At 31.7% G+C, this 57,671-nt stretch carries 52 protein-coding genes and 3 tRNA genes (2 of these 55 cut by a window edge); 23 read left to right on the top strand and 32 right to left on the bottom strand.

Going from position 1 to position 57,671, the window contains the following annotated elements; genetic code table 11:
- The 3 genes in view from D3P13_RS10770 to D3P13_RS10760 are tightly spaced (at most 10 nt apart) and all read right to left on the bottom strand, a layout consistent with a single transcriptional unit that may run on beyond the window.
- Positions 1–909: the 5' portion of an efflux RND transporter periplasmic adaptor subunit gene (locus D3P13_RS10770; protein ID WP_117882196.1), read on the bottom strand. Its footprint begins 264 nt before the window's first position; 909 of the gene's 1,173 nt are visible here — the first part of the coding sequence; it begins with the start codon at positions 907–909; its stop codon lies beyond the left edge, outside the window.
- 10 nt (positions 910–919) lie between these two features.
- Entirely contained in the window at positions 920–2,263 is a 1,344-nt protein-coding gene (locus tag D3P13_RS10765) for a TolC family protein (protein ID WP_117882194.1), read from the bottom strand.
- A complete protein-coding gene (locus tag D3P13_RS10760; RefSeq protein WP_117882192.1) occupies positions 2,264–2,872 on the bottom strand; it encodes a TetR/AcrR family transcriptional regulator in 609 nt (202 codons plus the stop codon).
- A gap of 125 nt (positions 2,873–2,997) precedes the next feature.
- On the opposite strand from D3P13_RS10760, the gene D3P13_RS10755 reads away from it, so the two are divergent.
- From D3P13_RS10755 to D3P13_RS10745, 3 genes are all read left to right on the top strand, one after another.
- Positions 2,998–3,963: a polyprenyl synthetase family protein gene (locus tag D3P13_RS10755; RefSeq protein ID WP_117882190.1), complete on the top strand. Its 966-nt coding sequence runs from the start codon at positions 2,998–3,000 to the stop codon at positions 3,961–3,963.
- 69 nt (positions 3,964–4,032) lie between these two features.
- Positions 4,033–4,106 (top strand) — tRNA-Ile (locus D3P13_RS10750).
- Between the two features lie 265 nt (positions 4,107–4,371).
- Positions 4,372–4,587, top strand: coding sequence for a PID-CTERM protein-sorting domain-containing protein (locus D3P13_RS10745; RefSeq protein WP_117882188.1), 216 nt, complete (start codon positions 4,372–4,374; stop codon positions 4,585–4,587).
- Here D3P13_RS10745 and D3P13_RS10740 read toward each other — a convergent pair.
- Complete coding sequence (locus D3P13_RS10740) at positions 4,584–5,177, bottom strand: riboflavin synthase (RefSeq protein ID WP_117882186.1); 594 nt, start codon at positions 5,175–5,177, stop codon at positions 4,584–4,586. The two genes, D3P13_RS10745 and D3P13_RS10740, sit on opposite strands and share 4 nt — an antisense overlap.
- 152 nt (positions 5,178–5,329) lie before the next feature.
- Between D3P13_RS10740 and pdxA the strand changes: the two genes are divergently transcribed.
- The 7 genes from pdxA to D3P13_RS10705 all read left to right on the top strand — a co-directional run bounded on the left by pdxA (position 5,330) and on the right by D3P13_RS10705 (position 10,802).
- Entirely contained in the window at positions 5,330–6,367 is a 1,038-nt protein-coding gene (pdxA, locus tag D3P13_RS10735; protein WP_117882184.1) for a 4-hydroxythreonine-4-phosphate dehydrogenase PdxA, read from the top strand.
- Between the two features lie 49 nt (positions 6,368–6,416).
- Positions 6,417–6,953, top strand: a complete 537-nt coding sequence (locus D3P13_RS10730) for a YceD family protein (protein WP_117882277.1) — start codon at positions 6,417–6,419, stop codon at positions 6,951–6,953.
- A 1-nt stretch (position 6,954) separates the two neighbouring features.
- Entirely contained in the window at positions 6,955–7,149 is a 195-nt protein-coding gene (gene rpmF, locus D3P13_RS10725; RefSeq protein WP_117882182.1) for a 50S ribosomal protein L32, read from the top strand.
- A gap of 159 nt (positions 7,150–7,308) precedes the next feature.
- On the top strand, positions 7,309–8,310 hold the full coding sequence (locus D3P13_RS10720; RefSeq protein ID WP_117882180.1) for a beta-ketoacyl-ACP synthase III: 1,002 nt from the start codon (positions 7,309–7,311) through the stop codon (positions 8,308–8,310).
- Between the two features lie 18 nt (positions 8,311–8,328).
- A complete protein-coding gene (gene accB / locus D3P13_RS10715) occupies positions 8,329–8,802 on the top strand; it encodes an acetyl-CoA carboxylase biotin carboxyl carrier protein (protein WP_117882178.1) in 474 nt (157 codons plus the stop codon).
- A gap of 85 nt (positions 8,803–8,887) precedes the next feature.
- Positions 8,888–10,231 carry an acetyl-CoA carboxylase biotin carboxylase subunit gene (gene accC / locus D3P13_RS10710; protein WP_117882176.1) on the top strand — a complete coding sequence of 448 codons (1,344 nt, stop codon included), beginning with the start codon at positions 8,888–8,890 and terminating at the stop codon, positions 10,229–10,231.
- 106 nt (positions 10,232–10,337) lie between these two features.
- Positions 10,338–10,802 carry an Lrp/AsnC ligand binding domain-containing protein gene (locus D3P13_RS10705; RefSeq protein ID WP_117882174.1) on the top strand — a complete coding sequence of 155 codons (465 nt, stop codon included), beginning with the start codon at positions 10,338–10,340 and terminating at the stop codon, positions 10,800–10,802.
- Positions 10,803–10,886: 84 nt separating this feature from the next.
- Here the strand turns inward: D3P13_RS10705 and D3P13_RS10700 are convergent, their stop codons facing one another.
- Entirely contained in the window at positions 10,887–11,591 is a 705-nt protein-coding gene (locus D3P13_RS10700) for a zinc metallopeptidase (protein ID WP_117882172.1), read from the bottom strand.
- Positions 11,592–11,799: 208 nt separating this feature from the next.
- On the opposite strand from D3P13_RS10700, the gene D3P13_RS10695 reads away from it, so the two are divergent.
- The 7 genes from D3P13_RS10695 to D3P13_RS10665 all read left to right on the top strand — a co-directional run bounded on the left by D3P13_RS10695 (position 11,800) and on the right by D3P13_RS10665 (position 16,199).
- Positions 11,800–12,831, top strand: a complete 1,032-nt coding sequence (locus tag D3P13_RS10695; protein ID WP_117882170.1) for an asparaginase — start codon at positions 11,800–11,802, stop codon at positions 12,829–12,831.
- A gap of 78 nt (positions 12,832–12,909) precedes the next feature.
- Positions 12,910–12,996 (top strand) — tRNA-Ser (locus D3P13_RS10690).
- Positions 12,997–13,070: 74 nt separating this feature from the next.
- Positions 13,071–13,820 (top strand): MotA/TolQ/ExbB proton channel family protein, encoded by a 750-nt coding sequence (locus tag D3P13_RS10685; protein ID WP_117882275.1) that lies wholly within the window; start codon positions 13,071–13,073, stop codon positions 13,818–13,820.
- 2 nt (positions 13,821–13,822) lie between these two features.
- Entirely contained in the window at positions 13,823–14,308 is a 486-nt protein-coding gene (locus D3P13_RS10680; protein WP_117882168.1) for a hypothetical protein, read from the top strand.
- A 7-nt stretch (positions 14,309–14,315) separates the two neighbouring features.
- Positions 14,316–14,906 (top strand): ExbD/TolR family protein, encoded by a 591-nt coding sequence (locus D3P13_RS10675; RefSeq protein ID WP_117882165.1) that lies wholly within the window; start codon positions 14,316–14,318, stop codon positions 14,904–14,906.
- 7 nt (positions 14,907–14,913) lie between these two features.
- The gene (locus tag D3P13_RS10670) at positions 14,914–15,381 is read left to right on the top strand and encodes an ExbD/TolR family protein (protein WP_117882163.1); all 468 of its coding nucleotides are present in this window, start codon (positions 14,914–14,916) and stop codon (positions 15,379–15,381) included.
- Between the two features lie 131 nt (positions 15,382–15,512).
- Positions 15,513–16,199, top strand: a complete 687-nt coding sequence (locus D3P13_RS10665) for a porin family protein (RefSeq protein ID WP_117882161.1) — start codon at positions 15,513–15,515, stop codon at positions 16,197–16,199.
- Positions 16,200–16,209: 10 nt separating this feature from the next.
- Here the strand turns inward: D3P13_RS10665 and D3P13_RS10660 are convergent, their stop codons facing one another.
- From D3P13_RS10660 to D3P13_RS10585, 16 genes are all read right to left on the bottom strand, one after another.
- Complete coding sequence (locus D3P13_RS10660; protein WP_117882159.1) at positions 16,210–16,815, bottom strand: hypothetical protein; 606 nt, start codon at positions 16,813–16,815, stop codon at positions 16,210–16,212.
- A 9-nt stretch (positions 16,816–16,824) separates the two neighbouring features.
- Positions 16,825–18,270 (bottom strand): RNA polymerase factor sigma-54, encoded by a 1,446-nt coding sequence (gene rpoN, locus D3P13_RS10655; protein ID WP_117882157.1) that lies wholly within the window; start codon positions 18,268–18,270, stop codon positions 16,825–16,827.
- A gap of 3 nt (positions 18,271–18,273) precedes the next feature.
- Positions 18,274–19,794 (bottom strand): WG repeat-containing protein, encoded by a 1,521-nt coding sequence (locus D3P13_RS10650; protein WP_117882155.1) that lies wholly within the window; start codon positions 19,792–19,794, stop codon positions 18,274–18,276.
- 29 nt (positions 19,795–19,823) lie between these two features.
- Positions 19,824–21,248: an asparagine--tRNA ligase gene (gene asnS, locus D3P13_RS10645; protein WP_394336458.1), complete on the bottom strand. Its 1,425-nt coding sequence runs from the start codon at positions 21,246–21,248 to the stop codon at positions 19,824–19,826.
- Positions 21,249–21,573: 325 nt separating this feature from the next.
- On the bottom strand, positions 21,574–22,449 hold the full coding sequence (rfbA, locus tag D3P13_RS10640) for a glucose-1-phosphate thymidylyltransferase RfbA (protein WP_117882151.1): 876 nt from the start codon (positions 22,447–22,449) through the stop codon (positions 21,574–21,576).
- 6 nt (positions 22,450–22,455) lie between these two features.
- Positions 22,456–24,849 (bottom strand): efflux RND transporter permease subunit, encoded by a 2,394-nt coding sequence (locus D3P13_RS10635; RefSeq protein WP_117882149.1) that lies wholly within the window; start codon positions 24,847–24,849, stop codon positions 22,456–22,458.
- A 44-nt stretch (positions 24,850–24,893) separates the two neighbouring features.
- A complete protein-coding gene (locus tag D3P13_RS10630; protein ID WP_157972894.1) occupies positions 24,894–27,362 on the bottom strand; it encodes a DUF5686 and carboxypeptidase-like regulatory domain-containing protein in 2,469 nt (822 codons plus the stop codon).
- A gap of 127 nt (positions 27,363–27,489) precedes the next feature.
- On the bottom strand, positions 27,490–28,044 hold the full coding sequence (frr, locus tag D3P13_RS10625) for a ribosome recycling factor (protein WP_117882145.1): 555 nt from the start codon (positions 28,042–28,044) through the stop codon (positions 27,490–27,492).
- 12 nt (positions 28,045–28,056) lie between these two features.
- Positions 28,057–28,770, bottom strand: coding sequence for a UMP kinase (pyrH, locus tag D3P13_RS10620; RefSeq protein ID WP_117882143.1), 714 nt, complete (start codon positions 28,768–28,770; stop codon positions 28,057–28,059).
- A 130-nt stretch (positions 28,771–28,900) separates the two neighbouring features.
- Positions 28,901–29,866: a translation elongation factor Ts gene (gene tsf, locus D3P13_RS10615; protein WP_117882141.1), complete on the bottom strand. Its 966-nt coding sequence runs from the start codon at positions 29,864–29,866 to the stop codon at positions 28,901–28,903.
- Between the two features lie 69 nt (positions 29,867–29,935).
- Positions 29,936–30,721: a 30S ribosomal protein S2 gene (rpsB, locus tag D3P13_RS10610; RefSeq protein ID WP_117882139.1), complete on the bottom strand. Its 786-nt coding sequence runs from the start codon at positions 30,719–30,721 to the stop codon at positions 29,936–29,938.
- A gap of 110 nt (positions 30,722–30,831) precedes the next feature.
- Positions 30,832–31,218 carry a 30S ribosomal protein S9 gene (rpsI, locus tag D3P13_RS10605; protein WP_117882137.1) on the bottom strand — a complete coding sequence of 129 codons (387 nt, stop codon included), beginning with the start codon at positions 31,216–31,218 and terminating at the stop codon, positions 30,832–30,834.
- Positions 31,218–31,673 (bottom strand): 50S ribosomal protein L13, encoded by a 456-nt coding sequence (gene rplM / locus D3P13_RS10600; RefSeq protein ID WP_117882135.1) that lies wholly within the window; start codon positions 31,671–31,673, stop codon positions 31,218–31,220. Before rplM ends, rpsI begins: the two co-directional genes overlap by 1 nt.
- Before the next feature lie 249 nt (positions 31,674–31,922).
- Complete coding sequence (locus D3P13_RS10595; RefSeq protein WP_117882133.1) at positions 31,923–33,020, bottom strand: DUF3179 domain-containing protein; 1,098 nt, start codon at positions 33,018–33,020, stop codon at positions 31,923–31,925.
- A 5-nt stretch (positions 33,021–33,025) separates the two neighbouring features.
- Positions 33,026–33,997, bottom strand: a complete 972-nt coding sequence (locus D3P13_RS10590) for a transporter (protein WP_117882131.1) — start codon at positions 33,995–33,997, stop codon at positions 33,026–33,028.
- Positions 33,998–34,107: 110 nt separating this feature from the next.
- A complete protein-coding gene (locus D3P13_RS10585) occupies positions 34,108–34,347 on the bottom strand; it encodes a DUF1059 domain-containing protein (RefSeq protein WP_117882129.1) in 240 nt (79 codons plus the stop codon).
- 132 nt (positions 34,348–34,479) lie between these two features.
- Between D3P13_RS10585 and ggt the strand changes: the two genes are divergently transcribed.
- Positions 34,480–36,186 (top strand): gamma-glutamyltransferase, encoded by a 1,707-nt coding sequence (gene ggt, locus D3P13_RS10580; protein ID WP_117882127.1) that lies wholly within the window; start codon positions 34,480–34,482, stop codon positions 36,184–36,186.
- 176 nt (positions 36,187–36,362) lie between these two features.
- On the opposite strand, the gene polA is transcribed toward ggt, so the two are convergent.
- The 3 genes from polA to D3P13_RS10565 all read right to left on the bottom strand — a co-directional run bounded on the left by polA (position 36,363) and on the right by D3P13_RS10565 (position 41,754).
- Entirely contained in the window at positions 36,363–39,200 is a 2,838-nt protein-coding gene (polA, locus tag D3P13_RS10575; RefSeq protein WP_117882125.1) for a DNA polymerase I, read from the bottom strand.
- A gap of 131 nt (positions 39,201–39,331) precedes the next feature.
- Complete coding sequence (locus tag D3P13_RS10570) at positions 39,332–40,342, bottom strand: N(4)-(beta-N-acetylglucosaminyl)-L-asparaginase (protein WP_117882123.1); 1,011 nt, start codon at positions 40,340–40,342, stop codon at positions 39,332–39,334.
- A 74-nt stretch (positions 40,343–40,416) separates the two neighbouring features.
- Positions 40,417–41,754 carry a sugar MFS transporter gene (locus D3P13_RS10565; protein WP_117882121.1) on the bottom strand — a complete coding sequence of 446 codons (1,338 nt, stop codon included), beginning with the start codon at positions 41,752–41,754 and terminating at the stop codon, positions 40,417–40,419.
- A 146-nt stretch (positions 41,755–41,900) separates the two neighbouring features.
- Between D3P13_RS10565 and D3P13_RS10560 the strand changes: the two genes are divergently transcribed.
- Together D3P13_RS10560 and D3P13_RS10555 are read left to right on the top strand one after the other, a co-directional pair.
- Positions 41,901–42,623 carry a copper homeostasis protein CutC gene (locus tag D3P13_RS10560; protein WP_117882119.1) on the top strand — a complete coding sequence of 241 codons (723 nt, stop codon included), beginning with the start codon at positions 41,901–41,903 and terminating at the stop codon, positions 42,621–42,623.
- Positions 42,624–42,895: 272 nt separating this feature from the next.
- The gene (locus tag D3P13_RS10555) at positions 42,896–43,192 is read left to right on the top strand and encodes a thioredoxin family protein (RefSeq protein ID WP_117882117.1); all 297 of its coding nucleotides are present in this window, start codon (positions 42,896–42,898) and stop codon (positions 43,190–43,192) included.
- Between the two features lie 89 nt (positions 43,193–43,281).
- Here the strand turns inward: D3P13_RS10555 and D3P13_RS10550 are convergent, their stop codons facing one another.
- Entirely contained in the window at positions 43,282–43,926 is a 645-nt protein-coding gene (locus D3P13_RS10550; RefSeq protein WP_117882115.1) for a polysaccharide deacetylase family protein, read from the bottom strand.
- 188 nt (positions 43,927–44,114) lie between these two features.
- The gene (locus D3P13_RS10545; RefSeq protein WP_117882113.1) at positions 44,115–47,207 is read right to left on the bottom strand and encodes a DUF2723 domain-containing protein; all 3,093 of its coding nucleotides are present in this window, start codon (positions 47,205–47,207) and stop codon (positions 44,115–44,117) included.
- Between the two features lie 250 nt (positions 47,208–47,457).
- On the opposite strand from D3P13_RS10545, the gene D3P13_RS10540 reads away from it, so the two are divergent.
- Positions 47,458–47,532, top strand: a tRNA-Gln gene (locus D3P13_RS10540).
- 505 nt (positions 47,533–48,037) lie between these two features.
- On the opposite strand, the gene D3P13_RS10535 is transcribed toward D3P13_RS10540, so the two are convergent.
- The 6 genes from D3P13_RS10535 to D3P13_RS10510 form a co-directional block, all read right to left on the bottom strand.
- Positions 48,038–48,733 (bottom strand): carbohydrate-binding family 9-like protein, encoded by a 696-nt coding sequence (locus D3P13_RS10535; protein WP_117882111.1) that lies wholly within the window; start codon positions 48,731–48,733, stop codon positions 48,038–48,040.
- 118 nt (positions 48,734–48,851) lie between these two features.
- Positions 48,852–50,675 carry a hypothetical protein gene (locus tag D3P13_RS10530; RefSeq protein ID WP_117882109.1) on the bottom strand — a complete coding sequence of 608 codons (1,824 nt, stop codon included), beginning with the start codon at positions 50,673–50,675 and terminating at the stop codon, positions 48,852–48,854.
- Between the two features lie 128 nt (positions 50,676–50,803).
- A complete protein-coding gene (locus tag D3P13_RS10525; protein WP_117882107.1) occupies positions 50,804–53,491 on the bottom strand; it encodes a hypothetical protein in 2,688 nt (895 codons plus the stop codon).
- Between the two features lie 213 nt (positions 53,492–53,704).
- A complete protein-coding gene (locus D3P13_RS10520) occupies positions 53,705–54,718 on the bottom strand; it encodes a LacI family DNA-binding transcriptional regulator (protein ID WP_117882104.1) in 1,014 nt (337 codons plus the stop codon).
- A 166-nt stretch (positions 54,719–54,884) separates the two neighbouring features.
- A complete protein-coding gene (locus tag D3P13_RS10515) occupies positions 54,885–55,715 on the bottom strand; it encodes a universal stress protein (protein WP_117882102.1) in 831 nt (276 codons plus the stop codon).
- Positions 55,716–55,826: 111 nt separating this feature from the next.
- On the bottom strand, positions 55,827–56,657 hold the full coding sequence (locus tag D3P13_RS10510; RefSeq protein ID WP_117882100.1) for a universal stress protein: 831 nt from the start codon (positions 56,655–56,657) through the stop codon (positions 55,827–55,829).
- Positions 56,658–56,819: 162 nt separating this feature from the next.
- Between D3P13_RS10510 and rimP the strand changes: the two genes are divergently transcribed.
- Positions 56,820–57,278 carry a ribosome assembly cofactor RimP gene (rimP, locus tag D3P13_RS10505; RefSeq protein WP_117882273.1) on the top strand — a complete coding sequence of 153 codons (459 nt, stop codon included), beginning with the start codon at positions 56,820–56,822 and terminating at the stop codon, positions 57,276–57,278.
- Between the two features lie 10 nt (positions 57,279–57,288).
- Positions 57,289–57,671 carry the beginning of a transcription termination factor NusA gene (nusA, locus tag D3P13_RS10500; protein ID WP_117882098.1) on the top strand. Its footprint extends 865 nt past the window's final position, so the window shows 383 of its 1,248 coding nt (coding positions 1–383); its start codon is at positions 57,289–57,291; the stop codon falls past the right edge of the window.

The following is a 57,671-nucleotide window of genomic DNA, read 5'->3' as shown; positions in this document are numbered from 1 at the left end:
TTTAAGTTTTGCAGTCAAATTAGGTTTGATTGATTTGTCTTTATTAGGTACGGCAACTTCAACTTTGAAGGTTCTATTAGCAGGATTGATAAAATCACCTGCTTGTCGGATAGTAGTTTTTATTTCTTGTCCTAAAACTGGAAAGTTTACAGTAACATCTTTACCTTTAGTAACATTTGATATATAACTTTCAGGAACATCAGTTTCAATATACATATTATCAAGATTAATAATACGCATTAATTGTGATTGGCCAGCTGCTACAACACTTCCTTGTTCTGTGATGATATCATCTATTACACCAGAAAACGGAGCTCTTATATTAGTTTTACCTAATTGTTGCTTCATTTGATTAACAGATTCTGTTTGCGATTCATAAGTTGATTTTGCTTGTAAATATTGAATTTCACTACCAATGTTTTGATCCCAAAGTCGTTTTTGACGCTCAAAAGTCGTTTTTGCTAAATCCGCTTGAATTTGTATTTGTGATAATTGTTGACTTAACCCACCATCATCAACTTTGGCCAATAGTTGGCCTTTACTCACTTTTTGTCCTTCTTTAACATAAATCTTTGAAAGAATGCCATTATATTCAGGATAAATTACTAGAAGATTTTTAGTAGTTACATTCCCTTGAATTTCTAAAACATGATTAAACACTTCTTGCTTTGCTGTAATCGTTGTTATTAGTGGTACATTTTGAACTGTATCTATAGTTGAAATTGCTTCGTCTAACAACTTTATTTTGTCATGTATCGCTTGCTGATCATTTACAAGTTCAGAACGTTTAGCACGTATTTTTTCTAAATTGTTAGTTTCTAAAATATTCTCGACGGTATTCTTACTTTTTTCACCTCCACATGAGACAATTAGAAGTGTAACTATTAATGTTGAAATTATATTTTTCATATTATTTATCTTAGTTGTTTGGTGTATTTAAAATAGTTTCTAGAGCTGCTTTCTCATTAATAACATCAAGCATTGTTTGTAAAAACTCTTGTTGAGCAGCATATAATTGAATTTGTGCTTGTCTTAATTCGAAGCTGGTAGAAATTCCTTCAAAGAATTTTATTTGATTCTTTTTTTCTATGCGTTCTGCCAAGTTTAAGTTTTTCTTTTTGTTTTGATAATCTTCAATTGCAAATTGATAATTACTTTTTGCTGATTCTATTTGTAATAGCAACTGTTGTTCGGTTTCAGTTAAATCATTATTGCTTTTTTCTAAGTTAATTTTGGCACGTTGTGTAGCTGAACTACGCATACCAGAACTAAATATTGGAATATTTAAACTCACTCCGAATAATGAAGATCCAAACCATTGTTGATCACTTTTTGCAAATGAAAAATCTTCACTATAGCCGGTATAACCACCATTAATAAATGCGTTTAAAGTTGGAAGTGCTTTACTTTTTTCAAGTTTAAGTAGTAGCTCTTTTGATGTTTTGTCGTTAAACGCTATTTTATAATCAATGGTGTTTTCTACATTTTCTCCATAATTTAAAAGCTCTAATGATATGTTTTGATTGGTTAAATTTTCTAAATCATCAAGCAAGGTTGTGTTTGTATTCAAATCTAAACCAATTGTTATGTTCAACATTTGATACGCCAAGGTCTTTAACCTTAAAGTATTGTTTAAGTTGCTTTCAACGCCAGATAAGGTTATTTGTAGTTGTTCTACACTTTCTTCTTCTTCTAATCCGTTTTCATAAATTTTAGTAGTTTCATTAAGATTCTTTTGTAAAACAGCTTTGTTTTTTTCTAGTATTTTAACACTTTCTTCGGCTAATAGAACATTACCATATGCATTAATAACAGCTTTTCTAATTTCTAAATCTGTCTTTTCTTTTGCATTTTTTGATATTTCCAAAAATACTTTTGCAGATTGCAACCCTACTAAATAGGAGCCATCAAACAATAATTGTTTTAGAGTTACTGTTGCATCCATAGATTGTTTTGTGCTAAAGACAACTTCAGCATATTCTCCTGCATTTCCTCCAAAAAATTCGGCAGGTATTAATGAGACTTGCTGTTTTAACCAGTTGTTGTAATTTATAGAAGCATCAACTTGAGGTAATCCAATTGCCGTTGTCTCCCATTTTTGCTTTTTTGCAGCATCTATATCCAGCAAAGCATTTTTAGCAGTTCTATTATTCTCTAATGCAAAGTCAATAGCTTGTTGTAAACTAAAACTTTTGGAATTTTCTTGCGAAAACCCATAGGACGTTAATAGAAGGCATACAATAAGTAGTGAAAATTTATTCATTTATATTTGTTGTTTATTGTCAATAATTGTGTTTAAAACCTCTAGGCCTTTAGGTGTGCAAATTCCTCTTAAGTGGTACTCTAAATAATTATCCATAAGTGAACTAATAGGGAATTGCTTGTTTGAAAATAATTCTTGGTTTTTTAAAGAAACCATATTATGAAAATATAAAATTGATATAAAGTCTATATCAATGGAGTCTCTATAAAGTTTTTGAGCTAGGCCTCTTGATAAATTATCCTTAACACAAGTGTCCATTACTTCAAACTGCTTTTTGTTTAAAGCCTTAAAAAGCTTAGGGTAATATTTTTGTAATTGGAATTGAGGAGACGTCTTTTCATCTTTTAGAAAATTCATAACAAAAATTTTTATTTCAAATATTTCGTCGATAGGGTTTTTGTTTAATGCACAAATTCCATTTATTCCACTGCTTATCAAATTATAAGTATGCAATGTTGTCGCTTCAACAAGTTTTGTTTTATTTGCGTAATGCTGATATATGGTTTTCTTTGAAATACCCATTTTATGAGCAATATCATCCATAGTTACGCTTTTGAATCCGTAATTCACAAATAAATCAGTAGCTGTATTTAATATTTTATCCTTCATAATCGCGGCAAAAATACAATACGGAAACTTAATAAACAAAAAAAGTTTCCAAAGTTTTATAAAAATTATTTATTTCTATTTTCTTTTACAAATCATTACGTTATTTTTACAAAAAATATGAAGATTTGGAATTAGAAAGTTATAAAAAGCTGTTTTTAGGGCATTTATCAGATAAAATCGAAGTAAAAGAACCGGTAAATTTATATGAACCTATTTATTATATCCTAAATATAGGAGGTAAGAGGTTACGGCCAGTCATGTGTTTATTGAGTTGTGATATTTTTGGAGGTAAGGTTGAAACTGCTTTAGATGCTGCGTTGGCGATAGAAATGTTTCACAATTTTTCCTTAATTCATGATGATATAATGGATGCAGCTCCTTTAAGAAGAGGAAATGTAACAGTGCATAATAAATGGAATTTAAACACAGGAATATTGTCTGGTGATGCATTGTTGGTTTGGGCTCAGCAATTATTAGAATCTTATGAAGGAAAAACGTACAAAGCATTAAATACATTATTTACAAAAACTGCTTTAGAGGTGTGTGAGGGTCAGCAATATGATTTTGATTTTGAAACTACATTTAATGTGAATGTGAATCAATATATAGCAATGATAACTCAAAAAACAGCAGTATTGGTGGCGGCATCCTTAAAATTTGGAGCCATAATAGCTGGGGCGAGTGATAAGGATTCAAAAAATATTTATAATTATGGTTTGAATTTGGGAATTGCATTTCAATTGCAAGATGATTATTTAGATATATATGCTGAAGAGGATTTCGGAAAACAAAAGGCTGGTGATATTATTGAAAATAAAAAAACGTTTTTATTTTTAAAAACTTTAGAGCTGGCAAATGAAGAAGATAAAGAAAAGTTGATTCGACTTTATAGTACAAAAGAGTATTCTGAGGGTAAAATTGAAAGTGTAATCACTTTATTTGATACTTATAAAATTCCATTATTAATAGAGTTAAAAATTCAAAAATATACGGCTATGGCTATTCAAAACATTGAGAACCTAACTGTTAGTCAAAATAAAAAGTCGAGCTTAGTAAGTTTTGCGAATCGTTTGATGGAAAGAAAAATATAAATGATCAATCAAATTTCGATAAAAGATTGTAAAGTTTGTAAATAAATAGTAATATTGCACTCCAAATTTGGACCCATAGCTCAGTTGGTTAGAGCACCTGACTCATAATCAGGGGGTCGAAGGTTCGAGCCCTTCTGGGTCCACTGTTATGAAATTATATAATGGAAGTTTAAAAGAAATTTTCATTTATTAGGTTCGTTGATTTGTTGAAGTTGTTAGTGGTCTTTTAGAAGTTTCGAGTAAATTTTATGATATCATTAATAAATGTTGGACAAGTTTATTTTAGTTGTAATTTTAAATTCAAACGTTAAAATAAAAGATAGTTAACCAACAAATCCTAAAAAAGAATTTATATATTTGCAATTAATTAACGAGTTTTTCGTTAGTACTTGCAAAAAGGGGAAGTATATGTTAAAAAAGTATTTATTGTTTTTATCATTTGCGTTGTTAGTTTTAACATCAAGCAGTGTATTTGCTCAAGCCGTACCTGAACCAGGAGGAGGGTCAGGAGGATCTGGAGGGCAGGGTGGTCCTCCTAATAATGTTCCTATTGATGGAGGTGTGGGTTTTTTATTGGTTCTTGGTGTTGGTTACGCAGTCAAAAAGTTAAGAAAAGAAGATTAGTTATTATAAGACTTCGTTAATCTAGCTACATATTTTCCTATTACATCAAATTCTAAATTTACCAAATCATTAATTTTTATTGAGCCAAAGTTTGTGTGCATGTGCGTGTATGGTATTATAGCAACACTAAACTTATTTTTATGAGAATTTACTACTGTTAAACTTACTCCATTAATTGTTACTGATCCCTTCTCAATAGTAATATTATCCTTACCTTCATTATACCCAAAAGTGAAAATCCAACTTCCGTTTTGTTCGTCAATAGCAATACACTTGCCTGTATTATCAACATGACCTTGTACAATATGTCCGTCAAGCCTATCACCTAATTTCATTGCTCGTTCTAAATTAACTTTATCATTAACTTTGAGTTTGCATAAATTTGTTTTAGATAATGTTTCGGCTATTGCAGTGATAGTATATGTATTGTTATTAATATCAATCACTGTTAGGCAGATACCATTATGAGCAACACTTTGATCAATTCTTAACTCTTCTGCAATTTTACTTTTTATGGTAATATGAAGATTTGTTTTATCCTTTTTTAGTGCAATAACTTCACCTAAAGATTCTATAATTCCTGTAAACATTTATATTAATTTTAATCAGTACTTTTGTATGCTCAAAAATACGAATTTAATTGCTGCATAAAAACGTATACTTGGCATTTAATTGAAAATAGGAGCAGTAACAATCAACTTAATTAGAACTGTGCTCTGAAAGTTGGTGAAATTTAATGATAATGAAGAAAAATGAAACCATAAAAGTAGGTATTTCAGTTGGGGATATAAATGGTATTGGTATAGAAATAATTTTAAAAACATTTGAAGATCCAAGGATGTTAGAATTGTGTACTCCTATAATTTTTGCTTCCAATAAAATACTTTCAATTCATAAAAAAGAATTGAATATTCATACGCAAACACATGGAGTTGATTCGATTTCTAAATGCGTACCTAATAAAGTTAATTTAGTTAACGTTTGGAAAGAGCAAGTTGAGGTTGAGTTTGGTAAAGAAACTGCGTCAGGGGGTAAATATGCTTTATTGTCATTGCAAGCAGCAACAACGGCCTTGAAGCAAAATGAAATTGACGTATTGGTAACTGCTCCAATAAATAAACATAATATTCAATCTGAAGATTTTAAATTTAGCGGACATACTGAATATTTAGAGGCGAATTTGGAAGGCGAAAGCTTAATGATTTTAATGACCGATGAGTTAAAAATTGGACTCATAACTGGACATATTCCAATACAGAAGGTTGCAGAGACCATTACACAAGAATTAATTGAGTGCAAAGTTAATTTAATGTATAACTCACTTATACAGGATTTTAAAATAAGTAAACCTAAAATTGCAGTGTTAGGGTTGAATCCTCATTGTGGTGATAATGGTGTTATTGGTGAGGAAGATGATTCTGTTATTAGACCAACTTTAGAGAAAATACAGGCAGATGATAAGCTGGTTTATGGACCGTATTCTGCTGATAGCTTTTTTGGGTCAGGGGCTTATAAAAAATTTGATGGTATTTTGGCCATGTATCATGATCAAGGATTGGCACCTTTTAAAACATTATCTTTTGGTAATGGTGTAAATTTTACAGCAGGCTTGAATAAGATTAGAACTTCACCCGATCATGGAACTGCCTTTGAAATTGCAGGAAAAGGTGAGGCTAGCAATAACTCATTTAAAGAAGCTTTGTATACTGCAATGGATGTTTTTAAGAACAGATCGGAGTATAATGAGCTAACTAAAAATAAATTACGCACAAGAAAATAATATTTGTAAAAATTTTATTACATTTGCAGGCTCATTTTTGATGGATGTTATGGAAAAGAAAATGTTTGTTATTCCTTTTAAAGGATTGAAAGAAGCCATTCATAAGTTTGAGTTTCAAATTAATAAGGAGTTCTTTGAGTTTTATAAATATGATGATGTTTGTGATGCTGATATTTTAGTGCAATTAGATTTTAATAAAAAAAGCACTTTAATTGAGCTTAGTTTTAATGCGAAGGGGGTAGTTGAGGTAGTTTGTGATTTAACCAATGAGTTATTTGAACAACCTATAAAAGCGAAGTTAGATTTAGTAGTTACATTTGGTGAGGAATTTAATGATGATGATATTGATATTTTAATATTACCTCATGAAGCTTATGAAGTTGATGTTTCTCAATATATTTATGAAATGATTATATTGGCAATTCCTTCAAAAAAGGTACATCCAGGAGTAAAAGATGGAACCTTGAAGTCGGAAATATTAGATAAATTAGAAGAGTTAAAACCAAAAGAAATAATAAATAATAAAGAAGGTTCTGATCCTAGATGGGATAAATTAAAAGGACTGATAACCGATAAAAAAGTATAAAATGGCACATCCTAAAAGAAAAATTTCTAAGCAAAGAAGAGATAAGAGAAGAACACATTATAAAGCAACAACTCCTCAAATAGCGAAAGACCCAACAACAGGTGAAGCACATTTATTTCACAGAGCTCATTGGCACGAGGGTAAATTATATTACCGTGGTCAAATAGTAATTGATAGTGAAGAAGCTGCTGCATAGTAAAAAAAGTTGAACACAAAAAACCCTCTTTTTTGAGGGTTTTTTTATGTTTATTCGTCAAAAAGAACGAAAACTACGCTAATTTTGATAAAAGGCGAAATAAATTTCATTACATTTGAAAACTGTTTTATCAAAAAAAATACCTACTAAAACAAACATATGACTAAAATTACTGCTGCAATTACAGCTGTTGGAAAATATGTTCCCGATCATGTACTAACAAATAAAATGTTAGAAAGCATGGTGGAGACGAATGATGAATGGATAACGACGCGTACAGGAATAAAAGAACGCAGAATTTTAAAAGAACCAGGAAAAGGGACGTCATTTTTAGCAATAAGAGCTGCTGAAGATTTAATTGCTAAATCTAATTTAGATCCTAAAGAGATTGATTTAGTAATTGTGGGAACGGCAACACCAGATATGCAAGCAGCATCTACAGCAGCTTTTGTAGCTTCAGAAATTGGAGCAACAGAGGCTTTTTCATTTGATCTAGAATCTGCTTGTTCTAGTTTTTTATATGGAATGTCTACTGCATCTAGTTATATTGAAGCGGGTAGGTATAAAAAAGTATTACTTATTGGTGCAGATATGAACTCTTCAATGATTGATTATACTGACAGAATTACTTGTATTATTTTTGGTGATGGGGCAGGGGCCGCCTTATTTGAGCCTAATACAGAAGGTTTAGGTTTGCAAGATGAATATTTGCGAAGCGATGGAAGTGGTAGAGAGTATTTAAATGTTGCAGCAGGTGGTTCAATTTTACCAGCTACTGAAGAAACTGTTAAAAATAAACAGCATTATGTGCGTCAAGAAGGGAGAACTGTATTTAAATTTGCAGTATCAAATATGGCTGATGTAAGTGAAAAGATATTAGAAAGAAATAATTTAACCAAGGAAGATGTTACTTGGTTTGCACCGCATCAAGCAAATAATAGAATTATTGAAGCAACGGCCAATAGAATTGGATTGGACATGGAAAAAGTAATGGTTAACATCCATAAATATGGGAATACGACTTCTGCTACATTGCCATTGTTGCTAGCTGATTACGAAGACCAACTCCGTAAAGGAGATAATATAATTTTTGCTGCATTTGGAGGTGGTTTCACATGGGGAGCTATCTATTTAAAATGGGCATACAACTCAAATAACTAACTATAAAATCTAAATAAAATGGATTTAAAAGACATACAAAACTTAATTAAGTTTGTTGCTAAATCTGGTGCAAACGAGGTTAAGCTTGAAATGGAAGATGTTAAAATAACCATTAAAACAGGAGCTGAAAAAACGGAAACAACTATCGTTCATCAAGCACCAACGGCACCTGTGCAACTAGCTCAAGCACCTGCACAAGACATATCAGCTGTTCCAGTTCAACCTGTGGCAGCGGTAAATGAAGATGATAAATATTTAACAATAAAATCTCCTATCATAGGAACTTTTTATAGAAGACCTTCGCCTGATAAGCCAATTTTTGTTGAAGTTGGTAGCAATATAAATGAAGGTGACACGGTTTGTATAATAGAAGCTATGAAACTTTTTAACGAAATTGAATCTGAAATTTCAGGTAAAATTGTTAAAATTTTAGTAGATGATTCATCTCCAGTAGAATTTGATCAACCATTATTTTTAGTTGATCCATCATAACAATTGAAAATTCCAATCAATAAAATCCTAAACCCAATTATTTGGAATTTGGTGCTTGGAAATTGAATTTTTAAAATGAAAAGTTATGTTTAAAAAAATACTTATAGCAAATAGAGGAGAGATTGCACTACGAATTATACGTACTTGTAAGGAGATGGGCATTAAAACGGTAGCCGTATATTCAACTGCAGATGCTGAAAGTCTACATGTTAGATTTGCAGATGAAGCCGTTTGTATCGGTCCACCTGCTAGTAGTGAGTCTTATCTTAAAATGTCAAATATAATGGCAGCGGCAGAAATTACAAATGCTGACGCCATACACCCTGGTTACGGATTTCTATCTGAAAATTCTAAATTTTCTAAAATGTGTGCAGAACACGATATTAAATTTATCGGAGCTTCACCTGAAATGATTGACAGAATGGGGGATAAAGCATCTGCCAAAGCGACAATGAAAGAGGCTGGTGTGCCTTGTGTTCCAGGTAGTGATGGAATTATTGAAGATTTTGAATCTTGCGAAAAAATAGCAAAAGAAACAGGTTATCCTGTGATGCTGAAAGCAACTGCCGGAGGTGGAGGAAAAGGAATGCGAGCTGTTTGGAAAGAAGACGAATTGAAAAAAGGATGGGATGATGCTAGACAAGAAGCTAAGGCTTCTTTTGGTAATGATGGCATGTACATGGAGAAATTGATTGAAGAACCACGTCATATAGAAATACAGATTGTTGGTGATTCTTATGGTAAAGCTTGTCATTTGTCAGAAAGAGATTGTTCAATTCAGCGACGTCATCAAAAATTAACAGAAGAAACTCCTTCGCCTTTTATGACAAAGCCTTTACGTAAAAAAATGGGAGAGGCTGCAGTTAAAGCGGCTGAATATATAAAGTATGAAGGTGCAGGTACAATAGAATTTTTGGTAGATAAACATAGAAATTTCTATTTTATGGAAATGAACACACGAATTCAAGTTGAACATCCAATTACTGAACAAGTTATAGATTTTGACTTAATTCAGGAGCAAATTTTAGTTGCGGCTGGTGTGCCTATTTCTGGTAAAAATTATATGCCAAAATTGCATTCAATAGAATGTAGAATAAACGCTGAAGATCCGTTTAATGATTTTAGACCTTCTCCAGGTAGAATTACAACATTGCATTCACCAGGAGGACATGGAGTTAGACTTGATACGCATGTTTATGCGGATTATGTTATACCACCTTATTACGATTCAATGATTGCGAAGTTGATTACTACTGCTCAAACAAGGGAAGAGGCAATTAACAAAATGAAAAGGGCTTTAGATGAATTTGTTATTGAAGGCATTAAAACTACAATACCTTTTCACAGACAATTGATGGATCATCCAGACTATTTAGCGGGTAATTATACCACTAAATTTATGGAAGACTTTAAGATGATAGAAAAATAGATTTTTTTTACAATTACAAATCCCGATTTAATTATCGGGATTTTTTTTACTTATTTTTTATATCTACTAATGATTTTCTTTACTTTTGATTGAAAATTATAATGAGATGAAGGAAAAGGACTTACATATTGACGGAATTGACAAGATTATTCTTAAAAATTTAATGGAAGATGCTAGAGCTCCAATATTGAGTATCGCTAGAGAAGTGGGTATTTCGGGAGCTGCAATTCATCAAAGGTTGAGAAAGTTAGAGAAATCAGGGCTGATCGTTGGGTCAAAATTTGTTATAAATCCCAAAATACTTGGTTATAAAACCCTTGCATTTGTTGGTATTTTCTTAGATGCAGCAAGTACGTATAAAGAAGCCCTAAAAAGATTAAAGGAGATTGATGAGGTTGTAGAAAGTCATTATACAACGGGTAATTATGCTATTTTTGCTAAAGTTTTATGTAAAGACAATGAGCATTTAATGGAGGTGTTGAACAAACAAATACAGGGAATAAAAGGGGTTTCTAGAACTGAAACTTTTATTTCTCTTGATCAGCAAATTGAAAGGCAGTTAAAAATATAGCTTTAGATAAATAATATGATTCAATAAAAAAAGGCAATTTTTCATTTGATGAAAAATTGCCTTTTAGTTTTTTTTTAATATTGGTTAGTCTCTATTTCCTAAAATTTGTAGACCCCAATATAAAAGCATTGCCAAAGAACCTAATGCGGCAACTAAATATGTTCTAGCAGCCCATTTTAAAGCATCTTCAGACCCTTTATATTCTTCTTGACTTAACATGTTTTTATTCTTTAGCCATGCCAAAGCACGATTACTAGCGTCATATTCAACCGGAAGTGTAATAAAACTAAAAATGGTTCCTAAGGCCATAAACGCTAGGCCTGCGACAGCGATATAGAAACCTATTCCACCTGCGGCACCACTAGTAGCTGCACCTAAAATGATACCACCAATAACCATATATTGTGAAAATTTGGAAGTGATATTAACAGCTGGTACTAATTTAGAACGCATAGTTAACCATTGGTATGCTTGAGCGTGCTGTACGGCATGTCCTACCTCATGTGCTGCAACTGCAGCAGCAGCAGCATTACGCTGATTATAAACTCCTTCACTCAGATTTACAGTTTTCTTTACAGGGTTGTAATGGTCAGTAAGCATACCAGATGTTGAAATAACTTCAACATCTCTAATACCATGATCTGCTAACATTTTTGTTGCTATTTCAGCACCACTCATACCATTTCTGAGTTGTACCTTTGAGTAATACTTAAATTTACTTTTAAGCTTATTGCTTATCAGCCAGCTCACTAGAGAAATTGCACCTATTAATATATAAAATCCTATCATAATTGTTTATTCGTTTAATTTAATCACTTATTTTTGTTTAAAGGCATAACCCCTATTTTACTTAATCCTTATTGATGGGATTAATATTGCATAAAAATATGCAATATTAATAATATGCATATCATAAAGTATTCCAATTTCTTAATTAATCTAAAAAAAGTAGTTTTTAAGAGGAAATATTCACCAAATTAATATTTAAGATGACAATATGACAAATAAGCCGGAGATATTATTAATTTATACTGGAGGTACTATAGGTATGGTAAAAGATTATGAGTCTAATGCTTTAAAGGCATTTGATTTTAATCATCTATTTGATAAAATACCGGAGTTAAAGCAATTGAATTGCAATGTTGAAAGTGTTTCTTTTGAAGAGCCAATGGATTCCTCAAATATGAACACTGATTATTGGGTTGACATTCTTGAAATAATTGAAGAAAATTATCATAAAAAAGATGGTTTTGTAGTACTGACCGGTTCAGATACGATGTCATATACGTCATCTGCCATTAGTTTTATGATAGAAAACCTATCGAAACCTGTAATTTTTACAGGTTCACAGTTGCCAATTGGTGATTTACGTACCGACGCTAAAGAGAATTTAATCACAGCGATTCAAATAGCAGCGGCTAAAAATAATGATAACGAACCTATAGTTACTGAAGTAGGATTGTATTTTGAATACAAATTATATAGAGCAAATAGAACTACTAAAATAAATGCAGAGCAATTTGAGGCTTTCGCATCCGCTAATTATCCGCCAATTGCTGAAAGTGGTGTGCATTTGAAGTTTGAAAATCATCTATTATTGAAGCCAGACAAGAATAAAAAGACGTTATTTAGAAAAAAACTAGTCAATGATATTGTTATTTTAAAATTGTTTCCTAGTATTACCAAAGAAGTTGTAATGGCTATTTTAGAGATTCAAAATTTAAAAGGTGTTGTCTTAGAAACTTATGGTTCGGGTAATGCACCAACAAATTTATGGTTTTTGTCCCTATTGAAAAATGCAATTGATAGAGGAATTCATATTGTAGATGTCACACAATGTGTAGGAGGTAGTGTAATTTTGGGTCAATATGATACAAGTGTTAAGCTAAAACAATTAAATTTAATTAACGGAAAAGACATAACAACAGAATCAGCAATTGCCAAATTAATGTATCTTTTAGGTGAAAAGATAGCACCAGAAAGCTTTAAAAATGTTTTTGAGACCTCTTTAAGAGGAGAAATGAGCTAAATTATAGCTAAATAATTTTTTCACTTAAAAAAAAAATGTTTTATTTGACATCCACAAAAAAAAATAATTATCTTTGATGGAGAGGTGGCCGAGTGGTTTAAGGCGTACGCTTGGAAAGCGTATTTATGAGAAATTGTAACAAGGGTTCGAATCCCTTTCTCTCCGCAAAAATGTTGTGGATAATAAAAAAAAATTATATCTTTAACCCGTTAACTAAATTAATAATTAAGAATCAAACAATGAAAAAACTACTTACTATCCTTGCAATCACAGGATTATTATTTCTAGGTACAGTACAAAGCAGTCATGCATTAACAACTGTTCAAACTGAGCAAGCAGATGAAGCTGCTGCAGAGAGTAAAACATTTCACCAAATTTTAAAGCAACGCTTTATTGAAGGTGGACCTTTCTTTATGGGAATTGTACTAATAGCCTTAATTTTAGGATTAGCAATTGCAATTGAAAGAATTATATATTTAAATATGGCCAGTACCAATACTAAGAAATTGGTAAACAACATAGATGAAGCTTTGTCTTCTGGAGGTGTTGAAGCTGCTAAGGAAGTTTGTAGAAATACAAAAGGGCCTGTTGCCTCTATATTTTATCAAGGTTTAGATAGGATGGATGAAGGTGTAGAACAAGCAGAAAAAGCAGTTGTAAGTTATGGAGGAGTTCAAATGGGCTTACTAGAGAAAAATATTTCTTGGTTGTCTTTATTTATTGCTTTGGCACCGATGCTTGGTTTCATGGGTACTGTAATTGGTATGATTGGAGCATTTGACTCGATTCAAGCAGCAAATGACATTTCTCCTGGTGTTGTAGCCGGTGGTATTAAAGTAGCACTTTTAACTACAGTATTTGGTTTAGTAGTGGCTATTATTTTACAAATTTTTTATAATTATATTATTTCTAAAGTAGATAGTATTGTAAACAGTATGGAAGATGCTTCTATATCTTTAATAGATTTATTAATCAGACACAAAAAATAACCATGGATAAATCAAAAATAGTAACTATCGTAACTGCTGTTTTAGGATTAATTGGTGTGTTTTTCTTGGTCAGAATTATAATGGTTGGGGAAGAAGCAATTAAGACTGACGCAGCCGTTCAAGGTGGCATAGTAGATCCGCTTATTACATTTTCAAATTTTTTATTGATTGCAACTATCGTAATTACAATAGTGTTTTCAGTTCTAAACTTAATAAAACATCCAGAAGCTCTTAAAAAGACTTTAATCGTATTCGGTGTATTTTTAGTTTTGTTTTTAATAGCATATTTTACTGCAGGAGACGACTTGGCTACAGATGCTCAGGGTAATGCTCTTGAAATAAAAGATATGTCAGATAAAATTTTAACTGGCGAAGCTGCAACATCATTGACTAAAAAAGTAACTGCCTTAATCAACTTTACTGGAATTTTAGGGGTAATAGGTTTACTTACAATCGGATGGGGTTTTGTTAAATCAATAGGTAAATAAATATATTATGGCAAGAAGAGACACACCTGAAATTAATGCAGGATCTATGGCAGATATTGCATTCTTGTTATTAATATTCTTTTTGGTAACAACTACTATGGATACTGATATTGGTATTTCGCGTAAACTACCGGAAAAGCAAGATCCTAATGTAGTGCCGCCTATACTTAAAGAAAAGAATGTATTTGAAGTTAACGTTAATCGAAATGATGAAATTTTGGTTGAAGGAAATGAATATATGCAAGTAAAAGACCTAAGAGAGGCCGCAATAAAGTTTATTGATAATGGAGGTGGTACAGCTGCAGACCTACAAAGTGCAGGTTTATCAGTTTGTTCTTGGTGTGAAGGTGATAAAGATCCATCATCATCAGATCATCCGAAGAAAGCTGTAATTTCATTACAAAGTGATCGAGGTACATCTTATGCGATGTATGTCGCAGTACAGAATGAACTTGTTGGGGCATATACTGACCTTAGAAATAAATATGCTAAAAAGAAATTTGGACGTTTATTTGATGACTTGACTGGAAAACAGCAACAAGAGATAACTACGAATATATATCCTCAAATCATTTCTGAGGCAGAACCTACTAAATAAATAAAATATGGCTAAATTTGGAAAGAAGAAAAAAGGATTGCCGGCTGTAAATACAGCTGCTTTGCCTGATATCGTTTTTATGTTGTTATTCTTTTTTATGGTAACTACTGTAATGCGAGAAACGGAATTAAAGATCCAGAATCCTAAATTACCATCTGCTGATCAAGTAAAAAAACTTGAAAAAAAGAGTTTGGTAAGTTATATTTATGTCGGTAAGGCAAAAGATAAGACGCCAGGTGATAAAATTCAATTAAATGATCGTATTTCAAGTGTAAGTGATATTCAAAGTTTTATTTATTCGGAACGAGCTCAGCATTCTGAACAAGAAATACCACTTTTAACAACTTCTATTAAAGCTGATAGAAAGTCTAGCGTTGGTACTATAACTGATATTAAGTTACAATTGAGAGATGTAAATGCATTAAAAATTAATTATTCTACCACAAAAGGTAGTGCATTGGATAATATTAAATAAATAATATATATTATATAATTTTAAAAGGCAATCTGAAAAGATTGCCTTTTGTTTTTTATATTTGTTTAAACTGTTAGGTCGTAATAAAACGGCTTTGTTACTTTTTTGTCTAAATGATTTAATTTTACTAAATGAAAAAATGCTTTTTATTTTTCTTTATGATAAGTGGCTTACTTTCAGCACAAAACAATACCAAAAAAGATAATGATACAATAATAGATAGCCATTATTTAGAAGATCAAATCTATATTGGTCTTTCTTATATGCTAATGGACAAGTTACCAGATACAATATCTAGTAATGGTTTTTCTAATAGTTTAACTTTAGGTTTTATTAAAGACATGCCATTAAATGAAAGAAGAAATTTAGCTTTAGGCATTGGTTTGGGTTATGGACGGCATACTTACTATCAGAATTTAAAAATTACCAGACCTAATAATGTTACAGCGTTTGATGTTGCCACAGACTTTAAGAGTAACAAGTTTTCTATACATGCTTTAGAGATTCCATTAGAGTTACGCTGGCGTACTTCTACAATGGATAATTATAAGTTTTATAGAATTTATTTTGGAGGTAAATTAAGTTATGCTATTGCTACTAATTCAAAATATAAAGAGGACGGTAACATTATAAAAGTTAATGGAATTGATGAAATTAATAAACTTCAATATGGTTTGTCCCTTTCAATGGGTTATGGAACATGGAACCTAAACGTCTATTATGGGCTATCAGATATATTTTCTGATGCAACATTACTAGAAGATACTCCAATTAAAATTAGAGACTTTAGGGTTGGTCTTATTTTTTATATACTTTAAAAAATACTTATTACAAAAAATAGGCGTAAACCAAAATTTGTGATAGAAAACCAACAACGAAACCAAGTATCACTTCAGATAATGTATGTGCTTTTAACTTTAATCGGGCTGCTGCAACGACTCCAACCAATATAAACAAAACAATTAAAATTGGTAATAAATTATTTTTGTAATCATAACTGATAACTGAAATAAAACCGATAAGCCCAGCAATTGCTAGTGTATGTAAACTTGTTTTGATTTTAAAATAAAACAGCACATATACCACTCCTAAAGCTAAACTACAGGCAAAAAAAGAATGAGCTAAAAGATCTACAACACCAATTTTGTGTAATAGCAATTTACCTAATAGAAAAGTTAAAATAGCAAAGAAGGTGATTGGGAACTTTCGTTCATTAATTGATTTTAGATAAAAATCATCTATTAATTTTGTCTGTTTTAAAAAGAAAAGTAAAATTACAGGTAAAATATACGTGGCAATAAAAATGAGCCCTAAGATACGATAGGAGGCATCTTTAGATATATGGCTAGGTATTAGTATAAAATACAATAGAGCACTTGCTATTGGTATTATAATTGGGTGAAAAACAAAAGAAATTAGTTTAGAAAACTGCATCGGTCTATATTATATCTCTTTTCGTAATCTAGCTACCGGAATATTTAATTGTTCCCTGTATTTTGCTACTGTTCTACGTGCTATTAAATAGCCTTTGTCTTTTAATATTTTCGCTAATTTTTCGTCGGTTAAAGGTTTTTTCTTATCCTCTTCTTTGACAACGGTATCTAGTATTTTTTTTATTTCTCTTGTCGATACTTCTTCCCCTTGATCTGTCATCATAGATTCCGAGAAGAAATTTTTAATAAGTTTTGTACCGTAAGGTGTATCAACATATTTACTGTTAGCAACTCTAGAAACAGTTGATACATCCATATGAATTTTATCGGCAATGTCCTTTAAAATCATTGGTTTTAGTTTACGTTCATCACCTGTTAAGAAATAGGCTTCCTGCATGTGCATTATAGCATTCATTGTAAGTAACAGAGTCTGTTGACGTTGTTTTATTGCATCAATAAACCATTTTGCCGAATCTAGTTTTTGCTTTATAAACTGTACTGCATCTTTCTGCGATTTTGATTTGTCTTTAGAGGCAGCATATCCTTTTAACATATTGTTATATTCATTAGAAATATGCAATTCTGGAGCATTTCTTGAATTTAACGTTAAATCTAATTGACCTTCTATTATTCGAATAGAAAAATCAGGAACTATCTGTTCTACAATTTTATTGCTATTTGCAAATGACCCACCAGGTTTCGGATTTAATCTTTCTATTTCATGAATAGCACCTTTTAATTCATCTTCAGTAATGTCGAATTTTTGAATTAATTTTTTATAGTGCTTTTTTACAAAATGTTCGAATGCTTTTTCTAAAATAGCTATAGCTAAAGTTCTCTCTTTAGTGACAGATTTTCGTTTTAATTGTATAAGTAAACACTCCTCTAAACTTTGTGCTCCAACGCCTGCCGGGTCTAATTTTTGAACATAGTTTAACATGCGTTTAACTTCACCTGCTTCCGTGAAAACATTTTCAGAGAATGCTAAATCATCTACAATATCATCAATTTCTCTTCTTATATATCCACTTTCATCAATACTGCCTACTAAGAATGCTGCTATTTGATATTCTAACTCGTTTAATCTGAACGTATTTAATTGAGTGGTTAGAAATTGGTTGAATGAAGTTCCGGCCGCATAGGGTATATTTTTTTCATCGTCATCGCTACTATAGTTATTACTTTGCATTTTATAGTTAGGCATCTCATCATCACTCAAATATTCATCAATATTCACATCAGTTTCAATGGTTTCATTACCTGAATCTTCGTATTCATTTTGAAGATCACTGTCTTCATCTTCATCTTTCCCGCTATCTAATGCTGGGTTCTCTTCAATTTCTTGTTTAATTTTTTGCTCAAAAGCCTGCGTAGGCAGTTGAATCATTTTCATCAACTGTATTTGCTGAGGAGATAATTTTTGTAATAATTTATATTGAAGACTTTGTTTTAGCATTAATTATTTTATTTCAACTAGTTTATTTAATCTAATACTATATTTTTTCTTTTTATATGAAACGATGTTCTTTTCAATATCAACAGAAATTGGATCTGTACTTAAAGGTATTAAAAAACTACCATCAACTATACTAACAAGGGCACTTTTCTTGTCTTTTTTAACCAAAACAAATACGGATTTATTAAAATCTTTTATTTGGTCATATTCTGTTGGTACTATTTCCTTACCCTTATACATCAGCCCCATTTTTCCTTTTGATGTTATTTTACTATAGTTGTAGTTATTATTTAAATTTTTAATAAAACTAACATCTGTATAAATAGGATCTCCGTCATAATTATATATATCAGATAATCTGTTATCAGGTAAACTCGCTTTTATATAGTTAGAATTTACATCTAAGTAATTATATTTTGTAGGGATGATTAATTTTCCAGAATCAATATTTACGGCACCTCTTAACCCATCAACTTTAACTACTGCTATATTTTTAGAAATATAGTTATTTACTTCGTCATAGGGTGTAAAGTCAACTTTTTTATTATGAAGAATATCAATTAGTGTTTTTTTATTTTGCGATTGTAATAAATAATAATTATTGGAAAGCATTTTTACATTGTCATAACTAGGTTCAATTAGAAACTTTTTAAAAACAATATTATATAAACCCCATTTTCCATTTTGTTTGATAATAAAAAAATTACCATTATAATTTTTGTCAACAGCATCAAAAGTAATAGGTGTAATATCGTTTCCTGTTTTATCTACAATACCAAATTTTCCATTTTTTTCAACAAGAATAAATTTAAAATAATAATCTAATTTGGAAACAGAAGTAAATTTATTTCCAAAAACGTTTTTACCATTATTATAAATTATATTATCTACTCCATTTTTGGTAATTAAAAACCAATTTTCTTGTTGAAAATAGTTTATTTGATCATACTTAATAGGTAAGAGTTCTTCACCATCAGCACTAAGAATACCATAGAAACCATTTTCTTTAACTTTAAAATAGTTGTCTTCAATACTAATTTCGTCATATGATTCTTTTAATAATTTATTTCCATAATAATCAAATAAGTAAGATTTACCGTCTTTATTTGTTGTATAAATATTATGGGTATTATTATAATAAAAGCTAGAGTACTCAAAAGGAATTATGATGTTTCCTTTAGGATCAATTATTCCTTCTTTACCATAACTTAAAGAAGCCCTTATTCTGTCTTTAGTTGAACCATAAGAATTAATTGAATTAAAAATAGGTTTCACTAATACCTTTCCTGATTTGTCTTTTAAACCATATAGAGAAGAATTTTTACCTTTAAAAATTAAAAGGGTTTTATCTATTTCTCCAGTTACAATATCAGTTGAGTTATTTTGATAGTATTGATTTACATTTCCAGATTCTGTACTTTCGATAACCGTTTCTTCCACTTCCATAATTTCAACTATTTCCTCTTCTTGAGAGAAACCAATGATGCCACTGAATAAAGTTGTAATAAATAGTATTCTTTTCATATTTTTTTTAATTATATTAAATAATAGATTTAAAATTCGGCGTTCTGTGGTGTTCTAGGAAACGGAATAACATCTCTGATATTACCCATTCCAGTTGAAAATTGTACCAAACGTTCAAAACCTAGTCCAAATCCAGAATGTACTGCGGTTCCAAATTTACGCAAATCTAAATACCACCAAAGCTCTTTTTCATCAATATCTAGAGCTTTTATTTTTTCTTTTAATACATCTAAACGTTCTTCTCTTTGCGATCCACCAACTATTTCGCCAATTCCAGGGAAAAGTACATCCATAGCCCTAACCGTTTTACCATCATCATTTAAACGCATATAAAATGCCTTAATATTTGCTGGATAATCAAAAAGAATTACGGGACATTTAAAGTGTTTTTCAACTAAAAAGCGTTCATGTTCGCTTTGAAGGTCAGCCCCCCATTCATTAATAATATATTGAAATTTCTTCTTTTTGTTGGGTTTACAGTTTCTTAAAATATCTATGGCCTCTGTATAAGTAACACGTTTAAAGTTGTTTTCAACAACAAAGTTGAGTTTTTCTAATAACGACATGTCACTCCGTTCTAGCTGTGGCTTAGATTGTTCTTCTTTTGTAAAGCGTTCGTCTAAGAAGACTAAATCATCTTTACAGTGCTCTAAAATATATTTGATTACACTTTTAATAAAGTCTTCGGCTAAATCCATATTAGCATCTAAATCATTAAATGCCACTTCTGGCTCAATCATCCAGAATTCGGCTAAGTGCCTAGTGGTATTAGAATTTTCTGCTCTAAAAGTAGGACCGAAAGTATACACTTTACTTAATGCCATAGCATAGGTTTCAGCCTCTAGTTGACCAGAAACGGTCAAATTAGTTTCTTTACCAAAAAAGTCTTGTGAAAAATCAATTTCACCATTTTCATCTGTTGCCGGATTTTTAGGATCCATCGCGGTTACTCTGAACATTTCACCAGCACCTTCAGCATCAGAACCTGTAATAATTGGAGCATGAAAATTATAAAAGCCGTTTTCAGTAAAGTATTTATGTACAGCGAAAGAAAGAGCCGATCGAACACGCATAACTGCACTAAAAGTATTTGTTCTTACTCTTAAGTGGGCGTTTTCACGTAAAAATTCAAAGCTGTGTTTTTTAGGTTGAATTGGGTATTCTTCAGGGTTAGAATCGCCTAAAATTTCAATATTTTTAACTTCAATTTCAACACGTTGGCCTTTACCTTGACTTTCAACTAAAGTTCCAGAAAGGCAAACTGCCGCTCCTGTAGTTATTCTTTTTAGAATATTCTCGTCTGTATTTTCAAAGTCAACAACACATTGTATATTATTTATGGTAGAACCATCATTTAAGGCGATAAAACGGTTCGCTCTAAACGTACGAACCCATCCTTTAATAGTTACATCATGTAAAAAATTCTCTGATTGTAATAATTCAGCAACACTCATTTGCATTTATCTTAAAATTAATGAACAGCAAAGATACAGATTGAAATATAATTTATAAAAATTATGTGAGATATTGCTGAATTAAATTTGTAATCAATTAGATGGTATATAGGATTGAACTACTTTTAACAATTAAAAAACCAAATTTGTATGCAATTTAAACTGTTATTAATATCATTTTTGTTAATTGGCATTTATTCTTTTCTCAAAAAAAATTAATAAACCTTTATTTGAAATAATAATTATGCTGCACAAATAATTGATTTAATTATTCAGAAGAAATGACTAAACGAGAAAAGAGAAAATTATTTAAGAAAGAATAAATTTAATCGTGTTGTTTATGTTTTACTATATTCATTAAGTAATCACCATAACCACTTTTAATCAAGGGTTCGGCAATTTTAATAAGCTGATCTGCAGAGATAAATCTTTTTTTGTAGGCAACTTCTTCTATACAGCCTATCTTTAAACCTTGTCGTTCTTCAATAACTTGAACAAATTGTTGAGCCTGCATTAATGATTGGAAAGTACCAGTATCTAACCAAGCGGTACCTCTATTAAGAATACTTACATTTAAATTACCTTGTTGCAAATACACTTTATTTACATCAGTTATTTCGTATTCGCCTCGAGCAGAGGGTTTTAAATTTTTAGCAATTTCCACAACAGTATTGTCGTAGAAATAAATTCCAGGGACTGCGTAATTAGATTTAGGATGTTCCGGTTTTTCTTCTATTGAAATGGCTTTATTGTCACCATCAAATTCAACGACACCATAACGATTTGGATCATTGACATGGTATGCAAATACAGTTCCTCCTGCGTTTCCAGTGGCATCAATTAAAGCTTGGTGAAATCCTGTTCCATAAAAAATATTATCACCTAACACTAAAGCAACACTATCGTCTCCAATGAATTCTTCACCTATCACAAATGCTTGTGCTAATCCATTAGGTATTTCTTGTACTTTATATTGAAAATTACAACCCAATTGCTTACCATCTCCCAATAGTCTTTCGAATAAGCGTAGGTCATGAGGTGTAGAAATAATTAGAATATCTTTTATACCAGCCAACATTAATGTTGAAAGAGGGTAATAAATCATAGGTTTGTCATAAATAGGCATTAATTGCTTACTTACGGCTAATGTTAAAGGATGTAACCTTGTTCCGCTTCCTCCAGCTAAAATAATTCCTTTCATAATAATTTAATTTTTATCTTGAGTTTCTTCCTTTAGTTCAGCTTCCGTTTCTGTTAATATTTGAATTGGCGGTTTTTTTAATACATTTTTATTTGCTATTTTTCTTTCTAGGGATAATAATAAAGATGGAAGTAGCAATAAATTGGATACCATAGCAAATAATAAAGTAACGGATACCAATCCTCCTAAAGCTATTGTACCACCAAAACTAGAAACCGTAAAGACTAAAAATCCGAAAAATAATACAATGGAAGTATAGAACATACTTACACCTGTTTCTCTTAATGCATTATATACAGAAATTTTCACCTTCCAGTTGTTGACTTGCAATTCTTGTCTGTATTTAGCTAAAAAGTGAATGGTGTCATCAACGGAAATACCAAAAGCAATACTAAATACCAAAATAGTTGATGGTTTTATGGGGACACCTAAATAGCCCATAAGCCCGGCTGTAACCAAAAGAGGCAAAATATTTGGTAATAATGAAATCAGTATCATTTTAAATGATCTAAACATCCATGCCATAAACAAGGAAATTAGAAAAATTGCAAGAGACAATGAAATCACTAAATTTTTAATCAAATAATTAGTTCCTTTTAAAAACACTAATGATTTACCTGTTAAGGTTACATTATAGTTTTTCGCTGGCAAAACTTTGTCAATTCTAGCCTGCAGTCGTTCTTCAATACGTTCCATTTTGTCCGTTCCAATATCTTTCATGAAGGTGGTAATACGAGCGTATTGACCAGTTGAATCAACAAAATTACTGAGCAAATCTGAATTTGTATCTGAATTTTTAGTGTAGGATAATATAAAATTTTGTTCTTGCGATGTAGGTAATTGATAGTACTTAGGATTTCCGTTATAATAAGCTTGCTTAGAGTACTTTACTATATTCAATACCGAAACTGTTGGTGAAAGTTCAGGAATTTCATCAATAATTTCAACGAGCTTGTCCATCCTTTTTAAAGTGGAAAGTTTCATTACACCTTTTTTGCGTTTGGTGTCAATAATTATTTCTAAAGGCATTATTCCCCCAAATTCGTTTTCGAAAAAGACAATATCCTTAAAGAAATCTTTTCCTTTAGGCATGTCTTCTATTAAACTACCTGAAACTTTTATCATGTAAACACCGATAATACTGAAAACAATTACAACCACTGTAGAGATGTAAACCGCAATACGTTTATGACGTACAGTACGCTCCATCCAACTTACAATTGTATCAATCCAACGTTTTTCAAGGTGCCTTAAATGTTTGTCTTGTGGTTTATGTAAAAAACTATAAATAATTGGAATTATCAATAGTGACAGTATAAATATAGCAAGGATGTTAACTGATGCAATGATACCAAATTCGTTTAATAATTGACTTTTTGTAAAAATAAAAGTAGCAAACCCTGATGCTGTAGTAACATTGGTCATTAAAGTGGCATTACCAACTTTAGAAATTACACGTTGCAATGATTTTGCTTGATTTCCGTGTTCTTTGATTTCTTGCTGATATTTATTTATAAGAAATATACAGTTGGGCACACCAATTACAATTATTAATGGTGGAATTAATGCTGTTAATACCGTGATTTCATAGCCAAATAAACCAATAAAGCCAAAAGCCCAAATCACCCCAACACTTACTACTATCATGGTAATTAAAGTAGCTCTATGTGATCTGAAAAAGAAAAAGAAAATAATTGATGTGACCAATAATGCGAGTACTACAAAAATACCAATCTCATCGGTAATACTTTTAGAATTCATGGTTCTGATATATGGCATACCAGAAACTTTTACATCAATATTATTATCTTTTTCAAACTTTGCGATGGTAGGATTTAAAACCTCTAGAATAAATCTTTTACGTTCAATAGTATTTACAATGTCCTTTTTAATATAGATAATGGTTCTTATCGTTCCTGTTTTTTTATTAAATAGGAAATTATCGTAAAAAGGAAGATTTTCAAATAGGTCTGTTTTTATGGAATCAACTTCCTTGTCCGTTTTTGGAGGATGATTATAAATTGGAGTAAAATCAAACCTTTCATTTTCGGTATCCTTATAAAGTTTCTTAATGTCTCCAATTGAAACCGTAAAATCTATTTGTGGTAAAGTATCTAAATGTTTGGAGAGTTTGTTCCAATTATTAAACTTTTTAGCAGTATATATTGTGGAATCTTGTGCGGCAAGTATTATTAAGTTGCCCTCTTCACCAAAGATTTTTAAAAACTTATTGTATTCTAGATTTACTTCATGGTTTTTAGGTAGTAAATTAGCTTCACTATGCGAAAAACGCATGTATTTCATTTGCGTTGCTAATAAATAAGTAATAAAGGCTAGAATTATTAATATAGGAATCCTTCCTTTAATAATTATACGTGCAATGTATGTCCAAAAATTCATTAAAAAGTTGTCTATTTATAATGCTGCAAAGGTACTAAAATAAGCTAAAACCCTAGACTAAGCACATAAGTTAGTTTTACGGCTAAATTATCTGAGAATTTAGCATTGCTATATTGGCCATACCGGTAAAAGGAACTTACGCCAAAACCTTTAAATAAATGGTTTAAAACTATTCCTGATTCCATATAACCTTTATTCATTTTTTTAAATGAAACACCATAGTGCTCACTAGCACTTTCTATGGATCCGATAGCAAATCTAGAAATTAAGCTTAAACTTGGTCTAAACTTTTTAGTTATTTCAAATCTATCAAAATTATATCGCCCTTGAATGGAAACATATCTGTCTGAAATAAATTCGTTAAATGCCATAGTTTCAAATGCGTTTGTACCTGAGAAATTAATACGTTTACGCCAAGGGTTTGCAAAAGAATAATTAGGTGTAGCATTGTATAAATGGGTTAAGGGAGCATCTCCAAAAGTATACCCTCCTTGTATTAAAAAATTTGTAGAGCTCTTGTTTAAGAACTTTATATCGTGTTCATATTTTAATTTAAGTTGGTTAAATTCTAAATTGCCACCTAAAAAATCATTAAAAGTTTTTGCAAACTGCACCGTAATTTTTGGAAAACCATTTTTAATAGTAAATTTTCCTTCCGGTGTATTTAAATATCTACTGAATGGAGTCCATTTTAGGGCAGCAGTTGCTGTTGTTAAATTATATTCAGAATAGACTAAATTATTTGTTATAAATTGATAGTTAAACTTAGGGTTATAGCTACCACGACTCATTTCTAGTTTTGTTTCTAAATTGGGTAGAATATCATGTTTAAAATTGATATTAAAAGTTTTATAATTAAAAAACTGACCTATATTTAAATTTCTAGGATTGATTAATGCAAATGATGTTTCCTCAAAAAGGAAGTCTAGTTTAGCCGCTTCTTGCAAGTCATCCGTATAGCCAGCACCAATCCAGCTATTATTAGTCTTACTAAGCCTTATAGCTGCACCAACATGATACTTTATTGTTTTATCCTTAAATCCGTAAGCAGCATTAGTTTCTAGTTGAAATATCTTTGAGAATGTGGGGTTTGTAACACCTCCTAAACCAAACCTAAAGCCTTCATAATTATTGAAATTAATCATTTTACTTAAATCTAAATCAAAATATTTTGTCGGGTAATAGCCTTTTAATACTTTTCTGGCAATGTTTAGTTTTTTTTCAGCACCTTCCGACTCTGATAGACTATCTAAAACTTTATAAGCCTCCAAACCACGTGAGGTTATAGAATCGGTTCTGTATGTATTCCAAAAATCTTCATTTCTGTCTGCAGCATAATCATCAATTTCTATTGAGGAAGCAGAGTTAATTACGCGTATAGGTTCATTAATAGTTATATCGTATATTTTACTTTTTGATATTAAATACGTAGCATCGGTAAAATCTTTTTCCCTTGGATTTACAATTGAGTCGTTTTGTGTTTCATTTTCAGAGAATTTTATAACTTCGCCAAAAATTGAGACATCTTCTTTATTCTTACCTTTTCGAATACTAATAGTTGTTTCGTCAGGAAACCAGATGTTTTCTTCATTTTTGTATGTGAAATTTTGAACAGCTTGCACTGCTACAATACCTTTTAACTCAGCAATCCCTTTTTCGAGAGCAAAACTCTTTTCATGAATGTACAAGAGACCTTCTAAACCTGCAACATCCTTATTATGTTTGGGTTTGTAATGAATCATATAAGAAGCTCCTTGCTCATTATATATAGTGTCAAGTATTTTATAATTGTATTTTTTTAAGGCATTTTTAGCCAAAGGGTTTATGTAATTATTGCCTAACAGTGTGTAAACTTCGTCATAGAACGAGAAGCTCTCAATATCTAATGCTAAAAATTCGTAAATAGGGGTTTTAAACCCTGCCATGCGTGTGGCAAAAATAGTTTCTTTTTTGTTTTTACCTCTTTGAAATGTGTGTTCGGCAACTTTTTCCGTTATGTATAAATGATGTCTGTTGATTTGTTTTTTAAAGTTGTAATTGGCAGAGTCTAGTGCAACAAAAACTAGGCTGTCATTTTTTTTAACAAAAACGGAATCAATTGTTCCACTGATTGAATCAGGATTAGCAGTAACGAGTAATTTATTGTAAAGCTTGTATTTAAATGTTTGTAAGGCCTTTGAAATATTATTTTTATCTCTATTCTTTATCGTATTTCTAATAATTGCTAAGGCAGGATTCTCCTTTGCAACAATTAATACTTCACCTAAGTTTTCAGAACTTGCGTCTAATAATATAGTTATAAAATTATTTTGTTTTGGTACTATAACATTCTGTTTATTGTAACCTACATAGGTAATTGTAAGTGCAGAAAAGATGTTTTTTGATGAGATATTAAACCGGCCTTCTGTATCCGTTATGGTACCAATACCAGTGTTGGTAATTACGGTAGCAAATGGAAGAGGGGTTTTGGATTTACGATCCTTAATAATACCAGAAATATTAGTTTGTCCCATTCCTAAAAAAGGAACAAGAAAGAATAAAAAGACACTAAGTCGCTTAATAGGGTACATTATAATATTAAAATAAAAAAAGCATCTGTTTACACGATGCTTTTGACATAAAATTACTATTGAAATGTAATTATATTGTCATAATTTCTTTCTCTTTTATATCAAATAAATCATCTATAGTTTTGATATATTTATTCGTAAGTACTTGAATTTCTTCTTCACCAATTTTTTGTAAATCTTCGGAAACATCCAACTTTTTTATATCGTGATTAGCATCTCTTCTGGCATTTCTTATGCTAATTTTGTCATTTTCAGTTTCAGATTTAGCTTGTTTTGCAAGATTTTTACGACGTTCTTCTGTTAAAGCCGGAACATTAATGATAATATAATCACCATTATTCATAGGATTAAGTCCTAAATTGGCAAACATTATACCTCTTTCAATTTCTTGCAACATATTTTTTTCCCAGGGCTGAACACTTAGTGTTCTTGCATCAGGTGTATTAACATTTGCTACTTGACTTAATGGGGTCTTGGTGCCGTAGTAATCAACCATTACACCTCTTAACATGGCAGGGGATGCTTTACCAGCCCTTATATTTGCCAATTCTTTAATCAAATGTTCTACTGCATTATCCATTTGTTCTTTAGCAGTATCTATTATAAATTGTAATTCTTCGTTCATAATAAAATAATTCTAAATTTCTATATCAACTTTTGTTCCAATATTTTCTCCAGAGAGTAATTTCATCAAATTGCCTTCTTTATTCATATCAAATATAATAATAGGTAATTTATTTTCTTCACTTAATGTAAAGGCTGTCATGTCCATAACTTTTAAGCCTTTATTCATTACATCTTTAAACGTAATATTTTCAAACTTAACAGCATTAATGTTCTTTTCAGGATCAGACGTATAAATTCCATCTACTCGTGTCCCTTTTAAGATTACATCAGAATCAATTTCTATAGCTCTTAATACTGCAGCCGTATCGGTAGTAAAAAAAGGGTTACCTGTTCCACTACCAAAAATTACTACCCTGCCTTTTTCTAAATGCCTTACAGCTCTTCTTTTAATATAAGGTTCTGCAATTTGTTCCATTTTTATTGCTGTTAATAAGCGGGTTTGAACTTCAGCATCTTCAAGGGCACTTTGTAAGGCTAAACCATTAATTACAGTAGCTAACATACCCATATAATCGGCCTGAACTCTATCAATGTTACTACCTTCAGTTGATAGGCCTCTAAAAATATTTCCGCCGCCAATAACTATAGCAACTTCAACACCGCTTTCAACTACTTTTTTAATTTCTAAAGCATATTGCTTCAATCTGGTTTGGTCTATGCCGTAATTTTGATCACCCATTAGGGCTTCTCCACTTAGTTTTAATAGAATTCTTTTGTATTGCATTTGTTATGAAAGTTTGACAAATATAAGCATTTCAAAAATAAAAAAACCTCGTCATTTGACGAGGTTTTTGAAATTATTTTTAAGAAAATTATTTTTCCACTTTTTAATGAGCGAAAAATTTAATTAAAGCTTATCCTACAGAAACACGTTTAAAGTCTGTAATAGAAACATCTCCATAAGACGTTACATATTTAGCAACGTTTATCTTCTCATCTTTAATAAAGTTTTGATCCAATAAACATTTCTCTTGGTCTAATGTTGTGTTATCTGATATAAAACGTTCCATTTTACCTGGAAGAATTTTATCCCAAATTTTTTCTGGTTTACCATCAGCTTTAAGTTCTGCTTTAGCAGCTTCTTCGGCATTAGCTAACACTTCAGGCGATAATTGAGCCATAGAAATGAACTGAGGTACGTTTTTAAGCGTTTTACCTAAACGAGCTAATTCAATATTATCTTTTTCAATCACAGCAATTCTAGCTTCCGTTTCAGAGGCTACGAAATCTGCATCAAAATCTTTAAAAGATAATGTTGATGCTCCCATAGAAGCAACTTGCATTGCAACATCTTTTACTAAAGTTTCAGCATTGTCTACTTTAGATGAAAGACCAACTAAGGCTGCAATTTTATTAATATGCACGTAAGTACCTACATAAGGTGCTTCTAATTTTTCAAAAGCAGTAAGTTCTAATTTTTCACCAATAACACCAGTTTGTTCAACTAATTTATCGGCAACTGTCATTCCATCAAAGTCAGAAGCCAAAAAGTCTTCTTTAGTATTAAAGTTGATTGCTTTCTCAGCAAAGCTATTTGCTAAAGCTAAGAAATTTTCGTTTTTACCAACAAAGTCAGTTTCACATCCTAAAACAATAGCAACACCGGCGGTGTTAGAATCATTGATTTTAGAAACTGCAGCACCTTCTGAAGAATCTCTATCAGATCTTTTTTCAGCAACTTTTTGACCTTTTTTACGTAAAACGTCAATCGCTTTATCAAAGTCACCTTCTGCTTCTACTAATGCATTTTTACAATCCATCATACCAGCACCGGTAGCTTTTCTTAATTTATTTACTTCTGCGGCTGTAATTTTTGCCATAGTTTTTATGTTTAATCTATTAATGAATTCAGTAGAACTAAAATCATTAATTTTAGGTTATACAATAATTTATTTTTTCTCTTCTACGATTACTTCTTCAGTTTTTGCCTTTGCTTTTTCTACTTTTTTAGAAATTTTAGGGGCATCATCTTTGCTTGAATCTTTATCAGATTTTCTTTCTGCTAAACCTTTAGCAATAGCTTCAGTTGTGTAAGACAAAATCTTATTGATAGATTTTGAAGCATCATCATTTGAAGGAATTACAAAATCAATTGGTCTAGGGTCTGAATTTGTATCAACCATAGCAAAAATTGGAATATTCAATTTTTGAGCTTCAGCAATAGCAATATGTTCTCTTCTAGTATCAATTACAAATAAAGCACCTGGTAAACGCGTCATATCAGAAATAGAACCTAAATTCTTTTCTAATTTAGCTCTTTGACGATCAATCTGTAATTTTTCTCTTTTCGATAAAGCATTGAAACTACCATCTAGTTTCATTCTATCAATTTGAGCCATTTTTTTAACTGCTTTACGAATAGTTACAAAATTGGTAAGCATTCCGCCTGGCCATCTTTCAGTAATGTAAGGCATGTTAACGCTTGCCGCTTTCTCAGCAACGATATCTTTAGCTTGTTTTTTAGTAGCTACAAATAAAATTTTTCTACCAGAAGCTGCTATTTTTTCTAAAGCAATCCCAGATTCTTCAATTTTAGCTGAAGTTTTATACAAATCGATAATATGTACTCCATTACGCTCTGTATAAATATACGGAGCCATGTTTGGATTCCATTTTCTTGTCAAGTGACCGAAGTGTACACCTGCATCTAATAACTCTTGAATTTGAATGTTCATTTTGTTTTTTGTTTACGTTCCTTATTTAGCAATAACTAAGTAGCCATGTTACATGAGTCTTAATTATTTGGGTGCTAAACTTAAACTGTTTATAATTAATAAAAATATGATTAACGTTTAGAGAATTGGAATTTTTTACGGGCTTTTTTCTGACCGAATTTTTTACGCTCTACCATTCTTGGATCTCTTGTTAGTAACCCTTCTGGTTTAAGAATCGTTCTATAATCAGGATCGATAGAAACTAAGGCTCTAGTTATGGCTAAACGAATTGCTTCAGCTTGACCTGTAACTCCACCACCAAATACATTAACTTTAATATCGTAATTCTTGTCATTATCAGTTAATGTCAATGGTTGCAATACTTTATATTGTAAAGTTCCTGTAGTAAAATAATTGTTTAATTCTCTATTGTTTATGATAATGTTTCCTTTTCCTTTAGAAACATAAGCACGGGCAACTGCCGTTTTTCTTCTACCTATTTTATGTACTATATCCATTATCTAAGATCGTTAAGGTTAATAGTCTTTGGTTTTTGAGCTTCTTTGTTGTGCTCAGTACCTACAAAAACATTTAAATTTCTAAATAAAGCACTACCTAATTTGTTTTTTGGTAGCATTCCTTTTACTGCTTTTTCTACTAAACGAGTTGGATCTTTTTTAAACAACTCTGTTGCAGTAAGCGATCTTTGACCTCCAGGATAACCTGTATGACGGATATAAGATTTTTCCGTCCACTTCTTTCCTGATAAGATAATTTTTTCTGCGTTAATAATTACTACGTTATCACCACAATCAACGTGGGGTGTGTAGTTGGGTTTGTACTTACCTCTTATAAGCATTGCTACTTTAGAAGCTAAACGACCCAATGTTTGTCCGTCCGCATCAACCAAAACCCACTCCTTTTTTACAGTGGTTCTGTTAGCTGAAACTGTTTTGTAACTTAATGTGTTCACACGATTAGTTTTTGTCTATTAATAATATATTGTTTTTCCCTTGAAAAAGGGTTTGCAAAGATACTACTATTTATTTACATAACAAACAGTGTATTAGATATATTTTTAGGGCAATTATTTAGGGGCAATTATATTTTTTGTGCTGTATAAAACATAACCATTTTACGTTAAAGGTGAAGCTATTTTAAAGGAAATAAAGATTGTTTTAAATTATGGAAACGTTAAGTTTTAAAATTGTACAGTAATTTTTTAAAAAATTTTGGGATCAGGATAAAAAGCGGCAATAGCAAACCAAAAACTAACCACAGATTTTGGCTTATTTAATTGTTGTCCCTTTCTTGGACCCTCAAGAGCCTCTCCGAAAATGGACCATTTATTATTTTCATTATCCTTAAAAAAGATTTCGGAATCATTAAAAGCGTATTCGAAATTTAAATTCCTATATTCTAATGTGAGTTCAAAAGCGTTGATAATACTACCGTTACCAACAACAAGATAATTTATACCACCAAAAACATCTTTAATTACATTACCATTGTTAAATTTATTAAATTGATAAACCTTTGCTTCATTGCCATCTATAATAGTAAACACCCTTTCCTTATTTGGTAAAGCATTATTTGATGGGGTGGCAGTAAAAAGGAATAAATTCTGATTTGTTTTATAGTCACCATAAGGATAAAATTCATAATCTCTATCGAAGCCTGTCTCTAAAGTCATCACTTTTGTATTTGGGTATAGTTTTTTCCAAGTGCCCCAATTTGTTTCAACCACACTGACCACACTTGGCTTACTCTTAATAAGTGGGCCATTTACACATTGCAATTTTAATTGAGACCAATTACTATTTGTATTTCGGTCATATAAAATTAAATTAGTATTGTATAATAGTCCCGAAACACCAAAAGTAGATTTTTTGCCACCTGAATTACTTCTCCACCCAAATGCAGTTCCTGTTAATGGACAATATGAGATGGACACAAATTTTTGATTAATTTCATCATTTACTATTTCATGCCAATCTAAAATTAAATGAGGATATGCTTTAATCTCATCACCATCTATAATACCAATAACCAGATCGTTAAAATTTAAAAAATCTGCGGTAGAAGCATCAACAAATTTAGGATTATCTATCGATGGGATACCATCTTTTCCAGGACCACCGTCTTTAACTTCTTTAATAGGAATTAGCCAAGATGCTGAATCTTCATTGTTATTTGTTATGGTATCATTATTATTATTATTATTATTATCAGTAATTTGATCAGGAATGTCGTCATTGTTATTAGTGCATGACATAAGTATTGCTAAAATTAAAAAAGTGAATAGAAATTTATTCTTCATAATATTTAATTTAAGATTAGATTATTTTTTTTTCGAGGAATTTTATATAAAAAGCCTGTTGTCAATCTAAATGTTGGAGTTAGTTGTGTTCCGTCAACGTTACCATAAATGGGAATTTCTGCCTTGGTAGAAAAAGCTAAATTTTGACTTACATTAATTAAAAAACTAGGAATAACAGATATCCATTTTCCACCAGTATTTTCTAGGTTAAAACCACTAATTTTATCTTGACTTGCACTTCTATATTTTATCGATATACTTGGTGAGATTAATGTTTTTAGAAATAGAAATTCATCTGAAAACTGTAAATATGACTGCACTTCGTTACCAAATTTATAAGTACTATCACCGAAGTAACTTTTGTTAGTACCTGTACTTCTATAAACAAACCGTGTTGATATGGTAAATGAAGGTCTAAAATCAAAATTTTTAGAAGTTGCAAACCAATAAAGAATATCCCAAGCGTTGCTTCCAGGTTGTAAATCGGCGTTAAACGTAATGCCTTGATTGTTTGTTTTGGTTGAAGAGCCAATGGGTAGTTTAGCTCCTGTACCAAGATTAATAGTGCTATTTTTTCCTAAAATGTTTTTAAAATTATATTTCAATAATAAAACTGCATCTCCAATACCTGAAGTTTGATCTAAATTTTCATTCCCAAATTGTGTTATTTTTCTTCGTTGATTTACCCATGTAAAAAGCCCTTCAATGGATAGATTGTTTGTTAATGAATAGCCGGTGTTTAATAGTACACTATGTGTTATGCGTAGTCTTGAATCGTCATTTAGTTTTTGTGTACCGCTATTGAGCGTATTTAAATTATTATAATCATAATGTAAGCCAATTTGTAAACTACCTTTTTCTAAAGTAGCTAAACCTAAATTATTTGAAAGGGGAATCCCTCCAGAGCAACACGTTTGAGCAATGATTATTGACGTATTAAACAGTGATAAAAATAAAATGAACGTTTTTAGTTTCATGTTCTTTAAAGAGACGACATAAAAACCAGTTCCTTACTTTTATAATGTATTAATTTATTCCGCTATTGTAATTATCGTTTTGATTTAAATGCTAAAAGGTTTAGCTTTTCTTATTGCTCATCCTGAAGTGTATCAAATTCTTTTCTCTTCTTGTTAAACCAAGCATTCATTGCATTAGGCGATTTCATTAATTCGCTCATTTCATTCATTGCTTTTAAATGAGGTTTATCTCCACGTTGAAACATTTCCATAGCATGAACCTTACTCAATTCACCAATTTCATCAAATGTATTCGCATTAAACTCTTTTTCGCAAGCACCACCTAATTGTTTACAAGTCATTGTTTTCATTTGTTGAGAAATTTTACTTTTCAATTTACAACTTTTTAGATGAATGATAACAAGTGTTATGCTTTGAGCACTTCTATTGCATATTACCTATATTTTGGTTAGGTTTGTTATTTACCTACAAATCTAACTTCCATGAATATCTTCTTAAAAAAAATTGTATTTGGTTTATTATTTATTTCTAGTCCAATTTTTGCCCAAAGTGGAAAAACACCTGCTCCAGCGGAAAACGGAATGGTTGTTACTAGTCATTATTTAGCATCTGAAGTTGGTAGTGATATTCTTAAAAAAGGTGGAAATGCCATTGATGCTACTGTAGCAACAGCTTTTGCTTTGGCAGTAACCTTGCCATCTGCGGGTAATATTGGCGGTGGTGGATTTTTAGTTTATTATGGAGATGACGGTAAAAAAACAACGTATAATTTTAGGGAAAAAGCTCCATTAGCCGCATCAGAATCTATGTTTTTAGGAAAAGATGGAAAAATAAAAAATAATTCAAATCATGATGGGTTGTTAGCGACGGGAGTACCAGGTACAGTTGCTGGTTTATATTTGGCTCATCAAAAAATGGGAAAATTACCATGGTCAGATTTAGTGGCTCCTGCCGTTAAATTGGCTGAAGAGGGGTATCCGGCAAGTTATCGTAATGAATGGTTTGTTCATTTTATTGCAAAAAATAAATCTAAATACCCGTCAACAGCTAAAGCATTTTTAAAAGCCGATAATACACTTTATAAACCTGGTGAAATTTTTAGACAACCAGAATTAGCAGAGACTTTAAAAAGAATTCAGAAAAAAGGAGCAGATGGTTTTTATAAAGGTAAAACGGCAGAATTAATTGCCGATTTCATGAAGAAAAACGGAGGGATTATTACAAAAAAAGATTTAGCTAAATACCAAGCACAGGAATTAACACCTGTTTTGGGAACCTATAGAGGATATGAAATTGTAGGTATGCCACCACCAAGTTCTGGAGGAATTGCTTTGATTGAAATGTTGAATATATTGGAGGGTTACAATTTGAGAGAAATGGGTCATAACTCAGCAGCTTCTCTGCATGTGATAACAGAGGCGATGCGAAGAGCTTTTTCTGATAGAGCTGAGTTTGTAGGAGATTCAGATTTTAATCCTGATTTGCCAATCGATAAGTTGTTGTCAAAAGAGCATGCTAATAATTTAAGATCTAGTATTGACTTACAGACGGCTTCATTAAGTGACTCCGCACATTTTAATGCAAAACATTTAGTACCTGAAAGTCCTGAAACTACGCATATTTCTGTGGTTGATAAACAAGGTAATGCCGTTTCTATGACATATACATTAGAGAATAGTTATGGTAATAAATATGTTGTAGCAGGTGCGGGCTTTTTATTAAATAATGAAATGGGAGACTTCAACCCTATTCCTGGTTATACAAATTCCAAAGGCTTAATTGGTACTAAGCCAAATTTAGTGCAGCCTGAAAAAAGAATGTTATCGAGTATGACACCTTCTATTGTTGCTAAGAATGGTAAACCTGTAATTGTTATTGGTAGTCCTGGAGGAAGAACCATTATTAACACCGTTTTACAAGTTATTTTAAATGTAATTGATTATGATATGAATATTGCTCAAGCAATAGAATCACCGAGAATTCATCATCAATGGTTTCCGAATAAAACTTCTTTTGAAAAATTTGGTATTTCACCAGATACCCAAAAATTATATGAGGCACTGGGGCATGAAGTGTACTTTAGAAATATGCAAGGGCAAGCCATGGGTATAACCATAGATCATAAAAACAGTAACGTTTATGGTGCCGCTGACTCTAGAAGTTTTGATTCGAGAGCCGTTGGTTACTAATTGAATAGATTAACCTATTCTCTTTTATTTTTTTTATCTCTTTTTGCTTGCTTCTTTTCTTTTGCACTTAAAAGAGGTTCTTTTTTTACATTTTTCTTTGAATCTTGTGATTTTGCCATGGTATTTTTTTTAAATAATTAGTTACTTTTTTATCTATCTTGAAGTTTGATTGAGTTCTAATGAGCCACTAGCCAATCTTCACCTAATCCAATCTCAACATCTAAAGGTACGGATAATTTGTATGCATTTTCCATTTCTTGTTTAATGATGGGTTTTATAATTTCCAGTTCATCATTGTGTGCATCAAAAACTAATTCATCATGAACTTGCAATAACATTTTACTTTTAAATTTTTCTTGTTGAAAGCGTTTGTAAATATTAATCATTGCTAATTTAATAATGTCAGCGGCACTTCCTTGGATAGGGGCATTTACAGCATTACGTTCCGCGGCTCCTCGAACTATAGCGTTACGAGAATTTATATCTTTTAAATATCGACGTCTACCTAACACGGTCTCCACATAACCATTTTCTCTAGCAAAATGAATTTGACCATCCATATAACTGCGTAATTTAGGGTAGGTTTCATAATAGGTATCAATCAATTCCTTTGCTTCGCTTCGTGACAGCGAGGTTTGATTACTCAAGCCAAATGCAGAAACCCCATATATAATTCCGAAATTTACTGTTTTCGCATTGCCACGTTGTTCACGAGTTACTTCACTAATTGGGACATTAAAAACTTTAGCTGCAGTAGAAGCATGGATATCTTCTTTGTTTTTAAATGCATTTATCATGTTATCCTCTTTGCTTAATGCGGCAATAATTCGCAATTCAATTTGAGAATAATCCGCTGCCAACAATGTATAATTTTTATCTCTTGGGATAAATGCTTTTCGTACTTGTCTTCCGCGTTCAGTTCGTATCGGAATGTTCTGTAAATTAGGATTGTTAGAACTCAATCTACCCGTAGCGGCGACCGCTTGAGCATATACTGTGTGTATTCTATTTGTTTTCGGGTTTACTTCATTAGGCAACGCATCTACGTAGGTACTTTGTAATTTTTTATATTGTCTAAATTCTTGAATATCTCTAATAATTTGATGGTCTTTCGCTAAGAAGGATAAGACATCTTCAGCAGTAGAATATTGACCTGTTTTTGTCTTTTTTGGTTTGTCTACTAATTTAAGCTTGTCAAATAAAATAGGCCCCAATTGTTTTGGAGATGCTAAATTAAATTCTTCTCCTGCTTGCTCATAAATACTTTTTTCTAAACGTTCAATGTCTTTATTTAAAGCTACTGATAGTTCTTTTAGAAAACTAGTATTTATGTTAATTCCTTCAATTTCCATAGCAGAAAGTACTACTACCAATGGCATTTCTACATCATTGAATAATTTGGTAAGGTTGCTACCTTCTAATTCCTTAGTAAAATGTGTTTTAAGTTGTAATGTAATGTCAGCATCTTCAACCGCATATTCAGTTTGTTTTTCCAATTTAACATCACGCATGTTGCCTTGGTTTTTTCCTTTTTTACCAATCAATTCTGTAATTGGAACCGGTTGATAGTTAAGATACGTTTCTGCTAGCATATCCATACCGTGACGCATATCTGGGTTTATCAGATAATGTGCAATCATGGTGTCAAATAATTTACCTTTTACCGGGATATTATAATTGGACAATACCTTAATATCATATTTTAAATTATGACCTACTTTTTCAATGGCTTCGTCTTCAAAAAAGGGTCTAAACTCTTCAAGAATTTGCAACGTCTCTTCTTGGTTTTCTGGAAAATGAACATAAAAACCTTTGTGGTGTTCCCATGAAAAAGCAATGCCAATTAATTCTACTTCCAAAGATTTTAAACCCGTAGTTTCCGTATCAAAACACACTGATTTTTGAGCTAGTAGTTGTTTTAATAATAGTTTTCTTGAAAGAGGCGTGTTTGCCAATTGGTAAAAATGAGTAGTGTTTTCAATGGAGTTAAATCCGTTAACTATCACTTTTGGTTCGCTACTTCCTGTTCCAGGAGCTGCAAATAAGTCAAATTGAATATTGTCTGTTGGATTGTTTTTAGCTCCTTCTTTTTTTGTTTGTATTTGAGGCTTTACTTCCATGTTTTCATCTTTTGGGGCGAAAGTTTTTTCAAGATTAACCAATAATCTTCTAAACTCTAATTCTTCAAAAATCTCAGTAACTTTAGGCAAGTTGGGTTGGTCGAGTTCAAAATCTTTAGCATCAAATTCCACAGGAACATCTAACATGATTGTCGCCAATTTTTTTGATAAAAGTCCAAGTTCAACGTTGGCCTCTACCTTTTCTTTCATCTTACCTTTAAGTTCGTGACTGTTTTCGAATAATCCTTCAATACTACCATAAGCAGCTAAGAACTTTTTGGCTGTTTTATCTCCCACGCCTGGTAAACCAGGAATATTGTCAATAGCATCACCTTTCATTGCCAAAAAATCTATAACCTGTAAAGGGTCAGTAATTTCAAACTTTTCAAGTATCTCAGGTACACCCCAAGTTTCATAGCCTCCCCCAAATCTAGGTCTATACATAAAAATGTTCTCAGAAACCAATTGAGCAAAATCTTTATCGGGCGTAACCATAAAAGTTTGGTAACCCTCTTTTTCAGCTTTTTTAGCTAGTGTGCCAATAACATCGTCTGCTTCAAAGCCTTCTTTTACCATAATTGGAATGTGCATGGCTTTTAAAATTTCTTGTATGTAAGGCACGGCAATTTTTATAGCTTCGGGTGTTTCGTCTCTGTTGGCTTTATATTCTGCAAACATTTCCACACGATCTACACTACCACCTTTGTCAAAACACACAGCTAAGTGATCAGGGTTTTCTCTTTTTATTACATCTAGTAATGAATTCATAAATCCCATTATGGCTGAGGTGTCCATACCTTTAGAATTTATGATAGGGTTTTTTATAAAAGCGTAATAACCTCTAAAGATTAAAGCAAAAGCATCGAGTAAGAATAAGCGTTTTTGTGCAGACATTGTTGTATTTTCAAGTATGCTCAAATCTACAAAGATTGTTTAGACAAATAAAATATTTTATTTGCTAATAAAAAACCTCACAAATCTTAAAGAATTGTGAGGTCTATATTATTGTATGTATTTGGTTTAAATTATTTTTCTTCTTTAATAAAATAATCAGATTGGGTATTTGTGTTTTTGCCATCCTGAAATTTGCTCATACTAAAGTTTTTATGGATAGAGTAGGAGCCTGTTTCTCCTTTTTTGTTAACGGCAATATAACCGACTTGAAAGTTTTTATAATTGCTATTTGGTTTGGATACAATTCGTTTTATGGCTTCTTCACAAGCTTCTTGCGGAGATTTACCTTGTCGCATTAATTCTACAACTAAAAAACTACCTACGGTTTTCATAACTTCTTCACCCAATCCCGTGGCAACGGCAGCACCAATTTCATTATCAACAAACAATCCAGCACCAATAATAGGAGAATCACCAACACGTCCCGCCATTTTATAAGCTAATCCGCTTGTTGTACATGCCCCACAAATGTCTCCATTCTTATCAACCGCTAGCATACCAATGGTATCGTGATTTTCAATATTAATAATTGGTTTATATTCTGATTTTACTTTCCACTCTTCCCATGCTTTTTTAGACGATTCAGTTAATAAATCTTCTTTTTTAAATCCACTTTCATAAGCAAATTGTTCAGCTCCTTTACCTGCTAACATCACATGAGGCGTATCTTCCATCACTTTTCTTGCTACTGAAATAGCATGTGTAATGTTTTGTAAATAGACAACTGATCCGCAATCACCTTTGGAGTTCATTATACAAGAATCTAGGGTAACATTACCATCTCTGTCTGGTGAAGCTCCATTACCTACGGTAGTGTTATTTAAATCAGCTTCTTCAACTTTACAACCTTGTTCAACGGCATCAAGAGCCGATTTTCCTTCTTGAAATGTTTCCCAAGCTTTGGTTGTGGCGTTCGGGAAATTCCAAGTTGCAATTACCAATGGTAAAGACGCTTTTTCAGAGGATGCAATTATTTTTTCATTCTTAATAGGAGCTTTCTCTGCACAGTTTGTTAACGAAGTTCCTATGGCTAGCCCAACTCCACTTAAGGAAGCGTTTTTTATAAAATTTCTACGTTTCATATATTGATTTATTGGTCGTTATTTAGATTAATTCATGCATTTCCATTTCCGTTTTAGCAATACAGACTGTTTTTTTACAAACTGTATTCTGTAACATTTTTATGTTTACTACGTGTATTTTTCAATCCATAAAATAATATGTATCCATAGCAACAAATAACAAAAATTAATGCCGTTTTAAAGCCAACATTATCAGTAAGTAATCCAAATAAAGGTGGAATAATAGCACCACCTACAATAGCTGTACAAAGTAAACCAGAAGCTTTTGGTTTTAATGGACCAAGACCGTCGATGGCTAAGGTAAATATCGTTGGAAACATAATAGAGTTAAACAATCCTACGGCTATAATTGTCCACATAGAAACTAGCCCTGTTGTACTCATTGAAATAACAATTAAGGTAACGGCAAGTGTTGCAAAAACACCCAGTACTTTTCCTGGTTTCATTACAGTGGTTAAATATGACCCTACAAAACGACCTACCATTGCCCCCGTCCAATAGAACAATACAAAAATACCTAACAGTGCCTTATCATCTGCACCATCCAATGATTTTTGGAAAAGGTTAGCTATAAAATTTGCTGTATTCATCATTACTGAACTATCTCTTACCAAAGGCACGAGGTTCATATCTAAAAAATAATTGATTAAATAGCTACCAATGGCAACTTCAGCACCCACATAAAAGAAAATCCCTAAAACACCCAACATTAAATTCTTTTGTTTAAAGGCTTGAGCATAGGTACCTGTAGACTCTTCACTTATCAGTTTTGGTAATTTTGCAAAAAAGAAAACAACGGCAATTAATCCTATAAAAATTGCCAAGCCTATAAAAGGCGTTTGCACTGCCGCAGCTTCTGCAGTCAAATAAGTTTCCTTTGCAGCACCCACTAATGAACTAATTTCTTCTGGTGTTTTTATTTTGTCACTTAAGATATATAATGCACCAATTATAGGAGCAATAGCTGTACCAACGGAGTTAAAGGCTTGTGATAAATTTAATCGACTTGAAGCACCATCTTCACTACCTAAGGCAGCAACATAAGGATTTGCTGCTACTTGTAACACAGTCATTCCACCTGCCAAAATAAAATAGGCCAACATAAAAATGCTAAATTCACGATAGGATGCCGCAGGATAAAATAGTAAACATCCAACAGCCATAGTTATTAATCCTAATATAATTCCGCGTTTATATCCAATTTTAGAAAGTATAAAACTGGCAGGGATTGACAATATAAAGTAGGCTCCAAAAAATGCAAATTGCACCATACCTGCTTGGAAGTAAGAAAGTGTAAACAATTCACGTAAGCGAGGAATTAGAGAATCAACTAATACGGTTATAAATCCCCACAGGAAAAATAATACGGTTAATAATATAAAGGAACTGCGATATGATTTTTCTTGATTCATTAGTTGTATTTTTGAGTTGAATATTATTACTATTTAGTAGTGATTTTTATTAAGTGAAGCAAGATACTAAAAACAGTGATAACTTTGTCAGATTTTAGATTAACAACAGTAGATTAATGCTAAAAGGAATGCTAAAATAGTAAACCATGAAAATAGAGATTTGTGCAAATAGTTACCAATCTGCAGTAAATGCTGAAGCTTCTGGGGCTGATCGAATTGAATTGTGTTCAGAATTGGCAGTTGGTGGTATTACACCATCTTATGGATTGATAAAAAAGATAAAACAAGATTTAAGGATTCCTGTGCATGTTTTAATTCGTCCAAGAAGTGGAGATTTTACATATTCTAACGCTGATTTTGAGGTGATGAAGCAAGATATTGTGTTATGTAAAAAGCTTGGGTGTGAAGGTGTAGTTTCTGGTATTTTAAATTCTGATAATTCAATTGATTTAGAAAGAACAAAAGAGTTAGTTGAGTTAGCAATACCTATGTCTTTTACTTTTCATAGAGCCTTTGATTGGGTGGTTAATCCTCTTAAGAGCTTGGATGAGTTGAAGGAAGTTGGAGTTAAAAGAATTTTAACTTCAGGACAAGAAGATCAAGCTTTAAGAGGAATTGAATTATTGAAAAAACTTAAAGATAAGGCGGGTGCATTTATTGAAATTATGCCAGGTGGTGGTGTGAACATAGATACTATTTTGGAATTTAAAAATGCTGGATTTAAACAAATCCATTTTTCTGCAACTTCATTATACTGTACCCAAAAGAAAGTTAATGTTACTATGAATAGCGACCGTTTTTTTGACGAAACAATGTTGGCGATTTCCGATTCTGAGAAGATTATTAATATGGTTAATATGGTTAAATAAATGCTAAAAAATATATTTATGGATTGCTTTGAGTTTGTTTTGCTACCTATGCAAACGTAGTTTCTGTTTATTATGATTATAAGTTTATTTTTTTTTTTTTATTGAGCAATTGATATCATCGATATATCGTATTTAGTTTATCAATTGTCAGTGGTTATAGTAGAAATGTTTGTTATTACGTTAAAAGGTTAAAAAATAATCTAAAAATGTTATATTTGTATAACTAACCCTTTAACTCGTAGTAGATTGTTTAATATTTAATAATATATTTTATGGCAAAATTTGGTGAGTTAATCAGTTCAAGTATTCCTACTTTAATTGATTTTTACGCGGATTGGAATGAAAATAACAATACTTTCCATAAAGTGTTAAGAGATGTTGCTGCAGCTTTAGGAGATAAAGCCAAGGTCATAAAGATAGATATTGACAAAAACGAAATCTTAGCAAACGCTTTACGTATAAAAGGTAACCCGACATTTATCATTTACAAGAATGGCGAAATGAAATGGCGTCAATCTGGAGAACAAGATGCGAATACCTTAATAAGTTTAGTAGAGCAGTACGTTTAATTGAGGCATGATGTATTAATTTTTCAACCTTGTTATGCTATTAAAGAGTAGTACGAGGAGTTTCACTACTGTTTATGATAAATTGCTAATTAACTTATCCTTTTAAATACAAATCCTTTATCACTAAAATATTCCAACACCTTCGGAAGTACTATTTGTAGCCTTTCAAAGGCTTTTACACTATCATGAAATACAATAATGTCACCTTGCTCATTGTTTTTTATTACATTGTTAAAGCATTGATTAGTAGTAGTAGATGTGTCGAAATCCCAACTTAAAATAGACCACATGACAATTTTGTATCCTTTCTTTAAGAGAAGTTTTGTTTGTGATCTTTTTATTTTACCGTAAGGAGGGCGAAACAGTTTGGAGTTATTCGGTTTAAGGTTTAACTTCTCAATGATTCTATCTGTTTTTAGAGCCGAATTTAAATAATCTTCATTCTTGGTTTTCCAACCTTTCTCATGGTTGTAGGTATGGTTGCCAACTGAATGTCCCGCTTTAATGATGTTCTTAAATATGGTTGGATTCTTTTCAATGTTATTACCAATACAGAAAAATGTGGCTTTTGCATCAAATTGTTCTAACGTGTTTAAAACCCAATCTGTTATTTCGGGAGTAGGGCCATCATCAAAAGTGAGAAAAATCTCTTTTCTAGAATTAGAAAAATTCCATATTTGTTTTGGGTAAACTGACCTAATCCATTTTGGAATTTTTGTAAAATAAGAGTTCATTGTAGATAGAAAACGGATTAACGACTAGTGTTTTTGTATTGAAAATAATGTCATTCCGAGGAACGAGGAATCTCATTATTATTTGAATAAAGTTTAATAAGATTCTTCGCTCATCATGAATGTTAAATAGCTGTCAATATGCTGTTTGTTCACTCTCTGAATGACGTTATACTGTTAAACGCTAACAATTACTCAATAACACCTTCTAAAGAGCGTATTGAAGCAATATATCCTTTTTTAAGTTCCTCAGCAAATTCCTTGTCATTTTCATCAACGGTAGCAACGATGTTGTTATACATCATTAACGTACCTTCAATATCATCATAATGTTGTGAGACACCATAATTGTCTAACCCACTATAAAATTCAATTCTATCTTGAAAAATATCAACTAAGGTATTGGCAACATTTTTAGCTTTTTCTTTATTGCCAATTTGGTAATAAGCATCTGGGTAACCTAATACAAGTCCAAAATGACCATATCGTTTTATAGGCATTTTTTCAATAGAAAGGTCTAATATTTCTTCTGCTTTTTCTTTATTACCTTCTTTAATAAAGGCTTCTGCCAATCGTATTAAACTATTTCTAAAGGTAATGCCATTTTTACGTGTTTCTACATCTACGTAAATATCACCATTGCTGTTTCTCCAATCCCATTTTTTTACATTGTTGTACATGGTTTCGGTATCTATTCTACCTAGGTCTAAAACACTTTTTGGACGTCCGTTAGAGCTTTTACTTGGTGTTAATATTGGAACGAATTTATAAGCCAATCCATCTAATTGAAGATAATCTTTAAGCCAAATATATTCGTCATCAGCATTGGCACCACCGGTGAAATAAATAGGTCTAGTCCAATCGTTATGAGCCAAAATATCTAACATTAGAATACGATGTTTCTGTAAACCTAGCTTGTCAACTTCAATATCTATATAAGGTGCTATTTTATCTGCATCTTTTTGGGGTACAATATTGTTTCTAAGTACTGCTGCTTTGTCAATTGGAATCCTGATTTTATTAGTGGGATAGTATTTTTCAGGTATACCATCTTCATCTAAATCTAAATAGGTTCTAGAATCTTTACTGGCTATCCAATTCATAAAAGCCCTAATATCCATAGCGGTATCTTTAAAGGCAGGATTAGCAATATGATATGCTACATCTAAAGAGCCAGTTTTATAATCGTCATGAACCAATTGTCCAGGAATCGGATCAGCCAAATATGTTTTTCTTTTTTGTTGATCGATATACCAATCGGTTGCAAATAAACTGGTATTTACTAATTTAATGTCTGTTCTGTAATTTTCAACTTCTTGCATATACCATAGTGGGAAGGTATCATTATCACCAATAGTAAACATAATTGCATTTTCTTGAGCCGAATCTAAATAAGCTTTTGCGTTGTTTCTAGTAGCATATCTACCTGAACGGTCGTGGTCGTCCCAGTTTTGCGATGCCATTAAAGTAGGAACAGCTAATAAGCAAATAGCGGATGTGGCAATTGCCAGTGTTTTCGGATTTATTTTGTCTTTAAATTGCTGGTAAATGGCGAGTACGCCAAAACCTATCCACATAGCAAAAACATAAAAAGAACCTACAACAGCATAATCACGTTCACGCGGTTCAAAAGGCTTAGGGTTGGTGTAAAATATAATTGCCAGTCCTGTAAATGCAAAAAACAAAAATAGGATATAGAAATTCTTTTTATCATATTTAATATGAAATAGGAGTCCGATTAGACCTAAAATTAAAGGAAAAAAGTAATAGGTGTTTCTACCTTTATTTTCTTTAACTTCTGCTGGTAAATTACGCTGAGAACCCAGTCGCATTTCGTCAATAAAAGTAACGCCACTTAGCCAATTTCCATGATTGTCTAGATTTCCTTGAATGTCATCTTGCCTACCAGCAAAGTTCCACATAAAATACCTGCCGTACATATAGCCAAATTGAAAGTCAATCATAAAACCTAAATTCTCACCAAAAGTAGGTCTTCGTTTACTGTTGGCTGGTATGCCTGCAATCGCTTTGTAATTAGCAACAACTCCAGGATTTGGATCAACCATACGTGGAATAAAACCTTTGTTTTTATCAGTATAATTTGGGCGGGCGTCTTTGTAATGGTTTACAATTACATATTTACCGGCTTTTTCATCCTTTTCATACTTTGGTTTATCATCACGATAAGGATCATTTGGATCTTGTTGACGCGTTTCAGAATAATAAGAATCGTAAAAAATACTAGCATCACCATATTGTTCACGGTTATAATAGGCTAGTAATTCTCTAGCACTTGATGGATTGTTTTCGTTAATAGTTGTGTTTGCGTTGGCACGAATTGGTAGCATTACCCATGAAGAAAAACCAATCATAATAAAGAGTAAGCATAAAATGATGAGGTTAGCGTGTATCAAATTTTTCTTTCGCGTATGACGAATTGCAAAATAAAATACGGCAATAACAATGAGTCCTGCAATTATACTTCCTGAATTAAAAGGCATTCCCATACTGTTTACAAAAAACAGTTCTGAGGCACTAAAAAATGCTAAGGTATATGGGAATAAAAATTTAAATACAAATGCCAGTACGAGAATGGAAACTATATTGGCAATAATGAATTTTTTAGAGGTAATATTTTCATACCTTTTATAAAAATAGATAAATACAATAGAAGGAATTACCAATAATGAAAGTATGTGTACGCCAAATGATAAACCTACTACAAATGCAATAATAAGCAGCCATTTGTGACCTCTAGGTTTATCCATTTCTGCTTCCCATCGTAAACCTAACCAAAATAATAGAGCCATTAAAAATGAAGACATGGCATAAACTTCTGCTTCAACTGCACTAAACCAAAAGCTATCAGAAAATGTATAGGCTAAAGCACCAACCAGACCGCTACCTAAAATAGCTATGGCATTACTTTGGTTAATCGTATTATTATTATTATTATTATTTAAAATAATTTTTTTAGATAAAATAGTGATGGTCCAGAATAAAAAGAGAATGGTAAAAGCACTAGACAACGCGGACATAAAGTTAGACATCATCGCTATATTTTCAGGATCTGTGGTAAACATTGCAAAAAATGCACCAAGCATTTGAAATAAGGGTGCTCCAGGAGGGTGTCCAACTTCTAATTTTACAGCGGTAGAGATATATTCACCAACATCCCAATAACTAACTGTTGGTTCTAAAGTAAGTGTGTAAGTTAATAATGCTATTGCAAATGTTACCCAGCCTAAAATATTATTCCACTTTTTATAATTGAAAGACATCATCTATGATTAGTTATTTGTGGGCGAATTTACTAAATTATTATTGATATTCTTTTGAGATGGACTGATGTTAAGAAAGAATTGATATTAAAAATATGTTAAAAAGGCATGTTTGTTTTAGTATTTGAATCTAGACGTTATACATCGTATATAGAAGTAAAGAATTTTTGATGCAAAATTTCTTAAAAAAAACTTGTCAATTTAAAAGTTTGGTTTAAATTTGCACCTGCTTTTAAAGAAGCAAATAGAATTTTGTCCCATGGTGTAATTGGTAACACACCGGTTTTTGGTACCGACATTCAAGGTTCGAGTCCTTGTGGGACAACCAAAACGTCTTTTAATCTATTGATTATTAGGCGTTTTTTTGTTTTTATAAGTTTTTGTGACATTTTATTTATTTTGATCATGCTTTTTGAATCACTATTACTCTAATTTTATTTCTTAAAATAAAGAATTTAGGCAACACCTGAATCATAAATTCCTAATTAATCAGTTTTGGTTCAGTTAGTTCAAAAACACCCTCGAGTTTACTATTCTTGTTTAAGTGAAATACCCTATTAATAAGGGATTCATATTCAATTTTATTGGACATTATTACTTCCTTTGCCTCTAAAAAATAACAAATAATATTTAATCCTTTTTGTCCATCTATTAAAAGGTAGTAAACTATTAAATTTCAACTTTTATCATAAAATAAATGTTCCTCATCTTGTCAACTTAAGTCCATTAAATCGAAAAGAGATTTATTTGGACTTAAATTATCAATAGACGTCTTTCGTTAAAAATTTCTGTTATTGTAACATTTGAACTAATTAGTTTTTACAAAGTTATATTTACTTTTCTAATTTAAGAATCCCAAAAGAATTAGGAACATGAAAGTTAGGTTTATCAGGGTTAGCTATTACCCAACTAATCCATTTTATTCCAGTTTTACCATCTTCTTTACTATAATATTCGCCTCTGTATAATCCAGCATTTAAAATTTCATCGTCTTGATAAATACCTAACTTCCTAAGCGAAGCCAAACTTATAGACCCTTCTACTGTATAACCTTCTTCATTTTGAGATGCTTTTAAAACGAAATCATCTTTTGGCCAATTCCAATCGATATCAATATTATTTTTAAAAAACTGTGCGTCAGAATCAAGACACCTTCCTAGAGCATCCATTTCTAAAGAAAAATAGGGTTTAGTTTCATCGGCTGCCTTAAAGAATATCTCAACTCTATCTGATTTAACAGCATCAAGTTCTCCAAGACCTCTTTCGGGTGTGATGATTTCGCTATCCTCTACAAGGTACAGAAAATACAAATGGGTATCTGACCACAAAGCTTTAAATGCTGTAGCAGGTAGGTTCTTAGATTGCCATGGGTATAAAAATGCGGTTAAAATATTGGCGTCTTCCCAAGCCTTATCAGATCCATTTCCAGTAACTATAATAGCATTATCTGTTTTCTTGACGAGATAAGTTTTGGTTTGTGAAGAACAAGACAAGCAGAACAGTAGAGCTAAAATCAATAGATATTTCATGAGTTTACATTTATTGTTTAAGGGGCATCCCGAAGCGTCGAGACTTTTCGCTATTCATCATTCCCTTCCGTGACTATACTCTTAACATGCTTGTTTTATATGTTAAGATTTTGTTTTATTAATGTTTACCTGTTTTTCTATTCTCCCATCCACTTTTTCCATCATCAATAAAAATTTCATTGACCGTTCTAGAAACGCGGTCATCTACCTCCTCAACTAAACGAATTCTTAATGGATTCTTTAATCTTTTCTGCCAGTATAAAACTGGACTATAGGGTTTATCTCCTTTTTCAATTTCATAGGTAAGATATGCCCATTTCTCGGCAAAGAAGTTTCCTTCTAAAACGGGGATTACTTGTTGCATATTTGATGATAAAAAACTTAAGGATAATGCACGAGCCCAATAAATCCAAGGTCCGCCAGTAATATACATATAAGGATTGAGCAATCGAGGTCTCGATTCTAATCCGGCATTTGAATAATTTAATTGTATGCCACTAAAACCAATTCCAGTTTCTTCATTATAAAAGGTAATCCATGGTGTGTCAGCTTCCATATTTATATCTGTAAGATCTGGCATGTCTTTAACATTATAAACAATAACACTGTCGCTAATCACATCGTACCATGCTGCATGGGTCATCTGCTCTCGCTTAAATACAATTTCGCCATTTCTAAGTGCAATAGCATCAATTCTTTTATTAATTCTCATGGTAGTTGAACTAATAAAATAAGGCAAGCCAGGATAAAACTGATAACGAACTGAAGCGTCAACCTCTGGCAATTCTCTTAAGTTGTCCCACATTTCGGCTGTTGAGATAATTGGTCCAGAAATATAATTTACATTCTTAGGTGGCTTCCAATCTGCGGTATGGGTCCAAGGACGTGGAGGAGCCCATGTGCCAGGGTTCCAATGTATAGCACCATTCGTTTCCATGCGGTGGAATAATGGATAATTTGGCTTACTTTTTAAAGTTATTTGATCTAAATGACCTGAGTCTGGGTGTAAACCGATGGTGTAAATATCATTATCTATTCTAAGTCCAGGTGCTTCTCCTTGAACTTTAAGATCAGTTTCGTACATTTTTGTTAAAGCATTTTCGTTGTTATAATAAATCAAAAACACTTTGCTCGATTTAGCCGGAACATTCGCTAAAAAGGCCACACGTGCCGTAATGGTACCGTACCAAATTGGGGATTCTCGCGTTGGTTTTCCGTCAGCATCTGGTTCTAAATCATCTTCTTTTAAGAATTTTTTAATGTCGTAAACCTGACTTGGAACTTCTTCTATCTCATGAGTTTCGGTGTCAATGGAAACCACTCGTATTTCACGTTTAAGATGTAATGCTTCATCTGGATAAAATGGAAGTAATACTTCTACAGGCTCATTTTTTCTGTCTAGCCCGGCAGTTTCAGACAAAATGATTGACTTGTAGTTTTTCCAACTATTGTCAAAAGTTGTAACATCAGATGGTGCTGTAATTGTTTTAGTACTCGTTAGAATTACATCTTTTTTTGATGCGTGAATATCTTTTTTAGTTCTTACTTTTATGGTTATTTTATATTGTTTTCCTGGTTCCCATTTTACCCAGCCCACAATATGAGGATTCGTATATAATGTTCCATCTTGAGATAAACCATAACCAGAAGGCGGGCGATGTGTCAGAGCTGGTCTATTTCTATTCATGATGTCTTTTGATCTATGTAAATCGGTAAAACGTAGTGTTTTTCCATTTACAATAACTTCTACTTCTATGATTGAGGCATTAGGCAATTTTACATCTGCCAATAAATGATAAAAAGGAATAGCGGGGCTAGGATAACCCAATTCAAGTTTTTCAATTTCCAAGTCCGCCGTTTTACCATTATTACCATAACTAGGTATCGTAAAAAAGCATATAAAAGATAAAGTAATTAATATATAAAATGGACTTTTTTTCATCTGATTAAATTTTTGCCAACCTATTGTGTTCAATTATTTATGTTGGTTGATTGGTGTTGGTTTGTTTTAATTAAATACCCATTATGGGCTTTTATATTGATAAAATTAATAGTTGAAGATTGTTTATTTTACAGTTTCGTTTTTCTTGTGCTAATCAAATTAAGATCTCTTAAAGATTGAACTCCATTTTCCCATGGTCCTCCAGCTCCCCAAATATAATACGAAAAATACATCGTGCTTTTTTGAAAGATAGGTAGCCATGGTTGAAATTCAGTGTAATAATGATGTGCATCTCTATTTCTAGGATGGTTCATCCACATATGAAGAAATAACGGTTGATCAACTGGAAAGGCACCTACAAAAGTGATATCTTCTTCCGTGTCGTAACCTGCATTCCATCCTTCTTTTACATCAAATGCCTGGCCATAGTATTTTTCTGGCTTCATTCTATATTCATTGATGCCGTCGAATTCAGGGACCATAAATGCATCTTCTGTCCAATGTTTTTTTCCTAATTCAAGTATGGGTTGAGGACCCAGCATATTAGCTTCGGGATTTATAAAAGTTAATGCAAACCTAATTTCCAGTAACGGAGAATTTCCGTAAAGCGTAAATGTCTTTTCTAGGCGGTTGCCAAAATAATCGGTCCACATTCTAACTTGTACGTAATCACCTTCCTTTTTAATAATTTCAGAATTATATACCTGGTGGGTTTCCATACTCCCTTGACCAAGAAAATCTTCAAATCCACCGTATGGATAATATCCCCTTTTTCTAAAAGACCGTTTATCATCAATAGCTTTTTTAGGCCATAGTTTAAAAAGAATATTATCGTTTCTACTTTTAATAATATATTCAATAACTCTTGCTCCTGTTGCAAGTAATGTAACCTGTACGCTATCGTTTTCCATGCGATACTCATTTACACCATCATTGTTTAAATCAATTTCAGATAAAGTAGGTTTTCCTTTTGCTTTGCCAACACCCAATTGTGATGTGTAATTAAGGCCTAAAGCAGATACCTTTACTTTATAATTTCCAGCTCTTAATTTCAAGTCAAATAATAGGTCTTTAAAAGTGCCCATAGTGGCATTGCAGATTTGGGAAGTTTTAAAAACAACTTTCCTTTCATTTTTAATATTTACAACTTCAATATTCACAGGGAAAGAAGATTTATTGGTAAAATTATGAATAGTTACAGGGTAGCTGACCTTTGGAGCATGACTATATAGAAGTCGGTGAACCGAAATGGCAGGAGGTAAATCCAACATGGTTAAGGTACTTTTCTTTTTCCCATTATATTTATAATGTACAGCGATAGGGTTCGTATTATTCGTTGCTGTTGCCTCTGGTTCCAAGTTAAAATATTGAGTTTTTGAACTTTTTGAGTCAAGATTAATTTGAACAGAAGATTTTCCCTCAATTTTTATTTCTGGGGGAAGTGCTATTTCTAAAGTTCCAGATAACGGAACTTTAGCAGTATTTGTAATTGTTACTTGTAAATTATAGCCTTTTACTTCGGCAACTACATTAACAGGGTCACCAAAATAATTTTCGAGAAAAATTCTGTCTAGCACTAGCATTTGTAGAGCATTTCTATAGGTAGCTGGTCCTATCATTTTACCTTGTTCTAAAACACCTACTTCTCGTCTATCGAGAATGGCATTCCACAAAGATTTTTGACTCAGTTTTTCGCCTTTTTCTATGAATAAAACCATGCTAGATAAGGCACCTTTATCTAATGCACCTGTTTTTAAAACAAATGGCACATTTTTATTGTCAATCTGTTCTTTATTGCCTTCGTTGGCAAAGTATCCGTCATATTTATAGGGGTCAGCGAGTGTATCGTATACTTGTCGGAATACATAGCCTTCTTTTTCCTTAGCAAATTTGACCCATGATTCGGCATCATACATTTGTTGTATTTGAAACCCTTCATAATCCTTAGCCCCAAAAACATTAGAAGCACCAACATCAGTGATGATAGGTAAATCTACTTTTTTTACCCATTTGGCTATTTCATCTTTTGATAAAAAATCCATATAACCATCAAAAACAAACCAACTGTTACCTTCATTCATTCCAGTACCTATCACTTCTATAGGATGTCCTTTTGTAATAGTTACGCTATTGAGTAGTGTAAACGCACCAAACCAACCTTTATGAAAATCATATTTTTTAATAACTATTTCAGTGTTGTCAATTTGAGTCTTAAATTTATTACGTGTCGTTTTATCTTTCGAACTAACAACAAATAATTTTGTCTGATTAAGTTCAAGATAAAAAGCATTAATCTTAACAAAATCAATTGCGTTAAATTGATGACTCGTCAGTTCGTTAGTCCAATTATTTGTCTTTGGCAATTTTGCCATAACTTTTTCACCTACATCAGAATTAGGATTCACAAAAACAATAACATTTATGTTTTTCTCGAGTGCTTCCTCTAAGTTTTTAAGAGAAGGTTCGTTCAGTGTTATGTACTCATCTGATATTAGATTGCTTATAAAACCTTCTTGCATTACCAATCCTGGAATACCAAAATCCTCTGCAATATCTACTTTACTTTGTAAAATCGTTTTTTCAATATCTGGAATCTCCATTTTATATAGGTTTCCATATCGGTATACATTGTTGTAATTATTATGCCAATAGTTGGTATAACCGTTAAAGTTATTTTCATTCTTAACAGTATTTTCAATAAGGTCATACTGATTCGTATATTTATAATTATCAATTTTCTGTGCTAAAACGGATGTTTGTTGAAGTAAAATTAATGCAAGTGCTAGGTAGGCGAGGTAGTTGAATTTGCGAGTCATATTTATATGATTTAAAACTGGGGATTACACAGAATTATCTCACTTCTTTTTAAGTCTTAATAATTGTGTAGGTTAATAGGGTTTAAACTACCAAGTTACAATTATTTTTTTTATATTTTCACTAAGGGTCAGTAATTGGTATGAAATATTAAGAGGTATAAAGTTATTTTAAATCAATTTATGGGCTTAACAGTTTCTTAATTTTGATTTCACCTATGTAGTCTCCCTAACCAATAAGTCTGTTTTTACAACCTGTGTTTTGAAAGCAGTAGTTGATTTTTCTGCAAGTCTAGATATTAGTGATTCTACTGCTTTTTTACCCATCTCAAAAGCATTTTGATCTATCGTACTTAGTTTTGGGTGAGATAATCTAGAAATTTGATCGTCAGAAAAACCAATAACAGAAATGTCTTTAGGTACTTTATATCCATTCAGTTGAGCCATTTTTAATGCAGTTACTGCAGAAACATTATTCGTGGTTAAAATGGCATCTATATTTTTATGCTCTTTAAATATATCACTTATAGTACTTTCATATTTAGTCTTATCCGTAATAGGGACTACAATAGCATCATTTTGATAATTCTGGTGTTTTTTTAATGCCTCCGTATAGCCATCAGTCCGTTGTTTTCCAATATCTAAATTGCTAACCGTGCTTATGAGTGCAATTTTTTTTCGACCTTGCTTTAATAGGTAGTTTGTTGCATTAAATGTTGCTTCAAAATCATCAATAACAACTTTGTCACAATTTACATTTTCAGAAACACGATCGAACATTACAATAGGGTAGCCTTCTTTTATAATTTTATTAAAATGATTATGATGTTTTTCGCGTTGTGTTTCTCTTGCAATTGAAAGAATAAAACCATCTACACTACCATCGCTTAGTAATTCTAAACTTTGTAGTTCTTTTTCATATTTGTTGTTAGAAAGACAAATAATTATTTGATAGCCATTTTTATTAGCTTCGTCTTCAATACCTAAAAGCACTTTAGAGAAAAAATAATTTAAGATGTTAGGTATAATTACACCAATAGTTTTAGTTTGATTGTTTTTCAAACTTAACGCCATTCTATTAGGGCGGTAATTGTGTTTTTTAGCTAATGCCTGAACCCTTAAAATTGTTTTGTCATTTATTTCATAACTATTTTTTAAAGCCTTCGATACTGTAGAGATCGATAGGCCTAACTCTTTGGCTAATTGTTTTAAGGTAACATGGTTGTTCATAAAGTAAATTCCGACTTATAATTTATTCAAAAATAGTAAAATACAAGGACTTTGATGATATAGGATGAAATAAGATAATTAAATCAATATTTTAGTGTAAATATAGGGCCTTGATCGCCAATAAATTGTGATTAATTTAATTAATAGATTTAAAATGTGATTTTTTTTATATTTTAAACGTCACAACAGGTCTTAGAGCGTGATTCGCTAATTCTTTACTAATACTTTCGTTGAATAATTGTGATAAACCACTTCTTCCGTGAGTGTTTATGGCGATAACGTCTGCGTCTATTTCTTTACCGTAGTTTAAAATACCTTCTTCAATACTGGTGTCATTATAAATGTTAGCAGTGTAGTCTTCTAGTTTAAAAGATGAAATATAGTTGTTTATTTTTTCTCTTGAATCTCTAGTAGACTCAAAATTATGAATAGTGTTTATGTAAAGAAAATGAATTTTAGCGTTAAAAAGTGTAGCAAAGTCAATCACTTTTTGGAAATTTTTCTTACTGTTTTCGCTAAAATCCGAAGCGAAGATCATATTTTTAATTTTAAAATTCTCAATATCTTGTTTGATAACTAAAACAGGAATATCAGATTGTCTCACTACTTTTTCAGTATTAGAGCCAACTAGCATCTCTTTTATTCCGGTGGCACCTTGTGACCCCATAACAATAAGTTCCACTTTGTTTTTACTACTTTCTTCAATAACACCTTGAAAAGCTTTTTTAAAAATCACAGACTCAATCACCTTTATACCATCAAAAAAAGGAAACGCTTTAAATTCTGCGAATTTTTTGTGAATCGTTTTCATGTAAAATATCGTTTGTGCACCACCACCCAAATTGCTTTCAGTCATTGGGTCTACTGAGGTAGAGGGGATGTCTAACATGTGTAGTAAGATAATTTGACTATTGGTTTGTTTTGCAATTGAGGCTGCAACTTTACAAGCGTATTTTGCTTCTTCAGAAAAATCGATGGGTACAAGAATTGTTTTCATAGGTGGTGGTTAATGGGTCAATTATAATTCTCTAATTTAATCAATTTTTCTCAATTAAAAAAGGCTCCTTTTATTTAAAAGAGCCTTTTGTAAATAATATGTAATTTATATTTAAATTTTAAAAGTTACTACTGGTCGTAATGCATGATTTGCCAGCTCTTTACTTATACTTTCATTAAATAATTGTGCTAACCCACTTCTTCCATGTGTGTTTATTGCTATAATATCGGCATTAATTTTTTTACCATAATTTAAAATACCTTCTTCAATAGTATAGTCATTATAGGTGTTTAAGGTGAAATCTTTGATTTCAAAATCGGCTACAAAATTTTTCAATTTAGTATTAGTGACTTCTGTAGGTTCAAAGTTTCGAGCAGTGTTGATAAAAAGTAAATGTAATTTTGCTTTAAACATATTTGCAAAATCAATTACATTATGAAATGATTTTTTGCTGCCTTCCCCAAAGTCTGAAGCAAAAATAATATTATTAATCTCAAAGTTGTCAATATCTTGTTTAATAACCAAAACAGGAATGTCTGATTGTCTAACAACTTTTTCAGTATTTGAGCCCACTAACATTTCTTTTAGACCTGTAGAGCCTTGAGAGCCCATAACAATTAAATCAACATTGTTATTTTTACTTTCTTCAATAACGCCTTCAAAAGCTTTATGAAATTTAACATTTTCATTTATTTTTACACCATCAAAGAAAGGTTGTTTTTTTAATTTTTCAAAACGTCTATGAATACCTTTCATAAAAAGGATGGTTTGAGCACCGCCTCTGGTAATGTCTGATTCAAGAGGGTCAATAGCATCTGTTGGGATGTCTAACATGTGCAATAAAATAATTTCACTTCCTGTTTTTTTAGCTATCGAAGCGGCTACTTTACAGGCATATTTTGCTTCATCCGAAAAGTCGATAGGAACAAGTATTTTTTTCATTAGAATAGGATTTAAATTGTGTTAAGCTTAAAGTTATAACTTTATAACGATAAAAAACGCTGATTCTTGTCATTCTGAGTTAGAATTTATATATTTGCAGTCGAAAACAGAGATAGTTTGGAATGGAGGGGACGAAAAGTCCCCTCTTTTTATATAAAAAAAGTGAGAGAACAAGTCGAAAAACTAGTTGAAGAAGCAATTCAAGAAAACCCTAAATTGTTTTTAATTGATTTAAAAATCTCGCCAGATAATACAATAACTATTATTGTTGATGGAGATGAAGGAGTATCGATTAAGGAGTGTATGAGGATTAGTCGAAGTGTTGATAGTAATTTAGATAGAGAAACTACTGACTTTTCATTAGAAGTGTCTTCACCAGGACTGTCAGAACCATTCGTTAATAATAGACAGTACTATAAAAATTTGGGTAAAAATTTAGAGGTTCAAACAGAAACTGATAAATTTGAAGGCAAACTTTTAGAAGCTAATGACGAAGCGATTACCTTAGAATGGAAAGTTAGAGAGCCAAAACCAATTGGTAAAGGGAAGGTTACTGTTGTTAAAACAGCAGTTTTAAGATACGAAAGTATAAAACGAGCAAAAGTGAAATTAAAATTTTAATTGAAAGAGGATGGAAAACATCGCATTAATAGAGTCTTTTTCTGAGTTTAAAGATGATAAAAGTATTGATAGAGTAACGCTTATGGCGATACTGGAAGATGTATTTAGAGCTGCCTTAAAAAGAAAGTATGGTTCTGATGATAACTTTGATATTATTATAAATCCCGATAAAGGAGATTTAGAAATTTGGAGAAATAGAATCGTTGTTAATGATGGCGAAGTAGAAGAACCAAATGAGGAGATTTCATTATCTGATGCTCGTAAAATTGAGCCTGATTTTGAAGTTGGTGAAGATGTATCTGAGGAAGTGAAATTAGAAGATTTAGGTAGAAGAGCAATTTTGGCTTTACGTCAAAATCTGATTTCTAAAATTCATGAGCATGATAATACAAA

Origin of the sequence: Aureibaculum luteum, assembly GCF_003449015.1 — a bacterium.
GTDB classification, from domain to species: domain Bacteria; phylum Bacteroidota; class Bacteroidia; order Flavobacteriales; family Flavobacteriaceae; genus Aureibaculum; species Aureibaculum luteum.
Note: the sequence above shows the minus strand (reverse complement) of the source record. Positions and strands in the feature narration are given on the sequence as shown.

Coding starts and splice junctions, on each gene's coding strand:
- D3P13_RS10520 (WP_117882104.1), bottom strand. CDS start 54,718: ATGAACAACCATGTTACCTTAAAACAATTAGCCAAAGAGTTAGGCCTA.
- D3P13_RS10760 (WP_117882192.1), bottom strand. CDS start 2,872: ATGAAGGATAAAATATTAAATACAGCTACTGATTTATTTGTGAATTAC.
- pyrH (WP_117882143.1), bottom strand. CDS start 28,770: ATGCAATACAAAAGAATTCTATTAAAACTAAGTGGAGAAGCCCTAATG.
- D3P13_RS10535 (WP_117882111.1), bottom strand. CDS start 48,733: ATGAAATATCTATTGATTTTAGCTCTACTGTTCTGCTTGTCTTGTTCT.
- D3P13_RS10560 (WP_117882119.1), top strand. CDS start 41,901: ATGAAAATAGAGATTTGTGCAAATAGTTACCAATCTGCAGTAAATGCT.
- D3P13_RS10680 (WP_117882168.1), top strand. CDS start 13,823: ATGGATAAATCAAAAATAGTAACTATCGTAACTGCTGTTTTAGGATTA.
- D3P13_RS10565 (WP_117882121.1), bottom strand. CDS start 41,754: ATGAATCAAGAAAAATCATATCGCAGTTCCTTTATATTATTAACCGTA.
- D3P13_RS10705 (WP_117882174.1), top strand. CDS start 10,338: ATGAAGGAAAAGGACTTACATATTGACGGAATTGACAAGATTATTCTT.
- D3P13_RS10630 (WP_157972894.1), bottom strand. CDS start 27,362: ATGGGACAAACTAATATTTCTGGTATTATTAAGGATCGTAAATCCAAA.
- D3P13_RS10515 (WP_117882102.1), bottom strand. CDS start 55,715: ATGAAAACAATTCTTGTACCCATCGATTTTTCTGAAGAAGCAAAATAC.
- D3P13_RS10695 (WP_117882170.1), top strand. CDS start 11,800: ATGACAAATAAGCCGGAGATATTATTAATTTATACTGGAGGTACTATA.
- D3P13_RS10550 (WP_117882115.1), bottom strand. CDS start 43,926: ATGAACTCTTATTTTACAAAAATTCCAAAATGGATTAGGTCAGTTTAC.
- D3P13_RS10675 (WP_117882165.1), top strand. CDS start 14,316: ATGGCAAGAAGAGACACACCTGAAATTAATGCAGGATCTATGGCAGAT.
- D3P13_RS10685 (WP_117882275.1), top strand. CDS start 13,071: ATGAAAAAACTACTTACTATCCTTGCAATCACAGGATTATTATTTCTA.
- D3P13_RS10635 (WP_117882149.1), bottom strand. CDS start 24,849: ATGAATTTTTGGACATACATTGCACGTATAATTATTAAAGGAAGGATT.
- D3P13_RS10660 (WP_117882159.1), bottom strand. CDS start 16,815: ATGCAGTTTTCTAAACTAATTTCTTTTGTTTTTCACCCAATTATAATA.
- D3P13_RS10570 (WP_117882123.1), bottom strand. CDS start 40,342: ATGAAACGTAGAAATTTTATAAAAAACGCTTCCTTAAGTGGAGTTGGG.
- D3P13_RS10700 (WP_117882172.1), bottom strand. CDS start 11,591: ATGATAGGATTTTATATATTAATAGGTGCAATTTCTCTAGTGAGCTGG.
- D3P13_RS10670 (WP_117882163.1), top strand. CDS start 14,914: ATGGCTAAATTTGGAAAGAAGAAAAAAGGATTGCCGGCTGTAAATACA.
- D3P13_RS10530 (WP_117882109.1), bottom strand. CDS start 50,675: ATGAAAAAAAGTCCATTTTATATATTAATTACTTTATCTTTTATATGC.
- D3P13_RS10595 (WP_117882133.1), bottom strand. CDS start 33,020: ATGAAGAATAAATTTCTATTCACTTTTTTAATTTTAGCAATACTTATG.
- rpsI (WP_117882137.1), bottom strand. CDS start 31,218: ATGGATATAGTACATAAAATAGGTAGAAGAAAAACGGCAGTTGCCCGT.
- rpsB (WP_117882139.1), bottom strand. CDS start 30,721: ATGAACATTCAAATTCAAGAGTTATTAGATGCAGGTGTACACTTCGGT.
- accB (WP_117882178.1), top strand. CDS start 8,329: ATGGATTTAAAAGACATACAAAACTTAATTAAGTTTGTTGCTAAATCT.
- D3P13_RS10665 (WP_117882161.1), top strand. CDS start 15,513: ATGAAAAAATGCTTTTTATTTTTCTTTATGATAAGTGGCTTACTTTCA.
- accC (WP_117882176.1), top strand. CDS start 8,888: ATGTTTAAAAAAATACTTATAGCAAATAGAGGAGAGATTGCACTACGA.
- D3P13_RS10745 (WP_117882188.1), top strand. CDS start 4,372: ATGTTAAAAAAGTATTTATTGTTTTTATCATTTGCGTTGTTAGTTTTA.
- D3P13_RS10545 (WP_117882113.1), bottom strand. CDS start 47,207: ATGATGTCTTTCAATTATAAAAAGTGGAATAATATTTTAGGCTGGGTA.
- D3P13_RS10765 (WP_117882194.1), bottom strand. CDS start 2,263: ATGAATAAATTTTCACTACTTATTGTATGCCTTCTATTAACGTCCTAT.
- D3P13_RS10720 (WP_117882180.1), top strand. CDS start 7,309: ATGACTAAAATTACTGCTGCAATTACAGCTGTTGGAAAATATGTTCCC.
- ggt (WP_117882127.1), top strand. CDS start 34,480: ATGAATATCTTCTTAAAAAAAATTGTATTTGGTTTATTATTTATTTCT.
- D3P13_RS10730 (WP_117882277.1), top strand. CDS start 6,417: ATGGAAAAGAAAATGTTTGTTATTCCTTTTAAAGGATTGAAAGAAGCC.
- D3P13_RS10555 (WP_117882117.1), top strand. CDS start 42,896: ATGGCAAAATTTGGTGAGTTAATCAGTTCAAGTATTCCTACTTTAATT.
- rpoN (WP_117882157.1), bottom strand. CDS start 18,270: ATGCTAAAACAAAGTCTTCAATATAAATTATTACAAAAATTATCTCCT.
- rfbA (WP_117882151.1), bottom strand. CDS start 22,449: ATGAAAGGAATTATTTTAGCTGGAGGAAGCGGAACAAGGTTACATCCT.
- pdxA (WP_117882184.1), top strand. CDS start 5,330: ATGAAGAAAAATGAAACCATAAAAGTAGGTATTTCAGTTGGGGATATA.
- D3P13_RS10510 (WP_117882100.1), bottom strand. CDS start 56,657: ATGAAAAAAATACTTGTTCCTATCGACTTTTCGGATGAAGCAAAATAT.
- D3P13_RS10740 (WP_117882186.1), bottom strand. CDS start 5,177: ATGTTTACAGGAATTATAGAATCTTTAGGTGAAGTTATTGCACTAAAA.
- D3P13_RS10650 (WP_117882155.1), bottom strand. CDS start 19,794: ATGAAAAGAATACTATTTATTACAACTTTATTCAGTGGCATCATTGGT.
- D3P13_RS10590 (WP_117882131.1), bottom strand. CDS start 33,997: ATGAAACTAAAAACGTTCATTTTATTTTTATCACTGTTTAATACGTCA.
- polA (WP_117882125.1), bottom strand. CDS start 39,200: ATGTCTGCACAAAAACGCTTATTCTTACTCGATGCTTTTGCTTTAATC.
- rpmF (WP_117882182.1), top strand. CDS start 6,955: ATGGCACATCCTAAAAGAAAAATTTCTAAGCAAAGAAGAGATAAGAGA.
- frr (WP_117882145.1), bottom strand. CDS start 28,044: ATGAACGAAGAATTACAATTTATAATAGATACTGCTAAAGAACAAATG.
- asnS (WP_394336458.1), bottom strand. CDS start 21,248: ATGAGTGTTGCTGAATTATTACAATCAGAGAATTTTTTACATGATGTA.
- D3P13_RS10525 (WP_117882107.1), bottom strand. CDS start 53,491: ATGACTCGCAAATTCAACTACCTCGCCTACCTAGCACTTGCATTAATT.
- tsf (WP_117882141.1), bottom strand. CDS start 29,866: ATGGCAAAAATTACAGCCGCAGAAGTAAATAAATTAAGAAAAGCTACC.
- D3P13_RS10585 (WP_117882129.1), bottom strand. CDS start 34,347: ATGAAAACAATGACTTGTAAACAATTAGGTGGTGCTTGCGAAAAAGAG.